Origin of the sequence: Paenibacillus cineris, assembly GCF_018333335.1 — a bacterium.
In the GTDB taxonomy this organism is placed as follows: domain Bacteria; phylum Bacillota; class Bacilli; order Paenibacillales; family Paenibacillaceae; genus Paenibacillus_AQ; species Paenibacillus_AQ favisporus.
In genome coordinates, this window is the sequence record NZ_BORU01000005.1 from 57,672 (window position 1) to 115,342 (window position 57,671).

45 protein-coding genes and 2 pseudogenes (2 of these 47 cut by a window edge) are annotated in these 57,671 nt (G+C 55.4%); 35 read left to right on the forward strand and 12 right to left on the reverse strand.

Annotation, left to right across the window (positions count from 1 at the left end; all coding sequences use genetic code 11):
• The 5 genes from KI379_RS29600 to KI379_RS29620 form a co-directional block, all read left to right on the forward strand.
• On the forward strand, window positions 1-1,033 hold the end of the coding sequence (locus tag KI379_RS29600) for an alpha-mannosidase (RefSeq protein WP_212985813.1). It extends 1,724 nt beyond the left edge of the window; only the last 1,033 of its 2,757 coding nucleotides appear in the window; its start codon lies off the left edge, out of view; it ends in the stop codon at window positions 1,031-1,033.
• A gap of 35 nt (window positions 1,034-1,068) precedes the next feature.
• Complete coding sequence (locus tag KI379_RS29605) at window positions 1,069-2,100, forward strand: carbohydrate-binding family 9-like protein (protein WP_212985814.1); 1,032 nt, start codon at window positions 1,069-1,071, stop codon at window positions 2,098-2,100.
• Entirely contained in the window at window positions 2,097-4,721 is a 2,625-nt protein-coding gene (locus KI379_RS29610; RefSeq protein ID WP_212985815.1) for a transglutaminase domain-containing protein, read from the forward strand. The genes KI379_RS29605 and KI379_RS29610 overlap by 4 nt, the downstream gene beginning before the upstream one ends.
• A 99-nt stretch (window positions 4,722-4,820) precedes the next feature.
• Entirely contained in the window at window positions 4,821-5,858 is a 1,038-nt protein-coding gene (locus KI379_RS29615) for a glycoside hydrolase family 18 protein (RefSeq protein ID WP_212985816.1), read from the forward strand.
• Window positions 5,859-6,165: 307 nt separating this feature from the next.
• Complete coding sequence (locus KI379_RS29620) at window positions 6,166-6,975, forward strand: aminoglycoside N(3)-acetyltransferase (protein ID WP_212985817.1); 810 nt, start codon at window positions 6,166-6,168, stop codon at window positions 6,973-6,975.
• A 308-nt stretch (window positions 6,976-7,283) separates the two neighbouring features.
• Here the strand turns inward: KI379_RS29620 and KI379_RS29625 are convergent, their stop codons facing one another.
• Window positions 7,284-7,913 (reverse strand): FMN-dependent NADH-azoreductase, encoded by a 630-nt coding sequence (locus KI379_RS29625; RefSeq protein ID WP_212985818.1) that lies wholly within the window; start codon window positions 7,911-7,913, stop codon window positions 7,284-7,286.
• A gap of 134 nt (window positions 7,914-8,047) precedes the next feature.
• Between KI379_RS29625 and KI379_RS29630 the strand changes: the two genes are divergently transcribed.
• Window positions 8,048-8,407 (forward strand): winged helix-turn-helix transcriptional regulator, encoded by a 360-nt coding sequence (locus KI379_RS29630; protein WP_076173545.1) that lies wholly within the window; start codon window positions 8,048-8,050, stop codon window positions 8,405-8,407.
• Window positions 8,408-8,576: 169 nt separating this feature from the next.
• On the opposite strand, the pseudogene KI379_RS29635 reads toward KI379_RS29630, so the two are convergent.
• Together KI379_RS29635 and KI379_RS29640 are read right to left on the reverse strand one after the other, a co-directional pair.
• Window positions 8,577-9,389 (reverse strand): annotated as a pseudogene (locus KI379_RS29635) (formylglycine-generating enzyme family protein); the annotation flags it as partial.
• A 678-nt stretch (window positions 9,390-10,067) separates the two neighbouring features.
• Window positions 10,068-11,282, reverse strand: coding sequence for an ROK family protein (locus tag KI379_RS29640; RefSeq protein WP_212985820.1), 1,215 nt, complete (start codon window positions 11,280-11,282; stop codon window positions 10,068-10,070).
• 406 nt (window positions 11,283-11,688) lie between these two features.
• On the opposite strand from KI379_RS29640, the gene KI379_RS29645 reads away from it, so the two are divergent.
• Window positions 11,689-13,182, forward strand: coding sequence for an arylsulfatase (locus KI379_RS29645; protein ID WP_212985821.1), 1,494 nt, complete (start codon window positions 11,689-11,691; stop codon window positions 13,180-13,182).
• A gap of 141 nt (window positions 13,183-13,323) precedes the next feature.
• Window positions 13,324-16,347, forward strand: a complete 3,024-nt coding sequence (locus KI379_RS29650) for a glycoside hydrolase family 2 TIM barrel-domain containing protein (RefSeq protein WP_212985822.1) — start codon at window positions 13,324-13,326, stop codon at window positions 16,345-16,347.
• Between the two features lie 62 nt (window positions 16,348-16,409).
• On the opposite strand, the gene KI379_RS29655 is transcribed toward KI379_RS29650, so the two are convergent.
• Window positions 16,410-16,748, reverse strand: a complete 339-nt coding sequence (locus KI379_RS29655; protein ID WP_076173548.1) for a TFIIB-type zinc ribbon-containing protein — start codon at window positions 16,746-16,748, stop codon at window positions 16,410-16,412.
• Between the two features lie 180 nt (window positions 16,749-16,928).
• Between KI379_RS29655 and KI379_RS29660 the strand changes: the two genes are divergently transcribed.
• Entirely contained in the window at window positions 16,929-17,792 is an 864-nt protein-coding gene (locus KI379_RS29660; RefSeq protein WP_212985823.1) for a VOC family protein, read from the forward strand.
• A gap of 33 nt (window positions 17,793-17,825) precedes the next feature.
• Here the strand turns inward: KI379_RS29660 and KI379_RS29665 are convergent, their stop codons facing one another.
• Window positions 17,826-18,410, reverse strand: coding sequence for a TetR/AcrR family transcriptional regulator (locus tag KI379_RS29665; protein ID WP_212985824.1), 585 nt, complete (start codon window positions 18,408-18,410; stop codon window positions 17,826-17,828).
• Between the two features lie 121 nt (window positions 18,411-18,531).
• Window positions 18,532-19,431, reverse strand: a complete 900-nt coding sequence (locus tag KI379_RS29670; protein ID WP_076173551.1) for a 3-hydroxyacyl-CoA dehydrogenase — start codon at window positions 19,429-19,431, stop codon at window positions 18,532-18,534.
• Between the two features lie 391 nt (window positions 19,432-19,822).
• On the opposite strand from KI379_RS29670, the gene araA reads away from it, so the two are divergent.
• From araA to KI379_RS29690, 4 genes are all read left to right on the forward strand, one after another.
• A complete protein-coding gene (araA, locus tag KI379_RS29675) occupies window positions 19,823-21,313 on the forward strand; it encodes an L-arabinose isomerase (protein WP_105444970.1) in 1,491 nt (496 codons plus the stop codon).
• Between the two features lie 125 nt (window positions 21,314-21,438).
• Window positions 21,439-22,539, forward strand: a complete 1,101-nt coding sequence (locus tag KI379_RS29680; protein WP_076173733.1) for a GntR family transcriptional regulator — start codon at window positions 21,439-21,441, stop codon at window positions 22,537-22,539.
• Window positions 22,540-22,621: 82 nt separating this feature from the next.
• Window positions 22,622-23,317 carry an L-ribulose-5-phosphate 4-epimerase gene (gene araD, locus KI379_RS29685; protein WP_076173553.1) on the forward strand — a complete coding sequence of 232 codons (696 nt, stop codon included), beginning with the start codon at window positions 22,622-22,624 and terminating at the stop codon, window positions 23,315-23,317.
• Window positions 23,318-23,360: 43 nt separating this feature from the next.
• Window positions 23,361-25,052, forward strand: a complete 1,692-nt coding sequence (locus KI379_RS29690; RefSeq protein ID WP_076173554.1) for a ribulokinase — start codon at window positions 23,361-23,363, stop codon at window positions 25,050-25,052.
• A gap of 448 nt (window positions 25,053-25,500) precedes the next feature.
• Here KI379_RS29690 and greA read toward each other — a convergent pair whose 3' ends face one another.
• Both greA and KI379_RS29700 read right to left on the reverse strand, forming a co-directional pair.
• Window positions 25,501-25,974: a transcription elongation factor GreA gene (gene greA / locus KI379_RS29695; protein WP_076173555.1), complete on the reverse strand. Its 474-nt coding sequence runs from the start codon at window positions 25,972-25,974 to the stop codon at window positions 25,501-25,503.
• A 103-nt stretch (window positions 25,975-26,077) separates the two neighbouring features.
• Window positions 26,078-26,995, reverse strand: coding sequence for an ArsR/SmtB family transcription factor (locus KI379_RS29700; RefSeq protein WP_076173556.1), 918 nt, complete (start codon window positions 26,993-26,995; stop codon window positions 26,078-26,080).
• 302 nt (window positions 26,996-27,297) lie between these two features.
• On the opposite strand from KI379_RS29700, the gene arfA reads away from it, so the two are divergent.
• From arfA to KI379_RS29770, 14 genes are all read left to right on the forward strand, one after another.
• The gene (gene arfA / locus KI379_RS29705) at window positions 27,298-28,893 is read left to right on the forward strand and encodes an arabinosylfuranosidase ArfA (protein ID WP_105444973.1); all 1,596 of its coding nucleotides are present in this window, start codon (window positions 27,298-27,300) and stop codon (window positions 28,891-28,893) included.
• 392 nt (window positions 28,894-29,285) lie between these two features.
• Entirely contained in the window at window positions 29,286-30,500 is a 1,215-nt protein-coding gene (locus KI379_RS29710; RefSeq protein WP_212986041.1) for an extracellular solute-binding protein, read from the forward strand.
• 180 nt (window positions 30,501-30,680) lie between these two features.
• Entirely contained in the window at window positions 30,681-31,556 is an 876-nt protein-coding gene (locus KI379_RS29715) for a carbohydrate ABC transporter permease (protein WP_076173558.1), read from the forward strand.
• A gap of 51 nt (window positions 31,557-31,607) precedes the next feature.
• Entirely contained in the window at window positions 31,608-32,453 is an 846-nt protein-coding gene (locus KI379_RS29720; RefSeq protein ID WP_212985825.1) for a carbohydrate ABC transporter permease, read from the forward strand.
• 53 nt (window positions 32,454-32,506) lie between these two features.
• Window positions 32,507-33,991: an alpha-N-arabinofuranosidase gene (locus tag KI379_RS29725; RefSeq protein ID WP_212985826.1), complete on the forward strand. Its 1,485-nt coding sequence runs from the start codon at window positions 32,507-32,509 to the stop codon at window positions 33,989-33,991.
• 60 nt (window positions 33,992-34,051) lie between these two features.
• The gene (locus tag KI379_RS29730; protein ID WP_076173561.1) at window positions 34,052-34,312 is read left to right on the forward strand and encodes a DUF6171 family protein; all 261 of its coding nucleotides are present in this window, start codon (window positions 34,052-34,054) and stop codon (window positions 34,310-34,312) included.
• A 38-nt stretch (window positions 34,313-34,350) separates the two neighbouring features.
• Complete coding sequence (locus KI379_RS29735) at window positions 34,351-35,313, forward strand: glycoside hydrolase family 43 protein (RefSeq protein ID WP_212985827.1); 963 nt, start codon at window positions 34,351-34,353, stop codon at window positions 35,311-35,313.
• 397 nt (window positions 35,314-35,710) lie between these two features.
• Complete coding sequence (locus KI379_RS29740; protein ID WP_240913402.1) at window positions 35,711-36,139, forward strand: MarR family winged helix-turn-helix transcriptional regulator; 429 nt, start codon at window positions 35,711-35,713, stop codon at window positions 36,137-36,139.
• A 158-nt stretch (window positions 36,140-36,297) separates the two neighbouring features.
• The gene (locus tag KI379_RS29745; RefSeq protein WP_212985828.1) at window positions 36,298-37,935 is read left to right on the forward strand and encodes an MFS transporter; all 1,638 of its coding nucleotides are present in this window, start codon (window positions 36,298-36,300) and stop codon (window positions 37,933-37,935) included.
• Window positions 37,936-37,976: 41 nt separating this feature from the next.
• Window positions 37,977-38,609, forward strand: coding sequence for an HlyD family secretion protein (locus tag KI379_RS29750; RefSeq protein ID WP_212985829.1), 633 nt, complete (start codon window positions 37,977-37,979; stop codon window positions 38,607-38,609).
• A gap of 340 nt (window positions 38,610-38,949) precedes the next feature.
• A complete protein-coding gene (locus tag KI379_RS29755) occupies window positions 38,950-39,531 on the forward strand; it encodes an SLOG family protein (protein WP_076173566.1) in 582 nt (193 codons plus the stop codon).
• 65 nt (window positions 39,532-39,596) lie between these two features.
• On the forward strand, window positions 39,597-40,583 hold the full coding sequence (locus KI379_RS29760; RefSeq protein ID WP_089548558.1) for a Gfo/Idh/MocA family protein: 987 nt from the start codon (window positions 39,597-39,599) through the stop codon (window positions 40,581-40,583).
• On the forward strand, window positions 40,577-41,107 hold the full coding sequence (locus KI379_RS29765; protein ID WP_244879493.1) for a hypothetical protein: 531 nt from the start codon (window positions 40,577-40,579) through the stop codon (window positions 41,105-41,107). The genes KI379_RS29760 and KI379_RS29765 overlap by 7 nt, the downstream gene beginning before the upstream one ends.
• 289 nt (window positions 41,108-41,396) lie before the next feature.
• Window positions 41,397-43,322 (forward strand): PAS domain S-box protein, encoded by a 1,926-nt coding sequence (locus tag KI379_RS29770; RefSeq protein ID WP_212985830.1) that lies wholly within the window; start codon window positions 41,397-41,399, stop codon window positions 43,320-43,322.
• A 106-nt stretch (window positions 43,323-43,428) separates the two neighbouring features.
• On the opposite strand, the gene KI379_RS29775 is transcribed toward KI379_RS29770, so the two are convergent.
• Window positions 43,429-44,874 carry an esterase-like activity of phytase family protein gene (locus KI379_RS29775; RefSeq protein WP_212985831.1) on the reverse strand — a complete coding sequence of 482 codons (1,446 nt, stop codon included), beginning with the start codon at window positions 44,872-44,874 and terminating at the stop codon, window positions 43,429-43,431.
• A 236-nt stretch (window positions 44,875-45,110) separates the two neighbouring features.
• Between KI379_RS29775 and KI379_RS29780 the strand changes: the two genes are divergently transcribed.
• Window positions 45,111-45,704, forward strand: a complete 594-nt coding sequence (locus KI379_RS29780) for a nitroreductase family protein (protein ID WP_152398799.1) — start codon at window positions 45,111-45,113, stop codon at window positions 45,702-45,704.
• A 138-nt stretch (window positions 45,705-45,842) separates the two neighbouring features.
• On the opposite strand, the gene KI379_RS29785 is transcribed toward KI379_RS29780, so the two are convergent.
• Window positions 45,843-46,037 carry a hypothetical protein gene (locus tag KI379_RS29785; RefSeq protein WP_212985832.1) on the reverse strand — a complete coding sequence of 65 codons (195 nt, stop codon included), beginning with the start codon at window positions 46,035-46,037 and terminating at the stop codon, window positions 45,843-45,845.
• A 169-nt stretch (window positions 46,038-46,206) separates the two neighbouring features.
• On the opposite strand from KI379_RS29785, the gene KI379_RS29790 reads away from it, so the two are divergent.
• The 3 genes from KI379_RS29790 to KI379_RS29800 all read left to right on the forward strand — a co-directional run bounded on the left by KI379_RS29790 (window position 46,207) and on the right by KI379_RS29800 (window position 50,555).
• Complete coding sequence (locus KI379_RS29790) at window positions 46,207-49,071, forward strand: family 78 glycoside hydrolase catalytic domain (RefSeq protein ID WP_244879494.1); 2,865 nt, start codon at window positions 46,207-46,209, stop codon at window positions 49,069-49,071.
• A gap of 300 nt (window positions 49,072-49,371) precedes the next feature.
• Window positions 49,372-50,388: a TIR domain-containing protein gene (locus KI379_RS29795; RefSeq protein ID WP_076173574.1), complete on the forward strand. Its 1,017-nt coding sequence runs from the start codon at window positions 49,372-49,374 to the stop codon at window positions 50,386-50,388.
• Window positions 50,385-50,555 carry a hypothetical protein gene (locus KI379_RS29800; RefSeq protein ID WP_167372905.1) on the forward strand — a complete coding sequence of 57 codons (171 nt, stop codon included), beginning with the start codon at window positions 50,385-50,387 and terminating at the stop codon, window positions 50,553-50,555. Before KI379_RS29795 ends, KI379_RS29800 begins: the two co-directional genes overlap by 4 nt.
• Window positions 50,556-50,690: 135 nt before the next feature.
• Here the strand turns inward: KI379_RS29800 and KI379_RS29805 are convergent, their stop codons facing one another.
• On the reverse strand, window positions 50,691-51,599 hold the full coding sequence (locus tag KI379_RS29805; protein ID WP_212985833.1) for an RCC1 domain-containing protein: 909 nt from the start codon (window positions 51,597-51,599) through the stop codon (window positions 50,691-50,693).
• 24 nt (window positions 51,600-51,623) lie between these two features.
• Window positions 51,624-52,307: a DUF6273 domain-containing protein gene (locus KI379_RS29810; protein WP_212985834.1), complete on the reverse strand. Its 684-nt coding sequence runs from the start codon at window positions 52,305-52,307 to the stop codon at window positions 51,624-51,626.
• 182 nt (window positions 52,308-52,489) lie between these two features.
• Between KI379_RS29810 and KI379_RS29815 the strand changes: the two are divergent.
• The 4 genes and pseudogenes from KI379_RS29815 to KI379_RS29830 form a co-directional block, all read left to right on the forward strand.
• Window positions 52,490-53,281: pseudogene (locus KI379_RS29815) on the forward strand (TatD family hydrolase).
• A gap of 299 nt (window positions 53,282-53,580) precedes the next feature.
• Window positions 53,581-55,179, forward strand: coding sequence for a sensor domain-containing diguanylate cyclase (locus tag KI379_RS29820; protein WP_179232045.1), 1,599 nt, complete (start codon window positions 53,581-53,583; stop codon window positions 55,177-55,179).
• Between the two features lie 508 nt (window positions 55,180-55,687).
• Window positions 55,688-56,959, forward strand: coding sequence for a GTPase HflX (gene hflX, locus KI379_RS29825; protein WP_076173579.1), 1,272 nt, complete (start codon window positions 55,688-55,690; stop codon window positions 56,957-56,959).
• A 325-nt stretch (window positions 56,960-57,284) separates the two neighbouring features.
• A protein-coding gene (locus KI379_RS29830) for a YmaF family protein (RefSeq protein ID WP_076173580.1) crosses the window boundary here: on the forward strand, window positions 57,285-57,671 show its 5' portion. It continues 3 nt past the right edge of the window; only the first 387 of its 390 coding nucleotides appear in the window; its start codon is at window positions 57,285-57,287; the stop codon falls past the right edge of the window.

Genomic DNA, 57,671 nt, shown 5'->3' on the forward strand with positions numbered 1-57,671 from the left:
ATACATGTACCGCCAGCCGGACGGGGAAACCCCGCTGACGACCCGGAATACAGCAGCCGAGATTACGATTCTGGCCGACAAGCCTTACGAGGCGTCCTTCCGGGTCGTTCACGCCTGGGACATCCCGAAGGGAGCAGAAGACAAGCTTGCGCAGGAGCAGCAGGAGCTGGTATGGTTCACCGGCCGATCGTCCGGCCGCTCCAAGGAGACCGTCCGGATCGTCATCGAGACGACCTTGACGCTGGAGAAAGGATCACGCGGTTTGAAGGTATCCTCTCGCTTCCATAACCAAGCCAAGGATCACCGGCTGCGGATGCTGTTCCCGACCGGCCTTGCCAGCAACGTTCACCAGGCGGATTCCATGTTCGAGGTCGTGACCCGCGGCAACGAGCCGTCCGCCGAATGGACCAACCCGAGCTACTGTCACCACCAGCAGGCTTTTGCCAGCATCCAGGACGAGCGGACGGGACTCACGGTCGCGAACCTGGGCTTGAACGAATACGAAGTGCTGCAGGACGGACAGAACACGATTGCGGTGACGCTGCTGCGTTCCGTCGGCGAGCTGGGCGACTGGGGCGTATTCCCGACACCGGAAGCGCAGTGCCTGGGCGAAGCCTATGCCGAGCTGATGATCATCCCGCACGGTCTTGCGAATCCTGAGGCTGCGTATAACGAAGCCTATCAGTTCCAGGTGCCGTGGACGGGCGTACAGGTCGGCCTGCATGCGGGCAGCCTCCCGCCGGTTTATCAATGGTTCGGCTGGCAGGGAGAAGGAATAGCACAGTCCGCGGTGAAAAGAAGTGAGGAGACAGGAGACCTCATCTTCCGCTGGTACAATTTGACCTCGAGCGGCAGCGAGCTTGCCGTAACGCCGACATTTGCGTATCGCCAGGCATATCGAAGCAATATTCTGGAAGAGCGGCAGGATGCGGTGGAAGCTGTGCAGCCCGGAGAGGCGCTCCGCGTAGCGGCCGGGCCGGCCGAGATCGTGACGCTGGCCTTGGAGATTGCGGATACCGGCAATATAGGTTAACGATCGATGCAGAACGAATAACGGAGGGAATCGCGATGAATCTAAGCGGAGTGCCGGAGCCTAGGATTGAATATGCTCCCAAACATTATATTTGCCGGCGGGCGCAGGGGCCGCTCGTCCTGGACGGACGCCTGGACAAGCCGTTCTGGTCCGAAGCGCAGTGGACGGAGGATTTCGTCGATATCGAGGGCGATCTGCGCCCCAAGCCGGCCAAGCAGACCCGGGTCAAAATGCTGTGGGACGACGAATATTTTTACTTCGGCGCGGAGCTGATCGAGGATCAGATCTGGGCCACGCTGACCGAGCGGGATTCGGTCATTTTCTACGACAACGATTTTGAAATCTTTATCGATCCCGACGGGGATACGCACCAATATTACGAGTTTGAAATCAATGCGCTGAATACGGTCTGGGACCTGCTGCTGGTACAGCCTTACCGCGACGGCGGACCTCCGGTCAACGGCTGGGATATCGCCGGCCTGCAGACCGCGGTGCATATTGACGGCGAGCTGAACCGCCCGGATGCGGACAACCGCAAGTGGAGCGTGGAAGTGGCGATCCCGTGGGCGAGCCTGAAGGAATGTGCGCCTGAGGGGCGCCGCCCGGCTACCGGTGAGTTCTGGCGCGTCAACTTCTCGCGGGTAGAGTGGCAGACGGAGGTTCAGGACGGCGAATACCGCAAGGTGCTGAACCCCGAGACCGGCAAGCCGTACCCTGAGGACAACTGGGTATGGTCGCCGATGGGCATCATCAACATGCATTATCCGGAGCTCTGGGGGTACGTCGTATTCTCGGACGGAGAAGTGCCCCAGGATTTTGAGCTGCCGGAGGACGAGCGGATCAAGTGGGAGCTTCGCAAGCTCTATTACCGCGAGCGCAACCACTATGAGGCCCATGGACGGTTTACGGCGGAATGGGAGCAGCTGAAGGGTGAAGATACCTGGACGATTCAACCGGAGATCGAAGTAACCCGCAGCCTGTTTCAGCTGACGACGTCGTCCGCGGACGGACGAGCGGTGTACTGCATCCGCGAAGACGGAAAGCTGTGGAAGGAGGAAGCGAAATGACGACGCATACGACCGCATTCTCGCTGGATCAGGAGATGCTGCTGCGGATCGAGGAGAAATTTCAGGATAAGATGGCACTGGCCGAATCCCGGAAACAGGAGCTGTTCGGCGTGTTCGAGGAGGCATTGACCGCCGAGGAAACATGGGCTTTGAAATATTTGTACGCGTACATGCCGGTCAACGATCTGGCGGATTACGACGGTGCGCTGTTTCTGAGCCACGTGCGCCGCACGCTGGCGATCCGCAAACAGGTGCCTTGGGGAGAGCGGGTGCCGGATCACCTCTTCCTGCACTTCGTCCTCCCATACCGGGTGAATACTGAAAATATCGAGGATTCGCGCGGCATATTGTATAACGAACTGGCGGAGCGGACCGCCGGACTGTCCATGGCGGACGCGATTCTGGAAACGAACTACTGGTGCCACGAAAAGGCGACCTACGTCGGCAGTGATCTGCGGACGATTTCGCCCCTGACGATGATCCGCACGGCCCGTGGCCGCTGCGGGGAAGAGTCGACGCTCGCCGTGGCTGCGCTGCGCAGCATCGGCATTCCTGCGCGCCAGGTCTATACCCCGCGCTGGGCGCACTGCGACGACAACCACGCCTGGGTGGAAGCGTGGGCCGATGGGCAGTGGTACTACATCGGCGCCTGCGAGCCGGAAGCCCGCCTGAACCAGGGCTGGTTCACTCCGCCGGCACGCCGTGCGATGCTGATCAACACGAGAATCTACGCCGATTATCCGGGGCCTGAAGATATTACGCTGGCCGACGAATGGTTTACGGAGATCAACCTGCTGGAAAATTACGCGCCGACGCAGACCATCCGCGTGACGGTAAAAGATGAGGCCGGCGTTCCGGTAGAGGGGGCCGAGGTGCGCTTCGAGCTGTACAACATGGCGGAGCTGTACCCGATCGCCACGCTTCCGACGGACGAGCGGGGCGAAGCCTCCTTCAAGACGGGCTTCGGCGACCTGGTCATCCGCGCCGTCAAGGACGGCCGCTGGGGCGAGACCAAAATTTCGGTCCGGGACAGCGAGCGCTTTGAGCTGACTCTGGACTGCTCCGTTCAGCCGGAAGGAACGGCCGACTTTGACATGGTGCCGCCGCCCGAACGGGAAGGGGAAGCTGCGGATGCCGTCACGGAAGAGAAGCAGCAGCGCCACAACGCCCGGATCGAGGAAGGTACGCGCACCCGGACCGCATTCGAGGAAAGTTTCCTCGGCGGGGACGAAGCCGCCCGATTGGCGAAGGAGGCGGGGCTTCCGGCCGAGCGTGTCGAGGCGGTGCTGGGCAAGGCCCGGGGCAACGGACGTGAAATCGCTGCTTTCCTGGAAGAGCGTTCCGGCGAATTCGGAGAGTGGCCGCTTCGGCTCCTGGAATCGCTGAACGACAAGGACCTGGCCGATACGTTCCGGCCGGCGCTGGACGACCATCTGACCGGAGCGCTGACTCGCCGCGGCGATTGGGATGAGGAGCTCTTCGTCCGGTACATTCTGTGCCCGCGCGTGCTGTTCGAAATGATCGTGCCGTACCGGAAGTTCTTCCAGGAAGCCTTTACGCCGGAGGAGACGGCCGCGTATCAGGCCGATCCGGCGCAGCTGGCCCGCCGCCTGGAGCAGGGCTTCGGTCTATGGCAGGACCTGCCGAACCTGCTTGGCAAAGGCAATCCGGTCGGTACCTACCGGCTGGGCAAGGGCGACCCGGTGTCGCTCGGCATCTTGTTCGTGGCCGCCAGCCGCAGCCTTGGCATCCCGGCCCGCCTGCACCCGAGCGAGCAGAAGCCGCAGTATTGGCAGGACGGCGGATGGAAAGACGCGCCGTTCACCCTGTATGCCTCCGCCGAGGAGACCGGAAGCGCAGGCTGGGGCATGCTGCGCCTGCTGCGGGATGAGGCGGCCGGTTCGGATGCGCCTGCCGCATCCTACAGCGAGAACTTTACGTTCGCCCGGCTTGAAAACGGCGTATACAAAACGCTGGTATACCCGTTTGGCCAAACCGACGTGTACGACGTGCCGTTTGAAGTGGAGCCGGGTGCCTATCGCCTGACAACGGGCATCCGTCTGAAGGACGGGACCGTACGGGTGCGCCTCAGCTACTTTACGGTGAGCGAAGGGGACACGACGGAGGTTCCGCTGACGTTCCGCGAAGCTGCCGAGGAGGTGCCAGTGCTGGGCACGCTGGATGGCGGCGGGGAAGTTACGCGCTTCGACGGGACAGCCGCCGCGCTGGGTAGCTTGATTGGTTCCAAGGGTGCCATCACGGCCTGGATCGAGCCTGAGCGCGAGCCGACCAAGCATCTGCTGCGTGAGCTCGGGGAGCTGGCGGAGTCGTTTGACAAGCTGGCGCTGCCGATCGTCCTGATCATTGGAGATCGGGAGTGGACGGCGTCGTTCGATCCAGCCGCTTATCCGAATCTGCCGGCGCAGACGGCGTTTGTACGGGATTCCAGTTATGCTTCCCTGCCTGACCTGATTTCGTCTTCGGCTGCAAACGAAGCGGGCTACCCGCATCTGTTCGTGCTGGACGGCCAGAATCAGATCCGGTACACAGCATCCGGCTATAAGATCGGCACGGGGAAAGAGGCGCTGCAGATTTTATCGGCGGTAACAAAGCAGGGGTAAGCCGGCAGAACAAGCCGATCCAACAGAACAACCTAACTTAACAACTCAACCGGGATCGAGATTCTGGTACAACCCAATAAGAAACGGAGTGTCTTAAGTATGTCGAAAAAATATATTGTGGCGGGTTACGCCGTGGACGCCGTGCTGCCGGAGATGACGCCGGAGGACCTGTCCAGGCTGACCCATCTGAACGTGGCGTTCGGCCATGTCCGGGATGACGAGATTACGACGGAGCATTTGAAGAACGGCGAGGCCATCCGGTCCATCAAGCGGGAGCATCCCGAGCTGACGCTGCTGCTGTCGGTCGGCGGCTGGAGCGCGGGCGGCTTCTCCGAAGCGGCCGCAACCGAAGAAGGAAGAGCCCGCATGGCGGCATCTGCCGTGCGGGTGCTGAATGAGTACCCGTTTGACGGGATCGACCTGGACTGGGAGTATCCGTGCTACGGCGAGGCGGGTATCGCCGCCAGTCCGGATGACAAGCACAACTTTACGCTGCTGCTGTCGGCGATTCGGGAAGCGCTCGATGCCAAAGGCGCCGCGGACGGCCGCCATTACCTGCTGACGATCGCGGCGGGGGCGGACCAATATTACGTGGACGGCACGGAGATGGATCAGGTGCAGAAGTACCTCGATTTCGTGCAGCTGATGACTTATGACATGCGGGGCGGCTTCCAGGTGCTGACAGGCCATCATACGAACCTGTACACCGGAACGGGCGATTTGTTCCGCATCAGCACGGACGCTTCCGTGAACATCTTTGTCCGGGCAGGCGTGCCGCGGGAAAAAATCGTGATCGGAGCGGCGTTCTACTCCCGCATCTGGAACGAGGTCCCGGACCGCAACCGCGGACTGTACCAAATGGCGGGCACGACGGGCGGATACGGCCCATCCTTTACAGAGCTGGCTGCCGATTATATCGATAAAAACGGCTATACGCGCTACTGGGATGAGGAAGCCCGCGCGCCGTTCCTGTTTAACGGGTCGAGCCTGATCTCCTATGATGACGAGGAATCCATCCGGCATAAATGCGAGTACGTGAAGGAGCAGGGACTGGCCGGCATCATGTTCTGGGAATACGGCTGCGACCGGACGCACCGCCTGCTAGGCGCGATGCACGAAGGGCTGGGCGCCAAGTAAAGGGAAGGTCCTAGCCGAAATTAGCCGAAACAAGCCGAACGAAAGTACCACGATTTGAACGAACGATGCTTCAAAATCACCGGTTTGTCTAACGCATCGGATTTCATGCATCCTTTCCTTGATCCAGGGGAAGGATGCATTTTTCTTTATCCAATGCCGGGTTCGTACAGGCAGCTTTCCATAGGGCTCGTTTCATACCCGTTTACTTCATGACACGGCCGTTTGCATGGCTTGGTCCCGATGTTCATCCCATACTTGATCGGAGCCGCCCCAATTTGCCACAATGGAACAATGGAGGTGGATTGACATGGGAGAAAGAAAAGTCATTGACGCTTCGGCGAAGCTGAACACGGTGGAGTCGATCCGGGCGGATCTCGGCCGTCTCGGCGTCCGGGAGGGTGACACCCTGCTGGTGCATTCCTCGCTATCCAAAATCGGCTGGGTGTGCGGCGATGCGGAAGCCGTCATTCTGGCGCTGCAGCAGGCGCTCGGCAGTGCCGGGACGCTGGTGATGCCGGCCCACAGCGGCCAGAATTCAGATCCGGCGGAATGGGCCAATCCGCCCGTACCATCCGCATGGCTGGAGGAAATTTACGCGCATATGCCGGCGTTTGACCCGGATTACACGGCGACCCGGGCGATGGGGAGAATCGCGGAGCAGTTCCGCTCGCTGCCGGGAACCCTACGCTCGTACCATCCGCAGGTGTCGTTTGCAGCCAGGGGGCCGCATGCGGCAGAAATTACAGGTGTACACGCGCTGACGCCGCAGTTCGGCCAGGATTCGCCGCTGGGGGCCCTGTACCGGCTGGATGCCAAGGTGCTGCTGCTTGGGGTCGGATACGACTCATGCACGACCTTTCATATGGCGGAGACGCAGATCGAGGATATGCCGCGGAAAAGAATGGGGGCCGCCATTCGGGAGGACGGCGTGAGAACGTGGAAATGGTTCGAAGACTATGCCTACGATTCCGACGACTTTGACCGGCTCGGGCAGGATTTTGAAGAGCAGGGACATGCTGCTGTCGGTAAGGTGGGCATGGCGGAATGCCGGCTGCTGCCCGTCAGGGCGGCCGTGGATTATGCGGCTGCATGGTTAAAAAAGCACCGCTTCGCATAAGAAGCGGTGCCTTCTGCCTGTTGAGAAACTTCAACGGGCTTTTTTTTTTAGAGATAAGAAAGTATAAGTTTCGGAGCTTCTGCTTCCTGATCTCGCAAGAAAAACTTCCTCTAGACGCGATCTGTCTTCTTTGAAAGTACGTCGATAGACGTTTTTCTTATCATTCAGGAAATGATGCGGCTTGATTTCCTAAGGAGATGGGAGGTTCCCCTTATCCAAAAGTGAAGATGGGTTTCACAAGATGAGTTTCACTTCCGGTGGATTCATTCTTGCGGCTGTCAGTTCGGCGAGAACGATGGCGTCCTCAATTAGAAACGTTTGGCAGCTTCCTTAGCTTGTGCAATCGCTTTTTCTTTTATAAAAGGAGCCTGCTCTGATACCGCCGTTCCTTCAACAAAAATAGCTTCAGTTTCGATTCCATAGAACTGTAAAATGGTTTTCATATAGCTGAATCCCATTTCTATTGAAGCTAAAGGGCCTTCCGAATAAACGGAACCGCTGGCTTGAATGTGCAAGGCTTTCTTGCCGGGCAGCAGACCTACAGGACCCTTTTCGGTATACTTGAACGTCTTGCCCGGAATGGAGGTCGCATCCGTGTATGCTTTCAAAACCGGCGGAACCGTAAAATTCCACATCGGGGACACAAAAACGTACTTATCGGCTGCCATAAATTGATTAAGAATTTCCTCAAGACGAGCCACTTTTGATTTTTCAGCCTCGGACAGCTGATCCAAAGACGAACCCGCCCGAAGCTTTCCCCACCCCCTTAAAACATCAGCATCGATTTGCGGAATGTTTTCTTTATACAGATCCAAATGAACAACTTCGTCGGTTGGATTTGCTTCGCGGTACGCTCCAATAAATTGTTTGCCCACCGTAAGGCTATAGGATTCCTCCGGATTAAGGGGATGAGCGGTGATGTACAGTACAGTTGCCATGCTTCAAACTTCCCTTCTGTAATATGATTAAGAACACTTACAATGCTGATCATATAATACTAACTTACTTATGGTAAGTAGGCACATTAATGTGGTATAGTAACAAAAAAGGTACCGTAAACGGAGGTGGGCCTATGCAAAAGAACCCTGCCCAATGTCAATTCGTAGTTGCGCTGGATTCGATCGTCGGCAAATGGAAGCCGATTATCCTTTATCATTTGCTTCAAGGCAAGCCTTTGCGGTTCAATGAACTCAGAAGATTGCTGCCTGATATCACGCAAAGAATGCTTACGCTCCATCTGCGCGAATTGGAGGAAGAGGAGATCGTTAAACGAGTCGTTTATCCGCAGGTCCCGCCGAAAGTGGAATACTCCATCACGGAATACGGCAAGAGCCTGTCGCCGATTTTGGAATCTCTGCATCAATGGGGAGTAGCCCATGTTAAGCGAAAACAGCTCAAAATGAATAATCAAGAACAAACAGAAACGGACTAGCATCATAATCGCTAGTCCGTTTCATTCTGTTTCGAAACACATAATACCGAGCGGTGATTGCGAAGCGTGTCCGGGATCACGGCCTGGCGTCAGCTCGAAGGAAGGCAAATAAGCTAACGCCAAAAAGGCACCGCTTCGCATGAGGAGCGGTGCCTTTTTGGGCTTGCCGTTACAGATCCGCTACCACGCGGAAACCGATGTTGCCTGTAGAGCTGTCCGGCGTATTGCCGCTGCGCGCAGCGACGCGGTACCGGTTGCAATAGGATTGATGGCATAAGTACGATCCGCCCTTCATGAGGCGGGCGTTTCCCTGGGCAGGCCCTTCCGGCCGGTCCGAAGATCCGCGCTGTGCCGGGTCGGACGTAAACCAGTCGCCGCACCATTCCCATACGTTGCCCGACATGTTGTACAGCCCGTATCCGTTCGGAAGATAGACGTCCACGGGAGCGGTGCCGAGGTAGCCGTCGCTGGCATGGTTTTTGGTAGGGAATACGCCCTGCCAAATGTTGCAGCGGTGTTCGCCGCCGGGGCGCAGCACGTCGCCCCAAGGGTAACGCTTGCGCTCCAGGCCGCCGCGGGCTGCTGCTTCCCACTCCACTTCGGTGGGCAGCCGGACGCCGGCCCAGGCGCAGTAAGCGGCAGCGTCATTCCAGGAGACGTGGACCACGGGATGGTCCATCCGGTCACCGATGCCGCTGCCGGGGCCTTCCGGCTCCCGCCAGGTGGCGCCTTCGACACCGAGCCACCATGGCGTACGCTCCGGAGAGCCGACGATCTTCACCTGCTGGGGATCCGGGATCAGCAGCTGGAAAACGTACGACCAGCCGAATTTCTCGGCTTCGGTGACGTAACCGGTCGCCTGGACGAAAGCGGCGAATTCGGCGTTCGTGACGGCATAAGGCGACATGCGGAATGCCGGGATGTGCACTGGCCGCGCAGGCCCTTCCGCGTCCGAGGCGAAGCCTTCCCCGTCATCGGTGCCGAGGATATAGGTACCCTCGGGGATGATCGGCCATTGGGAAGGATCGGGCTGAGCGGAATGTTCCGCCAGGCTCGGCTCCTGCTGGGCGGCTGAGCTGTGGAAACGCTCGGCTGCAGAGCCGGTATAAGCCGGCGAAGCTTCCTTGGGATCAGCTGATGCTGCCGCCGGTGTGCCCGATTCCTGGCCGGTTTCTGCCCTGCCGGATCCTTGAAGCTGCGGAAAGCTGCTTGCGGCCCCTGTTTCCCCTTCGTGAAAATCCTTTGCTTCACGCGCGTTTAAGTTCCCGGCAGCAGGCGTTCCGCAGGCGGGAGCCTGCAAAGCGGCTTCACGCCCGGCAGAACAGCAGCAGGAGGAGGTTTCGGCCTTCCCGGCATTTCCCGACGTTGGAACGGTGGAGGAGGTCTCTTGGGTCATTTTGGTCCTTGCTCCTTTCCTGGTAGGAGGATGTTCTTTCTTTCATGTTTTATGTCCGTTCGGATTTAACCCGTGTCCGTCCGCTTGCTGGCAACAGTTCAAGCCCGGCTGGCTTCATAGCTGGACAGGCATCCGTGTGCCCTCTGAGAGGGCGGCGGCCGCAGCGGGCTCTGAAGGTATCAACAGGCTTTGAGGGCAAAGCGGCCCCCAAAAAATGAGCTATGGGGATGCGGCGGGCCCTGAAGGCTCACGGCCGCAGCCGGCTCAGCAGGTCAACTGCTCCAGCATCAGGAGCGCCGCTCCGACGGCGATCGCTTCTTCGCCATAACTGCCTTTGCTGAAAATGACCTGATATTTCGGGTAATGATACGTTTTGCGGATGGCGGTCTGGGTCGCCGTATAGAAGAACAGGTTCGAATCCGTCATCAGCGGCCCGCCGAGAACGACCTTCTCGGGATACAAAATGTTCAGCAGGTTGGCCAGACCGATGCCGAAGTACGTTGCCGCCTGGGTCACGACTTCCGTGACCATCGGATCCATCTGCTTCAGCGCCTGCATAATGTGGCTGAAGCGGGCCGGCTCGCCCTGCTGCAGCCGGCTGCTCCGGCCGATCCGCAGCCGGGAATTCACCTCGCGTTCGATCGCATGGACCGACGCGTAGGAATCGAGGCAGCCGTGGTTGCCTTTGGCGGTTCGGTAAGGGATGCCATCCGCTTGGATGATCATCTGCCCGAACGAGCCCTCCATATCGGCTGCCCCATAGATCAGCTTGCTGTCCGACATCATGGACAGCCGCAGGCCCGTGCCGCCATGCACATACAGCATGTGGCGGAAATCCTTGCCGCGGTTCGCCCATGCTTCGGCGACGATGGCGGCATTGGCGCCGTTGTCGAGCAGCACCGGAACGTGCAGCGCCTCCTCGATCAGGCGCACGATCTCGACATGCTGCCAGCCCGGCGCGGCAAACCACTCCGGCTCCTCGATGATGCCCGCCTCGCGGTCGAGCGGGCCGACGGCGCCGATACCCATGCCGATGATTTGATCCAGCGGGATGCCGTGCGCGGCAATCCATTCCCGGGCCCGGCCGACAACCTCGCCGATGAGCCGCTCCGGCGTCATGTCGACTGTCATGTCCCATTCGGCTGCTTCCAGCGTTTGCCCGGCTAAATCGAGCAAAATGAGGCGGGAGACGACGCGGGAGACATCCAGGCCAAACGCATAGCCGTACTCGCCCCGGACCTGGTACAGAATCGGACGCCGTCCCCCGGTTGAAGCGCCGAGGCCGCTCTCACTAATGACGCCGATGGAGACAAGCTCGTCGAGGACGCGGGTCAGCGTACTGATCGTCAGTCCGCTTGACGCCAGCAGGTCGCTCTTGGAAATCTCCTGCTTGCGCCGGATATCATAGAACAGTTCCTTGGCTTTCGGTGAGGGAATGCGTTCTTTTACATTCCATCTCTCTTCCTTAAAATCTTGCATATCGTCGTTATCCTCGCTATTCTGAACCGTTAAGGCCAGCGGCTTTTGCCCCGCAATATGATCCGGCGGCAAACGCCGAAGGGCTCTGCTGGCAATGGTTTTTCTACAATTATACGTACAGGCTGCTTCATGATTATCATACACACGGCCCCAGCAAGTGGCAACCGGACGGCATCCTCATCTGTGAGGTTTTATCCCCCCATTATACCGATCTTAATTTCTTTTTGAAATAAAGTAATCAGAGTAATCCGTTTTCATCGTTTTCCCATCGGGGTAATCTGCACGAAAAAACGAATAATTTCATTTACTTTTCATCACGTGAAGGGTTTAATAAGGGGGAACAGGCATTTTCAAGGATTCTCTCAGGGTTATCGATCATATCCGCTGGATTCAAGGAGGAGAGCCGATGAATAGGAACGAAGAGCGAGGCAGGCCCAACGTGCTGCTGATTACCGTGGACCAGATGCGATTCGACTGCCTCAGCATCGCCGGCCACCCCGTCGTGGAAACGCCGAATCTGGACGAGCTTGCCCGGACCGGCGTGAGGTTCAGCCGCGCCTATTCGGCCACCCCGACCTGCGTGCCGGCGCGGGCGGCCATCTTTACGGGCCAGTCTCAGCGGACGCACGGACGCGTTGGGTATCAGGACCGGGTACCGTGGAATTACCCGGTCACGCTGCCCGGGGAGCTGGCCAAAGCGGGATACCATACGCAGTGCATCGGTAAAATGCATGTGTATCCCGCCCGAAACCTGATGGGCTTTCACAACGTGGTGCTGCATGACGGCTACCTGCATCACAACCGCAATTTTCACGGCATCCCGATGCAGGAGCATTACGATCAGGTGGACGATTACCTGCAGTGGCTCCGGGATAGGGTGCCCGGCGCCGATCTGATCGACACGGGCCTGGACTGCAACGCATCGACCGTCGCACGTCCGTGGCATCTGGACGAAATGAAGCATCCGACGAACTGGGTCGTGACCCAGTCGATCGACTTTCTGCGCCGCAGAGACCCGGGCAAGCCGTTCTTTCTATGGATGTCCTTCGTCCGTCCGCATCCGCCGTTCGATCCGCCGCAGGCGTATCTGGACCTGTACGAAGATGCGGATATTCCGGATCCGCCGGTCGGAGACTGGGCGCAGGGGGATGACCCCGCCCTGGAAGGTTTGGCGCCGACAACGGGCAAGGGGCTCGTCCCCAAACGAAGGCTGCGCCGGGCGATGGCCGCTTATTATGCGCTGATTACCCATCTGGACCACCAAATCGGCCGGTTCCTGCAGGCGCTGAACGAGTACGGAGAGCTCCATAACACGGTGATCATGTTTACCTCGGATCATGGAGAGCTGCTTGGCGATCATCATTTGTTCCGGAAGGCGCTGCCCTATGAAGGAAGTGCCCACGTGCCGTTGATCGTGAACGACCCTGGCGGCAGGCTCCATCTCAAGCAGGGCACCGTGGCCGATGAGGTCGTGGAGCTGCGTGACATCATGCCGTCGCTGCTTGATGCAGCCGGGGTTCAGATCCCGGAAAGCGTGGAAGGGGACAGCATTTGGAGGCTGGCAGCGGCCAGGAACGAAGCGGATACAGCATCGCCGGTATGGCGGAGCCATCTGCATGGGGAGCATGCCTACGGTCATCAATCTACCCAATGGGTCACGGACGGGACCGAGAAGTTCATCTGGTATCCGCAAACCGGCGAAGAGCAGTTTTTTAACCTGGCGGAAGACCCCATGGAGCTGCACAATGCCATTTCCGACGAAGCCTGCCGGGACCGGATCGAACATTGGCGTTCCATTCTCATCCGTGAGCTGGAAGGGCGGGAGGAAGGCTTTACGGACGGGGAGCGGCTTATCGCCGGCCGGAAGCAGGCGGCCGTACTGTCCCATATCCGGGTTTGATGCGCAGCAGCGGATTCATTGAACTAACGTTATTGCATTATCGAAATATAACCTTAGGACGGCTGCCTGCTGCAGGCAGCGAATATACAGCTTGAACTGTTTTTGGCGATACGTTAACCGTAAATTAAGGAGATGATCCGAATGATAAAGCTTGACCGGGTTTGGGAAGACACAAGCGTCCTTCATATTCACCGCGAAGAGCCGAGATCCTATTACATTCCTTATGGCGACGCCGCTTCAGCGCGTTCCGGCAAGCGCTCGAGATCCCCTTTGTTCCAAACCTTGAATGGGGCCTGGAAATTCAGGTACCACGAAAGTGTCCAGGACGTGACGGATCCGTTTTATGAAGACGCTTTCGATGCCTCATCATGGGATGAGATTGTCGTCCCGTCATGCTGGCAGACCGAAGGCTACGACCAGCTCCATTATACGAATGTCAATTATCCGATCCCGGTAGATCCGCCATATGTCCCGGATGCGAATCCGGCAGGGCTCTACGTCAGAGAGTTTACGGTGCGCGAAGACTGGACGGGCAAGCAGGTCTATACCATGTTCGAAGGGGTCAATTCCTGCTTCTACCTGTGGATCAACGGGCAGTTCGCCGGATACAGCCAAGGCAGCCGGATTCCGGCCGAGTTTAACGTTTCCGGACTGATCCGGCCTGGTACGAACCGCATCGCCGTCATGGTATTGAAATGGTGCGACGGCACTTATTTGGAAGACCAGGACCTCTGGCGCTTCTCCGGGATTTTCCGGGATGTATACCTTCTAGCCCGGGATGAGGCCCATGTCCGCGACGTATTTATCAAACAGGACATTTTGCCGGATCATTCCTCAGCGAAGCTGCTGTGTGAGCTGGAGACGACAGGCTCCCTGGATGCGCTGGTGCTGCTGCAGGACGCGGAAGGGACGACCGTCGCCAAAGGGGCGGTGCGGGCAGACGGGCGGAGTGTCATCACGCTGGACATCGAAAATCCGGTGCTGTGGAACGCGGAACAGCCATATCTGTATGAGCTGTTTGTGCAGGACGGAAGGGAAGTGCTCCGTTTTCCGGTCGGATTCCGCCGGATTGACATCATTGACAGCGTATTCCGGATCAACGGCCAAGCTGTCAAGCTGAAGGGTGTGAACCGTCACGACTCCCACCCAGATTTGGGACAGACGGTGCCGCTGAACCACATGATCCGGGACTTGAAGCTGATGAAGCGGCATAACGTCAATACGGTCCGGACCTCCCACTATCCGAACGATCCGCGGTTTTTGGAACTGTGCGACCAGATTGGCTTCTACGTGGTCGACGAGGCCGATCTGGAGTGCCACGGACTGGCCGTATCCGGCGATTTCCATCAGCTGACCCGCGATCCTGATTGGGAAAAGGCGTTTGTTGACCGGGCCATCCGGTTGGTGGAGCGCGACAAAAACCATCCTTGCGTCATCATCTGGTCCATGGGCAACGAATCGGGGTACGGCCGCAATCATATCGCCATGGCCGAATGGACCCGTAAGCGCGACGACAGCAGGCTGGTCCATTATGAAGGCGCCTCCCGGCGTTACCATGGCGACGCCGATACCGAGGCGCTCGACATCGAAAGTGAAATGTATCCGACGCTGGAATACGTCGAGAGCTACGGACAAAATCCGGATCACGCGAAGCCGCTGTTCCTGTGCGAATACAGCCATGCCATGGGCAACGGGCCCGGCGATCTGAAGGAGTACTGGGATTTGTTCTACGCGTACCCGAATTTGATGGGCGGCTGCGTGTGGGAATGGAACGATCACGGTATCCGCACCCAAGCGCCGGACGGGCGCGAATATTTCGGATACGGCGGGGACTTCGGAGACCATCCGAACGACGGCAACTTCTGTATCGACGGCCTCGTGTCGCCGGACCGGGTTCCGCATGCCGGACTGCTGGAGCTCAAGCAGGTCATTGCGCCCGTGCGAATGGAAGCCGAGGATTTGTCGCGCGGCACGCTGATCATTACGAATCTTTACGATTTTTCGGACCTGTCCCATCTGACCTTCGACTGGACGCTGGAGCGCTGCGGAGAAATCGTGGAGCAGGGAAGCCTCGGGACGATCCAGGCGGGTCCACAGGAGAGCGTGACGGTCATCATTCCGTTCCAAAAGGCTTTCCCCGACGGCCGCTGCTTCCTGACGCTGACCGCCTCGCTCTGCGAATCCACGGAATGGGCCGATCGTGGGGAGGAAATCGCGTTCGCCCAGTTTGAGATGGCGGCGGAGGATTCTGCAGTCCAGCCGGAGCAAGGGTGGCTGACGGCTCTGCGCGCACGTCCCGTGCACGTCACGGAGGACGGGGCGCAGCTGATCGTGACGGGGATGGATTTCCGCCACGTGTTCGACCGGAACCTGGGAACCTTCGTCCGCATCTCGAAGCAGGGGGTGGATATGCTCGCAGCGCCGCTATCCTTTAGTATCTGGCGGGCACCGACGGATAATGACCGCAACGTCCATCGTCAATGGAAAGGTGCGGGATTTCACCGGGCAGGCACGAAAGTATACCAGGTCCGGATCAGCGAGCCGCAAGACGATGCGATCGAGATGACCGTGGATTTTTCGCTCGGCGGCTACATGAAGCATCCTGTCCTTCATGGACAGGCCGTATGGCGGGTGGACGGTTCCGGAGAAATCGCGCTGGCCACGAGTGTCAAGCTTCGGGAGGGGCTGCCGTTTCTGCCCCGCTTCGGGCTGAAGGCCGTCATGCCGGCCGGCACCGAGGAGGTTGAGTATTTCGGTCTGGGTCCGCATGCGAGCTATGTCGACAAGCGCCAAAGCGTACGGGTCGGCAAATACCTTCTTCGCGTCGACGACATGTTCGAGCCGTACATTATGCCGCAGGAGAACGGCTCCCGGTACGGGACGGAGTGGGCGACGGTGACAAGCGAACGGGGCATGGGGCTTGCTTTCCACGGAAATACGCCGTTTTCGTTTAACGCCTCCCATTACTCACCGGAAGACCTGGAGGAAGCCGCCCACCTGCACCAGCTGGTCAAGCGGAAGGAGACGATCGTTCATCTTGACTACAAAATGAGCGGCGTCGGTTCCAACTCCTGCGGTCCAGAGCTGCTGGAGAAGTACCGGCTCGATGAGCGGGAATTCGAGTTTTTCATCCGGCTGCGTCCGGTTTTCAAAGAGGACGAATAAGAGGCAGAACATAACGAAACCCCCGGCTCCGCACGGAGCCAGGGGTTTTTGCATGGCGGGCGTTAATCGAACAAGTCCCCGAACACGTCAAGCACGCTTTTTTTCTTTTTCTTATGATGCGGGTAAGAGGAATGGCCATGCTTGTCATATTTGTCATAGGACTGCTGCTGCGGCGGATAGGGCTGGCCTGAAGGGTAGCTGTCCCTCGGCCTCTGGTTTCGGTCAGCATCTCCGTAATACCATTCATTATAGTCTCCGCGGACTTCACGCACGTCGGACATCAGCTTGTCCAGCTCTCCGCGGTCCAACCACACACCTTTGCATGTCGGGCAAATGTCGATCAGGATCCCGTCCTTTTCCACTTCCTTCATGCGGGAGTCTTCGCATATCGGACACTTCATCTCGATTCCTCCTTGTCATGCCATATTTCTAATGTATACGGATAGGGAGCCGGATGGTTTCTTCTAAATGTTCAACCGCTCTTCCGATCCTCGCTGCAAAGCTTCTGCTTGACAAGAACTCATTATAAAAATATACTTACTTACAAAAAGTAATTAAATAAAAGTTAGGGGAGTGCCGACATGCATCCTGAAATGAAGCTTGGACCGGTTAAAATCAAGATCAGCCGGATGGACCGTTCCATCACCTTTTATACAGAAATTATCGGACTGGAAGTGTTGAAAAGAGAGGGGAGTACGGCGGAGCTGGGACCCAGGGGATCCGCGAGCCCGATTCTGATCCTCGAGGAGCTGGAGGACGCTGTCATCGTGCCGGAGCGTTCGCATGCGGGACTGTACCATTTTGCGATCCTGCTGCCGAGCCGGGAACATCTCGGAACAGTCGTCCGCCATTTCATCCAGACCGACACGCCGTTTGGCCAAGGGGACCACGCGGTCAGCGAAGCGATCTATTTGAGCGATCCGGATCAGAACGGGATCGAGGTCTATGCAGACCGTCCAAGAGATACGTGGCGCAAGGAGCCGGACGGGAATTACGTTATGGTCACCGAAGCGGTGGACATTCGCGGCCTGCTGGAGCAGTCGGCCGGGCTGGAATGGCAGGGGCTGCCTGCGGGAACGGTGATCGGGCATGTTCACTTCCATGTCGGAAGCCTGCCCGAAGCGAAGCGTTTCTACTGCGATATACTGGGGTTTGACGTGGTCGGCGATTATGCGCGAATGCGCGCACTGTTCATCTCGGCCGGAGGTTACCATCACCATGTCGGCCTGAATATTTGGGCCGGCGCTGGAGCGCCGCCGGTACCGGCCAATGGCACCGGCATCGATTATATGACGATCGTGCTGCCGGGGGCGCGTGTGGTAGAGGAGCTCGTCCAGCGGGTCCGTGAAGCGGGAATGGCTGCGGAAAAGCAGGAAGAAGGCGCCTTTCTCGTCAGGGATCCGTGGAATATAGGGGTGCGGCTGACTTCGGCCGGTCGCGGCTGAGCATATTTTAAATAACCGCTTTTTAATAAAAAGTCATGGCCTGCCGATCAAACCGTATTTCATAAACCGGGTCATTTCGCCCCGGAACTCGGAAAGGTTCTGCAGCAGTGCGCCCTGATTCATTTGGTCATGCTGGAGAATGGAGCAAATGCCGACCGTCAGACCCAGCTCCAGGGTGAAAATTTCTTGGATCCCGTTCATGCTCCCTTCCTCGATCCGCCGCTTGATCTCCTTGATTTCGGCACTTTGCCGGTACAAGGATTGGTCAAAGTATTGGGAAAGCTCCGGGTAACGCGAAGACTCGGCAAAAAGAATGCTGTACTGCTCATGGTTGCGCTCGATCATCGTGATCCGTTTATTCACGTAACGGTCGATCAGCTCTTCGTTTGTGCTCTGGCTCAAATCTGTGTGCGCCGTAATTTCTTCATCGGGCTCGGCTGTAACAACGCACGCTTTGAGCAGCTCCATTTTACTGCTGAAATATTTATACATGGCCGCTTCGGAAATGCCGCAGGCTTTGGCGATTTCGCTCGTCTTCGTGGCGTCATAGCCCGTCGTAGAGAAAAGTGTCCTTGCCTGCTGGATGATCCGCTGCTTGGTCTGTTCGCCTTTGTTCATATCGATCTCCTTCAGTTTCGTGAAAAGGGTGTCCGTGTATTTAAAATTATAATAGAAGTGACAAAGAAGACCAGCATGTAAGCTGGTCTTTTTGTATGCCTTTTTAGATGATTATATCAGGTTAACTTTTTAAAAATCCAGGCTCTGCAAAGCTCGGATTCGGATATTTGTAGAAGCCCTCGCCGGCAGCGCGGCCAATCTTGCCTTTATCGAGGTATTCGGATTTCAGGAGATTCGCGATCTTTTCGAATTCCGGGTCGCCGGTCGCCTTGGCTTTGGCCAGGCCGATATTGTAGGCGGTGTTGATGCCCACCACGTCCAGAATGGCGAACGGCCCCATCGGAGCGCCGGTTGCCACCATCCATGTTTTGTCGATCGTTTCCGGGTCGGCCACTTCTTTGACCAGCAGCAGCTGGGCGGCTTCCAGCAGCGGGACCAGCAGGGAGTTCAGGATGTAGCCGGGCTGCTCCTTGTGCAGCGGCAGGGCCACCATGCCGATGGCCTTGGCAAATTCGATGACGTCGTTGAACACGGTTGTGTCCGTGCCGGGGTGCTTCATGATTTCGCCGGTGTTGTTTTTCCAGATTTCATTGGCAAAATGTAGCGCCAAAAACTTCTCCGGCCGCCCGGTTGCTTCGGCGAACTGGCTAGGCAGCAGGGTGGAAGAATTCGTGGCAAATACGGTCCGTTCCGGGGCAACCTTGCCCAGTTCCTGGTAAAAATCGGTTTTGATCTGCACCACTTCGGGAATCGCTTCGATCACCAGATCGGCCTGTGCAACCGCTTGGGCCAGGTCGCTGTTGAAGGAGAGCCGGCTAAAAGCCGCGGCAAGTTCTTCCTCCGAGGCGCCAAGATCGTGCCGATAATGGGGCATCAGATCGTGGATCCGGCTTTTGGCCCGGTCCAGTGCCTCATCGTTAATGTCGTATACGGTGACTTCAAAACCCTTGAAGGCGGTCTGAAAAGCAATTTGGCTGCCCAGCACGCCGCTGCCGGCAACCGTAATATGTTTGAAATTCATGATGCATTGCTCCTTTTTCTTAGATGTGGTTATTGTCGTCTTCGAGTTATCCATTCATGCGTAAAGCATATTGGAGAAGGCCCGCGTGGATTGCTGCCAGGACATCCTGCCGGCCGGCAAGAGCATATCCCAGCAGCAAATGGAATTTAAAAGTAAGTACTCACTAACTTATTTTCAAACCGATTATGCTCCTTTTTTCCTACCAAGTCAACAGCACAGATCAGGCAAAATTGTTCTTGCCTTTTTCACATGGCGGGGATACAATGTACCCATACAACTTGTACGTACATGTTCTGATAAATTGTGTATTACTATATATAAGTATGTACAAGTAAAAATATCAGTTTACGCACAGCAAGTGGACGAAACCGAAACCTGGGAGGCTATAATCATGAAATTGAAACCGCATTCATTTTGGTTTGTAACCGGCAGCCAGCACTTATACGGACCCGAAACGCTGGAACAGGTAGCCGATCATTCCCGGATCATCGCGGAGCAGCTCGGACAGGATACCGCTGCGATTCCGTATCCGGTCGTTTTTAAACCGATCGTGAAGACGTCCGACGAGATTTACCAGCTGATCGTTGAGGCGAACAGCGACGAATCCTGTGCCGGCATTATTACGTGGATGCATACGTTCTCTCCGGCGAAAATGTGGATCCGCGGCCTGACGCAGCTCCAGAAGCCGCTGCTTCACCTGCATACACAGTTTAACCGCGACATCCCATGGGAAACGATCGACATGGATTTTATGAACCTTAACCAGGCTGCCCATGGCGACCGCGAGTACGGCCATATCGGAGCCAGACTGGGCATCGCCCGCAAAGTGGTCGTCGGCCACTGGGAAGACGGAGACGTGCGCCGCAGTATTGGCGGGTGGATGCGTACGGCGGCAGCCTTCGCGGAGAGCCGCAGCCTGAAGGTAGCGCGCTTTGGCGACAACATGCGCGAAGTAGCCGTTACGGAAGGCGATAAGGTTGAAGCGCAAATTCAATTCGGCTGGTCGGTCAACGGCTACGGCGTCGGTGATTTGGTCCAGGTTCTGAACGAAGTGCAGGACAGCGAAGTAGAGACGCTCCTGAAAGAGTATGCAGAACAATACAGCATTACGCAGGCAGGCTTGTCCGCCGGTCCGGTGCGCGATGCGATCGCCTACCAGGCGCGGATCGAAATCGCCATGCGCCGCTTCCTGGAGGAAGGCGGATTCGGGGCCTTCACGACGACGTTCGAAGACCTTCACGGACTCCGGCAGCTTCCGGGTCTTGCCGTGCAGCGGCTGATGGAATCCGGATACGGCTTCGGCGGCGAAGGCGACTGGAAGACGGCTGCACTGACCCGCGTCCTAAAGGTTCTTGCAAATAACAAGAGCACGTCGTTCATGGAGGATTACACGTACCATTTCGAGCCGGGCAACCATATGATTCTCGGAGCGCACATGCTTGAGGTATGTCCGACGATCGCGGCCACGAAGCCGACGATTGAAGTGCATCCGCTCGGCATCGGCGGCAAAGAGGATCCGGCCCGCATCGTGTTTGACGGCCAGGACGGCCCGGCGGTCAACGCTTCCCTCGTCGACCTTGGACACCGCTTCCGCCTTCTGGTGAACGTCGTGGACGGCGTGAAGGTCGACAAGCCGATGCCGAAGCTTCCGGTAGCCCGCGTGCTGTGGAAGCCGCAGCCGTCGCTCCGCGAATCGGCCGAAGCCTGGATCCTGGCCGGCGGCGCGCATCACACGGTGCTGTCTTATGCCATGACGGCCGAGAACCTGACGGACTTCGCCGAAATGGCCGGCATCGAAGCCGTGGTCATCGATAAAGATACGTCCGTGCAGCGCCTGAAGAACGAGCTCCGCTGGAGCGAGGCAGCTTACCGCTTGAGATAACCGGACCGATGTCTGTGTTCACCCGGCCTTGTGTTACAATACTCAAAGAGAACGAAGCCTTCCGGGATGAATCGGAAGATCCAGCCCGCAAGGCCGAAATACAGAGCATGCCGCTGAGGTGAATGATGAATAACAGACGGATTCCCAAATATATTCTACTGAAGAACGAGCTGCTGTCCTGGTTTGAATCGGGCAAGCTGAAGCCCGGGCAGCAGGTTCCTTCTGAAAATGAAATTGCCGAACAGTTCGGCCTGAGCCGCCAGACGGTGCGCCAGACATACAGCGAGCTGGAGAAGGAAGGCTGGCTTGAACGGATCCAGGGCAAAGGCACCTTTGCCCGGTTTCCGGGACGCCGCGAGAGCGAGCTGGTCAAGACGATCGGCATTATGACGACTTATATATCGGATTACATCTTCCCGCATATCGTACGGGGTGCGGAAGCCGAGCTGCGGAGCAGAGGCTACCGGCTGCTGCTGTCCAGCACCGACAATAACAAGGACAAGGAAATGGAGAGCCTGAAGCTGATGACCAGCCAGCCGCTCAGCGGACTGATCATCGAACCGACGAAGAGCGCGGAGGGCAACCCGAACCTTGGCTATTATTTGGAGCTGCAGGAGAAGGGCATTCCTTACCTGATGATCAACGAGAAGTACCGGGAGCTCGAGTGCCCGCTGCTTCGGGTCGACGATGAGTTGGGCGGCTACAAGGCAGCCGACCATCTGCTGGCGAACGGGCATACCCGGATCGCCGGATTCTTCAAGCGGGACGACCTGCAGGGCGTCAACCGGTTGAAGGGCTTTCTGGCCGCCCACAAAGCGCGCGGCGTCGCCGTAGCTCCGAAGCGGGTCGTCACGTATACGACCGAGCAGAAGAACGACCTGCCGTTCCGGCAGGCGCTGCAGCTTCTGAGCGGAGCGGCGGAGGAACGCCCGACCGCATTCGTCTGTTACAACGATGAGCTGGCGGTCAGCCTGATGGGGGCCGCGCTGCAGCTCGGACTCCGAGTGCCGGAGGACGTGTCGTTCGTCGGCTTCGACGACTCGATGCTGGCCTCGGCTTCCGGAACGAAGCTGACGACGCTGACCCATCCCAAGACGGCCATGGGCCGGGATGCGGCCAGCCAGCTGATCGCGATGATTGAAGAGGGATTGGCTCCCGGAGATACCCTGTACGAACCCGAACTGGTGGAGCGGGACTCGGTTGTAAACCTGAACGTTAACGTGTAAAAAGGCAGATGAAAGTCCGGTTATGCGGACTTTCATCATACAACTTGTACGTACAACTATAGTGGGAGAGGAAGTGTCTGCAATGCTGGAAGCACTGAAACAGCAGGTGCTGGAAGCGAATTTGGACCTGCCCAAACACGGGCTCGTCACGTTTACCTGGGGAAATGTCAGCGGCATCGACCGCGAGAGCGGGCTGTTCGTCATCAAGCCGAGCGGGGTGCCTTACGAAGAATTGAAGGCGGAGGACATGGTCGTCGTTGACCTGGAAGGCCGGGTGGTTGAAGGGGATTTGCGCCCGTCGTCCGATACGCCGACGCATATGGTGCTGTACCGCTCCTTCCCGGAAATCGGCGGCGTGGTGCATACCCACTCCCCGTGGGGCACGAGCTGGGCCCAGGCCGGGCGGGCGCTGCCTGCTTGCGGGACGACGCATGCCGACTATTTCTACGGTGAGATTCCGGTCACCCGACCGATGACGAAGGTGGAGATTGAAGGCGCTTACGAGCTGGAGACCGGCAACGTCATCGTGGAACGTTTCCACGAGCTGGGATTGGATCCGCTTGAGGTGCCGGGGATTCTCGTGCATGCGCATGCCCCGTTCGTCTGGGGCAAGGATGCGCATAATGCGGTGCACAATGCGGTGGTGCTCGAGGAAGTGGCCAAGATAACGGCCCGGATGCTTCAGCTGAACCCGGAGACGCCGCCGATGGACCAAAGCCTGCTGGACCGCCACTTTTTGCGGAAGCATGGAGTTAACGCCTACTACGGGCAGAAGTGATATCGCACAGCACTTATAAATTTGAAATGCGGAGGAATCCAAAATGGGGAAAAAGTATACCATCGGAGTGGATTATGGGACCCAGTCCGGACGTGCTGTACTGGTGGATTTATCGAACGGCCATGAAATCGCCGACCATGTAACGCCGTATCCGCACCATGTCATTGACGAGCGTCTCCCTGGATCGGGCATCAAGCTGGAATATGATTGGGCGCTGCAGCATCCGGACGATTACCTGGAGGTGCTGAGAACTTCCGTGCCGGCCGTCGTTCGTGAATCGGGCGTCAATCCTGAGGATATCATCGGCATCGGCATCGATTTTACCGCCTGTACGATGCTGCCTGTCGACGAGGCCGGCGAGCCTCTGTGCTTCCAGGCCGAGCTGGCGGACCAGCCGCACAGCTGGGTGAAGCTGTGGAAGCACCACGCAGCGCAGCCGGAAGCCGACAAGATCAACCGGATCGCCGAGGAGCGCGGCGAAGCGTTTCTGGCCCGGTACGGCGGCAAAATTTCGTCCGAGTGGATGATCGCCAAAATTTGGCAAATCCTGGACGAGGCGCCGGACATCTATGAGAAGACGAACATGTTTCTGGAAGCGACGGACTGGGTCATCTCGCAGATGACGGGCAACATCGTCCGCAACAGCTGTACGGCGGGCTATAAGGCCATTTGGCATAAGCGTGACGGCTATCCGTCCAAGGAATACTTCAAAGCGCTCGATCCGCGCCTGGAGCATCTGACCGATACGAAGCTGCGCGGCGAGGTCATTCCGCTCGGAAGCAATGCCGGAGGACTGCAGCCGTCCATGGCGGAGATGATGGGCCTTAAGCCGGGCATTGCGGTGGCGGCAGGCAACGTGGACGCTCATGCGGCCGTGCCGGCGGTCGGCGTCGTGACGCCGGGCAAGCTCGTCATGGCCATGGGCACGTCGATCTGCCATATGGTGCTCGGCACGGAAGAAAAAGAAGTCGAAGGCATGTGCGGCGTCGTGGAGGACGGCATCATTCCGGGGCTTTTCGGATACGAAGCCGGGCAGTCAGCGGTCGGGGATATTTTTGAGTGGTACGTGGAAGAGTCCTTGCCTGCCTATGTGAAGGAAGCTGCGTCGAAGGAAGGGCTGAGTGTTCACCAATGGCTGGAAAGGGAAGCCTCCGCCTACAAACCGGGCCAATCGGGCCTGCTCGCCCTCGACTGGTGGAACGGCAACCGCTCCGTTCTGGTCGATACCGACCTGACGGGGATGATCCTTGGCATGACGCTGCTGACGAAGCCGCAGGAAGTATACCGTGCCCTGCTTGAAGCGACCGCCTTCGGCACCCGGAAAATCGTCGACGCGTTCCAGGAGAGCGGTGTCGATGTGGATGCGCTCTACGCCTGCGGCGGCCTGCCGCAGAAAAATCGCCTGCTGATGCAGATTTACGCCGACGTGACCAAACGCGAAATTTTCGTGGCGGATTCCAAGCAGACGCCGGCGCTCGGGGCTGCGATTTTCGCCGCGGTGGCTGCAGGCAAGGAAGCCGGCGGCTACGACGATGTCGTGACTGCGGCGCAGCAAATGGCGCGCGTTAAGGAGGAGACGTTCAAGCCGATTCCGGAGAACGTTGAAGTATACGAGAAGCTGTATCAGGAATACAACCTGCTGCACGATTACTTTGGCCGCGGCGAGAATGATGTGATGAAGCGGCTGAAGAAGATCAAGCTGTCCACGGAAGCGGAGCTGAAGCCCGTCCGGTAATAGGCTCCGAAACATAAACTTATACTTTCTTTCTGATCTCATAACAAAAACGCCTATCGACGTATCTTCACGGAAGGTAGACCGCATTTAGCGGAAGTTTTTCTTGCGAGATCCGGAAGCGGAGGCTCCGAAACCTATACTTTCTGATCTCTTAACAAAAACGCCTATCGACGTATCTTCACAGAAGGCAGACCGCATTTAGCGGAAGTTTTTCTTGCGAGATCCGGAAGCGGAGGCTCCGAAACCTATACTTTCTGATCTCTTAACAAAAACTCCTATCGACGTATCTTCACAGAAGGCAGACCGCATTTAGCGGAAGTTTTTCTTGCGAGATCCGGAAGCGGAGGCTCTGAAACCTATACTTTCTGATCTCATAACAAAGGACCGTCCTGTATTTAGGAACGGTCCTTGTTTAGACGTATGGCCTATTAGGTAACTGCAGCCGTCTTTAGGAAGAACGGATTTCCAGCACCTCGTATTTGATCAGCCCCATCGGCGCGTCGACGGTCACGACGTCCCCGACCGTTTTACCGATCAGCTCTTTGCCCAGCGGGCTTTCATACGAGATTTTGTTCTGGTAGACGTCGGCTTCCGCCGGACCAACCACGCGGTACTCGAGATCTTCTTTGAACTCGATATCGTGCAGCTTCACGAATGAGCCGACACTGACAGCGGATGAGTCTGCCTTATCGGCAATGCGGGCTTTGGTCAGCATTTTCTCCAGCTGCAAAATGCGGGTCTCCATAAAAGCTTGGTCATCTTTGGCGGAGTGATATTCGCTGTTCTCCTTCAAGTCGCCGTAGCTGATCGCCAGCTTGATGCGTGCGGCCAGCTCTTTGCGCTTGACGGTCTTCAATTCCTCAAGCTCAGCCTCCAGTTGGGCAAGGCCTTCGGGGGTCAAAATAATTTCGTCATTGGACATAGTTCACAACTCCTCTTCATTACATTTTACACGATATCCATATTTCATGCGAAACATTCGGCGTTAGCGCGTAAATTGAAGAGACGGCAAGATCAGTCGAGTATTAGTCTTCCTTAACATCATACAGGACGCGGGCGAGCAGATCCTGGCTGTAGTTGCCGAAATTTTTGCCATAGATGGTCAGGCCGCGCTTGTTGACCGACTGCTCGGTGACCGAGAGGCGGAAGGTAAGCTCGCTCTTGTAATCCAGCTGAATTTGGTCCAGCGTCACGTCGGAAATCCGGCAGCCGTCGATGAAACTGCCATCGTTGTTGATGCGGATCAGCTTCAGCATGCCGTATTGGTTCAGATGCGGCGGCCACCAATCCGGGTTAAACGTGCCGCGGGCATCCCCGAAATCCCCCGGGCTGGTCCAGGAACCGATTTCGATCCCGTTTAAGTGAAAATAAATGTCCGACGGGTAGTTATCGTTATATCCCGGTGCTTCCGAGCTGAGCTCCATGGAAAACTGGATTTCGCGGAACGTCTGGTTCGGCTTCAAATAATTCGGAATCCGGTATTCCAGAAACCCTTCCGCCAGCCAAATGATCTCGGCGTCGATCCGCTGCGGATCCGCAAAATAGCGCGGGTCGTCAAAGTCGCCGACGATGCTGTCCTTGGTGGCCAAACCGCAGGTAGGAACCGCCTGATAGTTGCTATAGTGGCCGACTTGAATTTCAACTTCATACAAGTTTTCGACGTCCCTGCTGCGCAGGTCGACCATCAGTTTGTCCTTATTCAAGTAACAGATCTTCTGAATGCCGTGTTTGCCGACGCTGGTATTGATCTCAATCAGACCGCTTTCCTCCAGCTTTTTGATGTGCATGGTAATCGCACCGTTGCTGAGGTTCAGCCGGGTGGCCAGGTCGTTCAGGTTCAGCGCCTGGTTTTTCGCGAGCAGTTCGAGAATTTGGATCCGGATTTCCGAGCTGAGGGCCTTGAAAATGTCGATCCCGCTCATCAGATTTTTAATATAGATCATGGAATTGAATACCTTCTTCCGATTGTAGAGGTGGTGTTCTTTTATTTTAAATAATTATAAACTAACTAAATCGTTAATGAAAGCATGCATTCCTTTTTTGTAGATATATACGAAATAGTCATAGCATATTCTACAAATCACAGAGGGGACTTTAGGTATTTTTAAAGTAAAACAAACTAGCATTCCCCTTGATTTTATAAGGTTTTTTAGAGTTTATACATAGCGCCGGACACAGAAATTTAATTTTGGTTTAAAAAAATATAAATAGATTTACATTTATTTATTTACAGCATACTTCATGTATGTTATTTTATACTTGTAAACGGATTCATTCAATTTATCTCAAATTATTTTATTATTTTCTAAAATGGAAGGTGATATCAGTGGCATCAGCAGCAAATAAGGCCAGGGTGGTCGTGGACAAGGCGTTTCGGATCGCCGAAGTGGATAAGCGCATCTACGGCTCGTTTATTGAGCATTTAGGCCGCGCCGTATACGGCGGCATATATGACCCGTCCCATCCCGAGACGGACAGCCTCGGTTTCCGGGAGGACGTAAAGCAGCTGGTTCAGGAACTGGGCGTGCCCATTATCCGTTATCCCGGGGGTAATTTTGTGTCCGGCTACAATTGGGAAGATGGCGTCGGTCCGCGCGAGTCGCGTCCAAGAAGACTGGAGCTGGCTTGGCGGACAATCGAGCCGAACGAAGTCGGGACGAACGAGTTCATGGCATGGGCCAAGGAGATCGGCTCCGAGGTCATGATGGCGGTCAACCTGGGAACACGGGGCGTGGATGCGGCAAGGAACCTGCTCGAGTACTGTAACCATCCTAGCGGAAGCTACTGGAGCGATCTGCGGCGCAGCCACGGCTATGATCAGCCCCATAAGGTCAAGACCTGGTGCCTCGGCAACGAAATGGACGGACCTTGGCAGATTGGCCAGAAGACGCCGCAGGAGTACGGACGCCTGGCTTATGAGACCGGCAAGGCCATGAAGCTGGTGGACCCCGATATCGAGCTGGTATCATGCGGCAGCTCCAGCACGGGAATGCCGACATTCCCGGAATGGGAAGCCATTACACTGGATCATACATATGACGTAGCCGACTTCGTATCCCTGCACCAGTACTACGGCAACCGGGACGGCGATTCGGCAAACTTCCTGGCGCGGACGATGGACATGGACCATTTTATCCGCACCGTCATTTCCACCTGCGACTACGTGAAGGCGAAGAAGCGGAGCAAGAAGACGATGTACCTGAGCTTCGACGAGTGGAACGTCTGGTACCATTCAAACGATGCCGATACGAAGATCGATCCCTGGACCGTCGGTCCGCCGCAGCTGGAGGATGTTTACAACTTTGAAGATGCGCTGCTGGTCGGCGGGATGCTCATCACCTTCCTGAAGCATGCCGACCGGGTGAAGATGGCCTGCCTTGCGCAGCTGGTCAACGTGATCGCGCCGATCATGACCGAGACCGGAGGGCGCTCCTGGAAGCAGACGATTTTCTATCCATACCTGCACGCTTCACGTTACGGACGCGGGGTATCCCTGCAACCGATCGTGGATTCGCCGAAATATGACGCCCAGGATTACACCGATGTGCCTTATTTGGAGACGGCGGTCGTATATAACGAAGAGGAAGAAGAGCTGACCATCTTTGCGCTGAATCGCCATTTGGAGGAGGCGCTTGACGTGGAATGCGACGTCAGAGGCTTTGAAGGCTACCAGATTGCTGAGCATATCGTTCTGGAGAACGACGATTTGAAAGCGGTCAATACCGCGGCCGAAGAGAACGTTAAACCGCATTCGCGAGGCAGTGCGGCATTGAAGGACGGGTTTGTGAGCACCCGCCTGTCCAAGGCATCCTGGAACGTGATCCGGCTGAAAAAGGCTTAATTAGGGCAGGTCCTTGCTGCCTGACTGGCAGGCGAGTTCCGGCATACCAGCTTCATAATCCATTGGCATGGACGTAACCCATAACATCATAGACTCGCATGACTGCATCTGCCGATTCCTCTTTGACGTTTGGCAAAGGAAAGATCGTGCCAAGAGGAACGGCAGATGTTTTTGTGGGACGAAACGCCCCGCAGGAGCGATGACGGCATCTATCCAACATGGCCTTGATGTACATCAACATGTACGTACAAGTGAAAAGGACTCGTGTGAAATTGCAAGCTTTCAAGTTTTTCAAATCAAAAGAAGTACGCTGAACAATAAAAAAATACGAGATATAGTATTCCATTTAGGGGGCGGAAGTTTTGAAGAAGAGCTTTGTTATTTCATTATTGATGATATTTGCGGCAAGCATGCTGTTGTCGGCATGCGGAAGTAGCAGCGAGAAGACGATTACGTTCTGGACGCCGCTGACGGGCGACGACGGAGCATATATGGATGAGATCGTTAAAGAATACAACGCGACGAATCCCGACATCAAAGTGAAGCACGTCATCACTTCCGATATGTACACCAAGCTTTCGACCGTGCTGAACTCGGGCAAAGGCGTTCCGGACCTGGCCATTATCCATGCCGACCGCGTTCCCGGCTTCGCGAAGCAGGGCGTGCTGGAACCGATCGAAAGCGCGATCAAGGGGCAGCCGGAAATCAAGGAAGCGAATTACCTGCCGCAAGCCTGGTCCACAGGCAGCATCGACGGCACCCAATATACGGTTCCGCTCGACATTCACAGCAACGTCATGTACTACAACAAAGATTTGCTGAAGAAGTATAACGCGGAATCCATTCTCGACGACAATGTCGTCACCATCGACGAAATGCTGTCCCTGAAAGGCAAACTGGCTTCGGACGAATATGTCGTCAACGATGCGCTGTTGGGCTGGGTCATTCTGGCACAGGTTCAGGACCTGGGCGGAGACATCCAGGACAACGGCAAGCCGGCCGTCAATACGCCGGTGATGAAGCAGGCTTTTGAAAATGTGAAAAAGATCGCCGACGCCGGCCTTATGACACCGTTCGGCGAAGACGGATACTTGATGTTCCAGTCCGGCAAAGTGCTGTTCTCGACAGACGGAACTTGGAGCTCGACGGCCCACGCCAAGGTTGACGGTCTGAATTTCGGCGTAACCAACGTGTACTCGCCGACGGCGGACAAGTTCACGAACCGCGCTTCCTCCCACTTGTTCACGATGTTTAAGAACGACAAGCGCTCGGACGAGAAAGAAGCGGGCATCGGCGCCTTCCTGGAATTCGTGCGCGAGCATTCCCTGGAATGGGCGAAAGCCGGACAAATCGTCGCAAGTAAGCAGGTGAACGAAAGTCCGGAGTACAAGCAGTTCATGCAGTCCTTCTTCACCTCGAATGAGCAGGAGACCAAATCGCTGTACATCTACACTTACGAATACTATCCGTACGTAGCCGAAGCCGTGGATACGTACTGTGCCGATATCGTCCGGGGCAATGTGGACTTAGACGAAACGCTGCAGACGATGCAGAAGTTCGTCGAGGATAAGATCGCAGAGAGCAGCAGTAAACAGGCGACCAAGTAGGCCTTTTGCTAAGCAGATAGAATGAGCTAAAGAAATGAATGTTATAGGCCGTATGAGGGCCGTTTTAACAGGAGGTTCCATGCACTAACTTTAGTTCAATCTATATAGAACGAAGGAAATAGTGTGCCGGACCGAAAGTGTCTGGCGCATTATTTCTCCAAAAGGAGAAATTACAAGGCTATGAATAAGAAATTATTTGCACCGTTTTTCTTTGTCGGCCCTCATCTGATTCTGTTTCTGATCTTTATTCTGATCCCGACGATTTACGGAATCTATGCTTCGTTTACGCAGTGGAACCTGATGAACGATCCGGTATGGATCGGCCTGGCCAACTATAAAACGATTTTGTTCGACAGCAGCTCGACCTTCCACACCCAATTTTTCAACGGCCTGAAAAATACACTGCTGTTCGTCGTGATCAGCGTTCCGCTGCTCATCGTCATTCCTTTGCTGGTCGCCGTCGCGCTCGAGCACAAGCAGGTCAAGCTGAAAGGTGTCATTCAGTCGATCATCTATATTCCCGGCTTGATTTCCATTTCCGCGGCTGCTCTGATCTGGCTGCTTATTTTCAATAAACAGCTGGGCATTACCGGCAACGTATTCCACTCGCAGGTGGCCTGGGCGGCGACGCAGCCTTATGCGTGGATCATTATTTTCGTCATCACGGTATGGGGCGGTGTTGGCGGCAACATGATCATTTACCGCGCGTCCATTGCCGGCGTCTCCAAGGAATTGTACGAGGCGGCGGAAATCGACGGAGCCGGATCCGTGCGCAGATTTTTCAGCATTACCCTGCCATCCATCAATTTCCCGCTGATCTATACGTTCGTCATGACGACGGCAGGCGCGTTCAACGTGTTCGGCCAGCCGTTAATGATGACCGATGGGGGACCGAGACAGAGCACACACGTCCTGATGATGTACATCCGCCAGCTGGCCTTCGGCCAAGGGGAATCGATTGCCGGCATGGCGTCGGCGATGGCCGTACTGCTCGGTTTGGTCATTCTGGTCATTTCGGCGCTGCAGTACTATGTCATGAATCGAAATACGAGGTAGGCCGCTTAGGCAGAGGCTGGATTTAGGATACGAGAGGTAGGGTTAATCACAATGTCCAAAAAAGTAAGTATCTCCAAATATATCGCTTACCTGTTCTTGATCGTGCTTTGCGTCATTTGGGTGATTCCGGTCGTGTTCGGAATTACGACTTCCTTCCGTTCGCAGACCGAGGTCGTGTCCTCGGGCTTTCGGCTGTTTCCGAAGGAATGGATATTTGAGAATTACGTCGCCATTCTGGAGAATACGTCCACGGCACCGATTTTGCGCTGGCTGTTCAATTCCGTCTTTATCGCGGTATCGCACACCCTGCTCGTCATCGTCATTATTTCGCTTACGGGTTACGGGTATTCCCGCATGAACTTCAAAGGAAGAGACACGCTGTTTTTCACGCTGCTGGGCATTTCGTTTTTTCCGGGCGTCGTCAACATCATCCCTTCCTATAAAATCATCGACGCCTTCGGCTGGGTGAACACCTCTTGGGCCATGATCATCCCCGGTCTCGCAGGTATGGGCAACATTTTTCTGGTCCGGCAGTTTATGAAAGGTATTCCGGGCGAGCTGGACGAATCGGCGCGTGTGGACGGCGCAGGGGATTTCCGTATTTATTTTTCGATGATCCTGCCGCTCATCAAGCCGGTGCTGATCGTGTGCGGCCTGTTTTCCTTCGTCGGATCGTGGAACGACTTCCTGTGGCCGGTTATCGTATATACGGACGTGGATAAAATGCCGATTACAGCGGGCTTGCTGCTGCTTCAGGATATTTACGGCAACTACCGCATGATCGGGCAGCTGATGGGCTCGGCGATGCTGGCGATCATTCCGACGCTGCTTCTGTTCGCGTTCGCCCAGAAATATTTTATTCAGTCGATCAATTTGAACTCTGGCATTAAAGGATAATAGCTAGTTTTTATCAAAATAAAAGACTTAGCATCTCGTGGGAGGATTCAGTTATGCATAACGTGATCGTCAATACGGATATTTCCAAAGGAAAAATCAATAAAAATATATACGGCCATTTTGCGGAGCATCTGGGCCGCTGCATTTACGAAGGGATTTGGGTCGGCGAGGATTCGCCGATTCCGAATACGAAGGGAATCCGCAACGACGTGCTGGCGGCCCTCAAGAACATCAAGGTGCCGGTTCTGCGCTGGCCGGGCGGCTGCTTTGCCGACGAGTACCACTGGAAGGACGGCGTCGGCCCAAGGGAAGGCCGTAAACGGATGGTCAACACGCACTGGGGCGGAGTCGTCGAAAACAACCATTTCGGCACCCATGAATTTTTGCTGCTCTGCGAGCTGCTGGAATGCGAGCCGTACATTTGCGGCAACGTCGGCAGCGGCACAGTTCAGGAGATGTCCGAGTGGGTGGAGTACATGACGTTTGACGGCGAATCGCCGATGGCCAACTGGCGCAAGGAGAACGGCAGAGAGCAGCCGTGGAAGCTGAAGTATTTTGGCGTCGGCAACGAAAACTGGGGCTGCGGAGGCAACATGCGTCCCGAATACTACGCTGATCTGTACCGCCGCTTCCAGACGTACGTGCGTAATTACGGCGACAATAAGATTTACAAAATCGCCGGCGGCGCCAATGTGGACGATTATAACTGGACGGAGGTGCTGATGAAAAACGCCGGCTGGCTGATGGACGGTCTGAGCCTGCACTACTATACGATTCCGGGTGACTTCTGGCTGGGCAAAGGCTCGGCGCTCGATTTTGAAGAAGGCGAATGGTTTATCACCATGAAGAAGGCGCTGCATATGGACGAACTGATCACGAAGCACAGCACGATCATGGACAAATACGATCCGGAGAAGCGCGTCGGCATGATCATCGACGAGTGGGGCACCTGGTTTGACGTGGAGCCGGGCACAAATCCGGGATTTTTGTACCAGCAGAACTCGATCCGCGACGCGCTGGTGGCCGGTGTGCACTTTAACATTTTCCACAACCATGCGGACCGTGTCCAGATGACGAACATCGCCCAGACGGTGAACGTCCTCCAGGCAATGATTTTGACCGAAGGCGAGAAGATGATCCTGACGCCGACGTATCATGTGTTCGATATGTTCAAGGTCCATCAGGATGCCGAGGTGCTGGCCGTCGAGTCTGCGGTCGGAAGCTATGAAATGGGTGGAGAGGCACTGCCGCAGGTGACTGTGTCAGCTTCCAGGGATGCCGAAGGCAAGGTGCATGTCAGCCTGGTTAATATCGACCATGCCGGCGAAGCCGAAATCAGCCTGGACCTTCGCGGCTTTGCTGCCGAAAGCGTGCAGGCTTCCGGCACGATTCTGACGGCCGACCGGATGAACGCGCACAATACGTTCGAGCAGCCGGACGCCGTGGCACCAAAATCGTTTGACGGCGCCAATGTTGAGGGCGGTCGTTTGAGCGTGAAGCTGCCGCCGATGTCCGTCGTTACGCTGGCCATTCATTAATCGAAGGTTGGCTGCGTGCAGTGCCATTACATTTACAGCAAATAGGGAGGGTGAATTGTCATGGATCGTCAGGAAGGCTGCAAAGGGTGCAGCGAGAGCGTCCAGGTATCGCCGGAAAAACTGCAGCGGCTCGTAGAGATCGCGACCCGCGGCAGGGAGACGGCATCCGAAGAGGTATACCGCCGGCGGATCGGGCAGTGCGAACAGTGTCCGGGGCTTCAATACGGAACGACCTGCCAATACTGCGGCTGTCTCGTTGAGGTGAAGACCCGGCTGTTGGAATCCGCCTGTCCTTATCCTTTTGCCCCGAAATGGAACTGATTTTGGCATGAAGACCTAGACATAAAGGAGAGCCTGATATGGAGAGAAACGAAACTTACAACAACCCGGTCGTGGAGCAGCGGGCCGATCCATGGGTTTACAAGCATACGGATGGTTATTATTATTTCACGGCTTCTGTGCCGGAGTACGACCGGATCGAAATCCGCCGTTCCAAGACCTTGCAGGGTTTGGGTGAAGCCGAACCCGTTGTGGCATGGCGCAAATACGAGACCGGACCGCTGAGCGCGAACATCTGGGCGCCGGAGATTCATTTTATTCAGGGAAAATGGTACATCTACTTTGCGGCGGCGCGGACGACCGAGACCAATGACGGATTGTTCGACCACCGGATGTATGTCCTGGAGAACGACTCGGCCAATCCGCTGGAAGGAACCTGGACGGAGAAGGGAAAGATCCGCACCCAGTGGGAGTCCTTTGCGCTGGACGCGACCACCTTTGAGCATAACGGAGTGCTGTACTATGTTTGGGCCCAGAAAGACCCGGACATCGAGGGCAATTCAAATCTGTACATTTCGGAAATGAGCAATCCTTGGACGCTGCAGGGCAAACAGGTTATGATCTCGACCCCGGAGTTTCCGTGGGAAGTAATCGGCTTTAAAGTCAACGAAGGGGCGGCCGTACTGAAGCGGAACGGACGCATCTTCATCAGCTATTCGGCCAGCGCCACCGACCACAATTACTGCATGGGCCTGCTCTATGCCGACGAATCGGCGGATCTGCTCGATCCGGCCTCCTGGGTGAAGTCGCCGGAACCGGTATTCGCCACCAACGAGGAGAACGGGCAGTATGGGCCGGGACATAACAGCTTCACGGTATCCGAGGACGGGGAGGACGTCATCGTTTATCATGCCCGGAATTATAAAGAAATTATCGGCGATCCGCTGTACGATCCGAACCGGCATACGCGGATGCAAGTGTTCGGCTGGAATGAGGACGGGACGCCGAATTTCGGGGTGCCGGTGAAGGACGGAGAACGGTAATTTGTAATTGTACGTCAAATAAGATCTTGAGGAGTCTGCAGCTTGGCTGCAGGCTCTTTTTTAAATTGAAATGAATGCTAAAGGACGAATGGGGCGGGAAACGTCTGTTTTATAGTTTGAACTAAAGAAAACGATGCAAGCAAGGGAGAAAAATGATTCCGAAGAAGCGAAGCGTTCACATTTGGCTTTCGGATTTCTACCTTATGTGGGTTCCTATAAAATCAAGAAATCCGAAAACAAGAGTGATCGTAGGGACATTTTACGTACTTGCCCCATCATCCATTTCAATTTTATAAACTATGTTTGTCTGTCCTCGGCCCTCCGGATGCAAAGTCCCTTCGCGCAGTGGTATGATATATTTATGAGAGCGGTTTAGCGAGAGAAGAGGGGGAGGAAGTTGAACAAAGATCGACTGGATATGATCGAGTACCAGATCGCCCTGCTGGTCCGGCTGACGACGGCGCTCAGCCCCAGATTCGGGAACCTGGACCGGTCGGAGTATCTTCTGCTCAGCGAGCTGGAGCACGCGGGCCCGCTGGCGATCAACGTGCTGGCAGAGCATCTGCTGCTGAACCTGTCCACGGCCAGCAGGCAAATCGCCGTGCTGGAATCCAAAGATTACGTCAAGCGGTATCCGGACACGAACAATGGCCGAATCAGCCTCATTGAGATTACGCCCGGCGGGCTGGATATTCTCCACAAAGTCCAGAAAGCCAGACATGATGCGTACGCGGACATCCTCAAGGAATGGAACGGTGATGGGCTGCAGCACTTGGAGGACAGCCTGACCCGGCTTAACCGGGATTTGAAACAACGGCATAAGTAGATCAGGAAAAAGCTGTGGATTTATCCAATAGCTTTTTCTCGCTGCCTGCGAAAATCCCGTTGCCAGCTGATCCGCATATGTTGTATAATACAACTTGCTATTTACAAGTTGTTCTGCATACGGACGTAATCATATACAAGACGAAAGGAGGAATCCGGATGAGTCAACTCATTAGCACTCCGATGTCGGAGAAAGAAAGGGTGGCCGTTCCGCAGTATTTGATCATATCGCTGCTGACGATTTTTGCGATCGGGCCCCAATACTTCAGCAATCTGGCTTATACCATCAACCAGGTGATTATTCAGAACGGGCTGGATATGAGCTCGAATGATCTGCAGCTGCCGTCCACGCTGTCGAACCTGGCTTTCGCGCTCGGAGTACCGTTTGGACCGGTGCTGGCCCGCAGATTCGGCCTCAAGGCGCACTATCTAACGATGGTGTTTATTTTTTTGTGCGGCTCGTTGATCAACGCCGTGTCCACTGATGTGGCCGCCTTGACGATCGGGAAGGTGATTCAGGGCCTCAGCGCCGGTACGCTGTTTCTGGCGATTTTGCCGGTGAGCCTCCGTTCATTTCCGAACAAGATCCGCAATACATTTCTGTTTATGGTCATTACGGGCCTGTTTGGGGCCAGTGCCGTCGGAGCCTATTTCGGAGCCGTCTCCCTCAGCCTGGACGCCTGGCGCTGGCTGTACGTGCTGAACGTCGTCTCCGCCGTCCTCTGTCTGGCCGTCGGCTATTACGGCCTCCCGAAGTCGGAGGAGCATCACGGCGAGCACGAGCCATTGGATAAAACGGGAGTGTTTTTGTTTGTATTGACCATGATTTCGCTGGTGATTCCGCTGTGCAATTTAATGCAAAAGGGGTTCACTTCGTATGAGGTGTGGCCGTTTTTGGCCGTTGCCGCCATATTGGCGGTTCTGTTCGTCATCGTCGACCTCAGGGCCAAGACGCCGCTCGTTCCTTTCCGTACGCTGAAGGCGCCCAAGCCGATTTCGGGCACGATCATGGCGATCGCGTCCCATGCGGTGCTCATCTTTGCGATTGCGGGAATTACCGGCTTTTTGAAAAATAACGTCAGCTTGTCGCCAAGTTATTTGTCCCATTTTTTCCTGTGGTTCTTCGTCGGCATTCTGATCACGGCTATTTTGAAAACCCTGCTGTACGACCGGCTCGGCGCCGGCGTCCTGGGTTTTATCGGATCGCTGGCCATTATTTATGTCTGCCTCAGCTGGCGGAACCTGGTGCCTACGGTAACGCTGCCTAAGCTTTACTTCCAGGCCGCCTGCCTTGGCGGCGGCGTCAGCATGGCTCTGGTCAGCGGAGCGCTCGGCACGGCCCTCGCGGGGGATATTCACAAAGCCTCCATGCGCTCCACGACGCTGCATACGATGCGAAATATCGTCGGCGCGGTGCTGTCTCCGCTGCTGGGCTGGTATTTGAGCCGTCAGAACACCATGAATTACGAGCAGATCCGTTCCCATCTGGGCGAGTTCGATGCCGAAACGAAGCTGGAGCTGGCACAGATGACCCGGAAGCTGATGGGATCCGGAATGACGGCGGCCCAGGCGCAGAGCACGGCTTCCTATGAGCTGATTGCTAATACGAAGCGGGCGGCCATCCTAGGAGCGTACCATCACTTGTTTACGATGATGCTGGTTCTTGCAGTCATTATATTGCTGGCGTCGATCGGAAAAATCGTGACAGGCAAAGGCCTTTCGCTGGTGCAAAAGCCGAAAAAGCCGCTTGCCCTGCCGGGTCCCAAGGAAAGAGTAACAGCGGATTTCCATTCTTAAGATAAATTCAGAATAGAACGATATGGAGGAGAACAGGCAAGATGAACATTCGTTTAATCATCGGAAATGTTGTGGGCGTGCTGGTCGTGTTTGTACTGATCGCAGCCGGCGCCTATGTTTATTACCAAAATGAAAACTACATCAAAACAAGCGACGCGGTCGTGTCCGCGGACATGATGCCCGTCGTATCCACTTACAGCGGTGTGCTGACCGACTGGCATGTCAAGACCGGATCGAACGTGACGAACAAGGACGTTGTCGGCACCGTATCCGACGGAACGAAGGCCGTACCGGTCAGCACCCGGATGAACGGTAAAATCATCAAGAGCGATGCGCGGAAGAACGAGCTGGTTCAGGCGGGACAGGTGCTCGCACAGGAAGCCGACTTGGATCATATGTACATCATCGCCAATATTAAGGAGAAGGACCTGAAGGACCTGAAGGTCGGCCAAAGCGTCGATATTAACGTGGACGGAGATTCGGGCAAAACGTTCAGCGGAACGGTCGACGAAATCGGCTATGCAACGACCTCGGTATTCTCGGTGCTTCCGCAGCAAAGCTCAACCGGCAGCTACACCAAGGTCACCCAGAAGGTGCCTGTCAAAATTTCGATCAACCAGCCTTCGGATAAAGTGCTTCCCGGCATGAACGCCGAAGTGAAAATTTCTTTGTAATCTATATAAGTTGAAACATTGAAATGGATGATGGGGCAAGTACGTAAAATGTCCCTGCGATCGCTCTTGTTTTCGGATTTCTTGATTTTATTGAACCTACGGTTTAACTTATATATATTTCTGTAAAGGGGTACCTCCCCGCCACGATGGATTGGCGGCGGGTGCCTTTTTTGGCTGTCCCCTGCCGCTATCACTTCAACAAGGGAAGGAGCGGCACCGAGCACAATCTGAATTTGCGGTGGAAGCCGCAAGGCAAAACAAGGTATGATAGAAGGAATGAATTACTCGCGGATCATCTGTTGAGGAAGAGGCATTCCAACTAAGTTAAGGTGTTGATGGTATGAAAAATTGTCTGGTCACCGGATACCGGGCGCATGAGCTGAACATCTTTGGGCAGAAGCATCCGGGCATTCCGTATATTAAGCAGGCGATTACGGCCAAGCTGATTCCGCTCCTTGAAGAGGGACTGGAGTGGGTCATCACCCCGGGGCAGTACGGCGTGGACCTGTGGGGCATCGAGGCGGCTATTGCGCTGAAAGAGCAGTATCCAGAGCTCAAATGCTCGATCATTTCGGCCTTTGCCAGCCCGGAAGAGAAGTGGAAGGAAGACAAGCAGGAGTATTACCGGCAAATTCTCAGAGAGATCGACTATTACGGCGTCGTCAGCAACCAGCCCTACAGCGGCCCGTGGCAGTTTGCAGCCAGGGATGATCTGCTGTTCCGGAAGACGGACGGCATCGTGCTCGTATATGACGAAGATGCAGGCGAGGGCACCGGCAAATTTTATAAGGAGAGAGCCTTGAAGAAGCAGCAGGAAGAGGGCTATGAGTATATTAACATCAGCTCTGAAGATATTCAGTCGATGGTGGGCGAGGCCGCTCATGACATGGATTCCGAAGTAGACAGCTTCTTTGGGGAATGAGACAATATAGTCATCGTGAGTATTCACAAAGACAGAACTGACAAGTTAGGAGAGGAAGCGAGAAGATGATACGATTCGGGGTAATCGGAACCAACTGGATTACGGAGCGGTTTCTGCAGGCTGCCGCGGAGAATGACCAGTTTCAGCTTGCCGCAGTATATTCCCGGACCCTGGAAAAGGGAGAGGCTTTTGCCGCGGAGCACGGATCTCCGCGGGTGTTCACGGATCTCGAGGCAATGCTGTCGGACGGGGTTGTAGACGCGGTCTACATCGCCAGCCCGAACTCTTTTCACGCGGACCAGGCGATCCTGTGCATGAACCACGGCAAGCATGTGCTGTGCGAGAAGCCGATGGCTTCGAACAGCTTGGAACTGAAGCGGATGATCGAGGCGGCCCGCAGCAATGACGTGCTGCTCATGGAAGCGATGAAGTCCACGCTGATGCCGAATTTTAGAATCATGAAGGACAACCTGTACAAAATCGGCCAGATCCGGCGGTATTTTGCCAGCTACTGTCAATATTCCTCGCGCTATGACGCCTTTAAGGAGGGGACGGTGCTCAACGCCTTCAATCCCGAGTTTTCCAACGGTTCACTCATGGACTTGGGCATATACTGCATCTATCCGATGGTTTCGCTCTTTGGCCGGCCTGAATACGTGAAGGCGACAGGTATCATGTTGTCATCAGGCGTGGATGGAGAAGGCAGCATGGTGCTGCGCTATCCGGAGATGGACGCGGTCATCATGTATTCGAAAATATCCGACTCCTTCCTGCCCGCCGAAATTCAGGGTGAGAACGGAACGATGGTCATCGACCGGATCAACCAGCCTTATGAAGTGAAAATCCAGTACAGGGACGGCACGGTCGAGGACCTCACGCAGCTGCAGACCCATGAATCGATGTACTATGAGCTGGACGAGTTTATCCGGCTGATCGAACGCGGTAAACGCGACAGCAAGATCAATTCTTTGGAGAGCTCCCTCATCGTCGCGGAAATTATGGAGGATGCGAGACGCCAGATCGGTCTCAAATATGCGGCAGACGTATGGTGATGTTCGATCCGAGCATTTTCGACAACCTGAAGGTGGCGGTGGAGAACCTGGTCTACGACCTGGACAACCTGGACGGTGCGGTTCGCGTCACCGGCCGCGACGACCGGATGGAAATGTCGGTCATGTCGAAGGAATTTGCCATTCGGTTCGTGCGCAGCGGGAACGAAGCGGTGACTGCAGAGATCGGCCTTGCCGCCTCGCTGGCCGATTTGGCCGCGGAGCTGCTGGAGCAAAAGGAGGCACAGCCAGGGTGCACGATCCGAATCCGCTTTGATATGGAAGTCGGTCCGCAGGGCGAGGAATGTGCTGTCATCCAGAGCCTGCTGGAACAGCGGTGGCCGGAGCAGTCGGTATCCCAGACGCTCAGCTGGCGCTATGGCGATGAGACAAAACGCTTGTCGAATACGGCGGAAATCCGGTTTGACCGGAAAATCGGCGAGGAACAGATGGAGGATCTGCCGGGGCTGCTGGAGCATGTCGTCCGGACCCTTGACGAACTGACCGCGCTGCTGAAATCCGAATAAACGCAAGGAAGCCTGCAGATCTGCAGGTTTTTTCTTTCTGCCGATTTATCATTACGTTCGCTATAGCATTGCCTTCCGGCAAAGGTTGGAACTATAAATTTCGCCACATTTCTGTCATAATGATCGTCAAAGAGGTTTCAAAATCGTCAATTTTGTTTATATCTCTTTATAAGCATGCTTATGCTTATTTTGGTTTGTCAGGGGTCGGACTACAGTTCCTTTAAGATATAAACGCGATGGAGAGAAAAATACAAAAACCAGGCTGTACTACCATGGCAGGAGGCGCAAAATGAACAGAGTACAGAATGAAGAGGAGTATTCTTATTTACAGCATGTGTACCAAAATGCTCCTTTTGGTGTTGCCGTGATTACCGTCCGGGGAGAATGGGTTCAAGCAAACCCGGCGCTCACCCGCATTCTGGGATATTCCTGGGAGGAACTTCAGCAACAGCGTTTTGAAAGATTGATTTACCGCGAAGATCTGGAAACCAATTTGAGCCAGGTGAAGACGCTTATTCAAAATTATCCCGAGCAGACTTCCGTCGAAATCGAAGGCCGCTACATCCGGAAAGATGAGAGAACCGTGTGGGCGGCCGTGCATATTTCCATTATGCCGGACGCGGAGGGAAATCCCGAACATTACATAGTCGTTTTGAACGATATTTCCCATACGAAGGCTGCCGAGCAGAAGCTGCAGGAAACCGTCGAGCGGTATACCTCCCTAAAAAGATATAACCACGACGCGATCATTTCACTCGATTTAAATGGAAATATTTTGAATGCCAATACCCGAGCCGAGCAGATGACCGGCTGCAAGGTCAGCGAGATGGCGGGCAGGAGCATTGCGCGCTTTATCGGGGAGCGGAACCTGCAGCGGGTGTTGAAGGAAGCGCTGAACAACCCGACCGTAGAGCAGGATATCAAGACGCTCCGGCATAAGGACGGCCACATGGTGGAGGTCATCACGACGCTGGCACCCATCATCATCAACAACAAAAATGTGGGCTTCTATATCATTGCCAAGGATTTCACCGAGCAGCGGCAGCTCATTATGGCCAAGGAGCTGGCGGAAAGTACGAATAAAGCGAAAAGCGAATTTCTGGCGATGATGAGCCATGAGATCCGGACGCCGATGAATGGTGTCATCGGAATGACGGATTTGCTGGAGACGACGACGGACCTCGACGATGAGCAGAAGGAATATATTGAAATTATCCGCAAGAGCGGTGAAACGCTGCTGGCCATCATCAACGATATTCTGGATTTTTCCAAGGTGGAAGCCGGTATGACGGAACTGCAGGAGGATATGTTCGATCTGAAGCAGTGCATCCAGGAAACGTTCGATATGGTGTCCGCCAAGGCGAGCGCCAAACAGCTGGAGATGTCCTTTACCGTTGAGGACGACATTCCGGAGATGCTCTTCGGGGATCCCAAGCGGATCAAGCAGGTTCTGATGAACCTCGTGGGCAACGCGGTGAAGTTTACGCTTCATGGAGGGATTACGGTCAGCGTCCGGAAGGTGTTCGAGGAGGACGAGCTGATTGATCTGGAATTCAAGGTATCGGATACGGGCATTGGCATTCCGGATAACAAGCTGGAAGCGATCTTCGAACCGTTCTCCCAGGTGGACAATTTCATGACACGCAATTATGAAGGAACCGGGCTGGGGCTGGCCATCAGCAAGAAGCTCGTGAACGTCATGGGCGGCCATATATGGGTAGAGAAAAAGGAAGGACCCGGAACGACCTTTGTGTTTACGGTCCTTCTCAAGAATCGGCAGGAGCCTGAGCATGCCAATAGCTGCGAACAAAAGGAAACATCCGACACCGATCCGCTCAACATCCTGATTGCGGAGGACAATGAGATCAACCAGATCGTGCTGCGCAAAATGCTGGAGAAGCAGGGCCATGCGGTGACCGTCGTCACCAACGGCCACGATGTGCTGCGGGCGGCCGAAAACACGACGTATGACATCATCTTCATGGACGTCCAGATGCCTGGCATGAACGGACTGGAGACGACCCGCAAGCTTCGGGCGACCCTGCCGAAGGACAGTTGCCCGATGATCGTGGCGGTCACGGCCAACGCGCTGAAGGAGGACCGGGATATTTGCCTCGGGGCAGGGATGGACGAATACATCAGCAAGCCCGTCAAAAGCCAGCCTGTTCTTGCTGTATTGGAGCAGGTCAAGCGAAAGGTTGGCAGCCGGCGGTAACGGCAGGGCGAAGATTGACCGCCAATTCCTAGACGGGTTTTCGCGGAACCCAAAAAGACCGGCCACGGAGGAAGCCTCCATGGCCGGTCTTTTATGGATTTGCGCCTTATTTTAAATCGTAGGGAAGCTCGAAGGTCCACAGGTCCGTACCGTTTTCCTTGGCATCGGGATTGGTGACGCCAAAGTCATTGTCGTTCACGATGACCAGCGTATGTCCGTTCACGAGCGAGATGCCTTCGATTTTCTCGTTCGGATAGTTGAATTCCACCGCATCGAGCACAGTCCGCTTGAGCGGCGTCATAATGCCGGCTTGGCGAAGCTCGGCCGGGCTCATCTGCTCCAGCGTTTTGCCGCTGGGTCCCGCCTCGTCATACTTGCCGAGAATGTTGGTTGCATCGGTCAGGTTGATGGCATAAATCCGTTTGAGCTGGGCGGCATCGCCGGCATTTTTGTCGCGTTCGTCGATCAGCAGGGTGTTCTCATCGATGACGTTAAGATCAGAAATGACGATATCGGATTGCTTCAAGCCCTTGAACTGGCCAGCGTCTTCAGTAAGATAGGCGTATTCGGCCACCGGCTTGAGAGTGGCCAGGTCGAACTTCAAAATGCGGAGTGCCCGGGAATTATCGACGCTCTTGTCGGGATTCCGCAGCGGGCTCTGCATAGCCATAAACATCCACTTCCCGTCCGGCGTAATTCCGACCGCTTCTGCACCGCGGTTCTGGCGGCGGTCCAAATAAACCGCAGGCAGCGTATCCTTCAGCGGCAGCGCTGCCGTGTTCAGCTCGTAGCTGATCCCTTGGGGCGCCAGGCGCTGCACCAGCGTACCGTCGCGTTTTACCTGTACAAGGTAAGGGCCGTACTCGTCGGAGATCCAGAATGTATCGTCCTGCGGGTTATAAGCAAGCCCTTCGACATCAAGTCCATAAGGATCGTAAGAGATGACTTTCTGGGCGGTTGTCTCATAAGGGACCTCGTCCCGGGATTTTAGGTTCGGCAGTCCTGTAATCTTGCTGCTGCCCGTCACGGGATCTGTTCCGTTGATTTTGAGCGGAATGGTCTCAAGGACGGCGATTTTCCCTTGATCCAGCTGGATTTTATAGATGGACGGCGTATAGTTCGGCAGCGGGAACGTCCGGCGGGTCTCGCCGTTTACGTCGATTTCCCCGTTCGGGCCGCGGTCAGCCGTCGTATAGAAGACGTTATCCGGGTCGCCCGGGATATGTGCCAGCGAGGAGCCGATGCCAAATTTGATGCCCTCCGCCAGATCCGCATGATCCAACGTGTATTTACCGGTCAGCTTGGGCTTGTCCGTAAAAGAAGCCGTTTGGCGAACTTCGTCCCAGTCGACATACTTGCCGAGCAGGTTGCCGAGGTCGCGGATCGGAAAATACAGGTGATCCTGCTGCTCAACGGCAGGGATGGACGGTGTAAACGACTGTCCATTAACAGAATACTTCACATCGGCCGGTGCTGCCGATGCGCTCTGAAGCAGGGCTGTGCCCCCCACGGACAAGGCCGCGAGGGCGGAAACGAACCATTTTTTTGTCATAGTGATGAACCCCTTCCCGAAGGATATGTATAAACAGCTTGTCTGCTTCAGTGTACGCTTGCAGTGTTAACGCATCATTATCGGAACGTCACCGCAGGGTAAAAGGGGGTAAACCTCCGTCTTCACGCAGCTTGGAGAAGCCCGGGAATCGCCGGGTTAGAAATCGCGGTCCGTTTTTTGCTACAATAGTACACAGGACTTGAATAAGCATTCTTAAAGAGAGTGGGGAATGAGATATGAACGTATCGGAAGCGATCCGCTCCAGACGGAGCATCGGGAAAGTGACGCAGGAGGAAGTGCCTGCCGCCTCCATTGAACAAATCCTGGAGGCGGGCACCTGGGCGCCGAACCACCGGATGACCGAGCCATGGCGCTTCTTCGTCCTTCGCGGGGAAGGACGGGAATTGCTCGGCAACGCATTGGCGGAAGTCGCTGTAGAGCAGGCGGGCGGACCGGGATCCCCGGAAGCCGAAGCAGCGGCGGAATCGGCCCGGCAGAAGCCGATGCGCGCTCCGGTTGTCATCGCGGTGGCGGTCACGCCGAAGGATCACCCCAAGGTGATTGAACTGGAGGAGTACGGAGCGGTGTTCGCGGCGATCCAGAATATGCTGCTGGAAGCCCATGCTCTGGGCCTCGGAGCGATCTGGAGAACTGGCGAGCCGACATACCACGCCAAGATGAACGAGCATTTCGGTCTTGGCCCGAACGACAAGGTACTCGGCTTTATTTATCTGGGCGTTCCGGCTGAAGGACAGGCGCCTCAAGGCAAACGCACGCCTTACCAGGATTTGACCGTCTGGGTGGACCGGGCGGATGCATTAAAGAAATAGAGGGTGGCTGAATAATCCGTCTGCTCTTATGCGGAAGAAGAGCCTGCGCGGCAAGCGCGGGCTTTTTTTCGTGAAACGGGAAGATGACCCGTCAGGGGGAGCCTATTTCATAAAATGCGGTTGGATAGACGCCAAACATCATTCGTTCGTCCACCTTTCTAAATCAATATAGCATTGCTCGATGGAGCAGCTTTTCAGTATATGTTCAGGGGTTAATTGATGGGGATCCCACATCGCCTTGCCTTCGATTTGTAACCATAACGAAGCTTCTCTAAGAATGGAAAAGAATTCGTCCAATTTGCCATCCGTTATATTCCTGATTTCCAGCCTCAAATCTTCCTCCTCCTTACCATCAATAACATAACCGCAAATTCAAGGCGTACAGCTACAATGCTGTGTTTTCCATTCTACACCGAGTGACTGAATTCCTTGAGTTGAATTTCACCGCTTTACTTGACAACAGGGCAGTGATTGTACAAAGCTAAGGGCAGAGAGGAGGCTTATGATGGATAAGCATTGGAAGGCAATGTGGATTTGGGGAGAGGGAGAGCCGAGCCCCCGGAATGAATGGAGGTGCTTCCGCAAGACCTTTGCCTATGAGGGGGACACGGGACGGCCCGTATCGCTCAGCATCACCGCAGACTCGCGCTACGTCCTTTTTGTAAACGGTTACCTGGCCGGCAGGGGAACGACGCGCTCTTGGCCGAAGGAGCAGATGTATGATACATACAGCATCGGGCACCTGCTGCGTCCGGGGGCGGACAATACGATTGCGGTGCTTGTCCTTCATTTTGGACTGGCCAATTTTTATTATCTCGCCGGGCGCGGCGGACTGATCGCCCAGGTGGAGTACGGGGACGAGGTGATCGCCGCCACGGACCGGACCTGGAGAACGGCCAAGCTGGCGGCCCAGGACAGCACTTCTCCGCGGATGTCTTGTCAGCAGGGATTTGCCGAAGTGTATGACGCCAGGCTGTGGGATGAGGCATGGAACCAGCCGGGATACGATGACGCCTCCTGGAGTGCCGCGTTGGAAATTGGCCCGGCAGGCACGCAGCCGTGGACGCGGCTCATTCCAAGGGACATCCCGTTCCTGACGGAAGAGAAGAAGTACCCGTCCAAGGTGATGTCTTTGGCCCGCGTCAAGGCACCAAGGTTCACGGCCGCCATCGACCTGCGGAACCAGATGGTGAAAGACAGCATCACGCACGCCAATCCGGTGGGCTTTACCGGCCTCTTGGCTGCGGTACTGGTCATGGAAGAGGATGGCGAAGTAGCCATCGGCTTTCCGACCGGCACGCGGGCCGACGATCTGTACGTCGACGGCATCCGCTGCAACCCGGCACATGTGGATCAGCCGGAAACATACTACACGCTGACCTTGGGCAGCGGGAGTCATCTGCTGCTGATGGACATTACGTCCGGCGACCATGGCTCGGTGTTCCACATCGGAGTGGACAGTGAGGCGGCGTTTACGCTGAGGGCTCCACTTCACGCGGCACGAAATGAGGAGGGCAATCCGTTTACGGCCGTCGGCCCTTTCGATGCGGTTGAGTATATCGATTACAAGGACGGCCGGGAGCTCCGCAGGGACGATCCGGACTATTTACGGCTGAAGACGATCCGGACCGAGCAGGAGCTTCAGGGCTATGAACGCTGGATGCAGCCCGTGTCGAGACAGCTGTATTCGGCCGTGGATGTATTCGGGGCCAATGTGTGGCGGACGCTGAGCGAAAAACACCGGGTGCCGCAGGAGCTGCAATTTGCGGTACTGCCGACGCAGAACTTCGCACAGCTCGAGGCGTTCCCCGATGGTGACTGCGAGATCGTGATTGATCTGGGCAAGGAGCGTTCCGGTTTTATCGGCTTCGAACTGGACGCGCCGGAAGGCACGGTCATTGATGCGTACGGGGTCGAATACATCAAGGACGATTACCGGCAGCATACGTACGGCCTCGAAAATACGTTCCGTTATATATGCCGGTCCGGCCGCCAGTCCTACCTGTCGCCTGTCCGCCGCGGCTTCCGGTACTTGATTCTGACCATCCGCGAACAGCGTGGTCCGGTGAAGCTTCACGAAGTATACATCCGTCAGAGCACGTATCCCGCCGCCGAGATCGGCGCGTTCCGCTGCTCGGACGCCCGGCTGAACGATATTTGGGACATCAGCCGTCACACGACCCGGCTGTGCATGGAAGACACGTTCATCGACTGTCCTTCCTATGAGCAGGTGTTCTGGGTCGGGGACAGCCGCAATGAGGCGCTCGTCAATTATTATGTGTTCGGCGTGACCGACATCGTCAAACGCTGCCTGCGGCTGGTTCCGGGATCGGCAGACATGACGCCGCTGTATGTGAACCAGGTGCCGAGCGCCTGGAACAGCGTGATCCCGAACTGGACCTTCTTCTGGGCCATCGCCTGCCGCGAATTTATTTCCCATACGAACGACACGGCGTTTGCGGCGGAAATCTGGCCGGCGGTTCAGCTGACCATGGAGGCCTACCTGGAACATCTGAACGGGGACGGACTGCTGGAGATGAAGGGCTGGAACTTCCTGGACTGGGCTCCGATCGATCAGCCGCGCGAAGGCATCGTGACCCATCAGAACCTGTTCTTGGCCAAGGCGCTGCGCGATGCGGCAGCCATTGCGGCGGCGGCCGGGCAGAAAGGGACGGCCGCCGCATATGAGGAAGCATCCGGTCGGCTGACGGAAGCCATTAACCGGCATCTGTGGTCCGATGAACGCCACGCCTATCTGGACTGCATCCATGCGGACGGCCGCCGTTCCGATACTTTCAGCATGCAGACCCAGGTGGTCGCCTACCTGTGCGGGGCCGCTTCCGGCGGCAGAAAAGCGCTGATGGAAGCCTATTTGAAGTTTCCTCCCGCGGATTTCGTGCAGATTGGCAGCCCGTTCATGTCCTTCTTCTATTACGAGGCGCTGGAGGAAGCCGGCCAGTTCGAGCTGCTGCTCGCCGACATTCGGGCCCATTACGGGCAGATGATCGATAACGACGCCACCACCTGCTGGGAGATGTACCCGAACTTCAGCGAAAACCGGGCCAATCCGAACCAGCTTACCCGGAGCCATTGCCATGCCTGGTCCGCCGCCCCGGGATATTTTCTGGGCGAATGCATTCTCGGCGTAAAACGGCTTGAGGACGGATGGAGCAAGGTGGCGGTCGCTCCCCAGCCGTGCGGACTAAGCTGGGCCAGTGGGACCGTTCCGCTGCCGGCCGGCGGCGAAATCCGCGTCCGCTGGAACGTTTCGGACAACCGGATGACGCTGCGCGTAGAGTCTCCGGCCGATGTGGAGGTCGAGGTGCGTTTTCCGGAAGGAATGCAGGGTGAAGTTGAGCTGGTATAGCGGAAAAGGATATCATTCAAGCGTTTATGGTGGAGACGTACCTTATACGGCAGATGCTGTCGGTGAGGCAGGTCGTCCGTTCCCGGTACTTGGCTTGTACACGAAGGCTGCGGTTCAGCAGGGCTGTCCGCAGTCCTTTACTTTTTGTAACCTTTTTATATAGACAAGTTCTGTCAGGCATACATAGCAAACTTTGAAATCATGGGCGGACTTTCGTAAGCGCGAAAAGTAACAGTCATTGAATCTACCATGCTATGATATACTGATAATAGGTAGATTATGGATGTTCTGGAGGGAGTTATGGACAAACCTTTCGTTTTCATCGGCTCATCCAGGGAAGCCATTCCGATCGTGAATGCGGTGCAGGAGGAACTGGAGCACTACGCGGTCGTGACTCCTTGGCATAGAGGAGTGTTTCACGCCAACCGTTATACGATGGAGGACTTGGAAGCCCAGATCCAGGGTAGCGATTTTGCGGTTTTTGTGTTCCACCCTGATGACGTGACGCTCGTGCGGGGTAAGTTATATTATACAGCCAGAGATAATACGGTGTTTGAGATGGGCTTGTTTTGGAGTAAACTGGGGAGAGAACGGGTATTTTTTCTCGTTCCGTCGCATATTCCTGAGCAGGAGGATGAGGAGGAGGAACGGATTGAAGGCTTTAAGACGCCTTCGGATCTGTTCGGCATGACCACGCTCACCTATCAGATGAACCCGCGCAACTGGAATGCGGCCGTGGGCGTCTCGTGCAGTAAAATCGGCAGCATGATCGAGCATTGGGGCAGCAAACAGAGCGATCCTTACGATCTGCTCCGTGAATCCGAAGAGGAGAGGGACAGGCTGCTGAAGATTATCGGCTTTTTTGAGGAATTGAATCATAAGCCTGCACTCGATACGGATATTTACAACCGGATCTGCCGGGCGCTGCGGCTGTCGTTTATTTCCACGCCGTATACGGTCAGCGGCACAGCACTTTTCAAAGCCGGGGACCGTACAATAAAGCAGGTCGGCAGCGACGGGGTTGGCGAAATCGGCTATGAATATTCCTTGGATGCCAATGTCAACCTGAGACCGGGAGAAGAACCGATCCATGTGGTGGACGTTCACGCCAGCGGAAATGTGACATTTAGTCAACGAAATCGCAAATCGGTTGTGAAGGAATATATCTTGTGTTATCCTTTAGCGAGAAGATACGTGTTCACGGTCCACCTGAGAGGTTCCGTCCAGGTCACGGAGCAGATTTTTGAGGAGATATGTTATCTCAATAAAGCGTTACTGGATTCAATTCATGATTTATTAGGAGGGGAATCGTCATGAGTCAACGACACAGACCCACATTTCGCAAATATGGTCTTAGGAGTCCGGCGATCCTGCCTCTGAGCGGGCTGAAGAAAGTGGTAGCCCCGTCCGTTGACGGCCCAGACGAAACGTATACCGTTCTCTTTGAGAAGAAGGCGGAATACGGCAAACCCGTATACAAATAATGACGCTAGACCGCACTCCGTCAGGATGCGGTCTTTTTATATGATCGGGCGGTGTCAACCCGCCTGATTCAATGTCGCATACCCCTTGCCTAATTCGAAGTCCGGCTCATGTTTTCGTGTGGAATGTCAAGTTATTCATATTGATAACGAAGTGCCGGGCAGCAGGATGCCGCTCCAGCCGCTGACATCGCACTGGCCATATTCGTTGTGACCCACAGCCGTCACCGTGCCATCCGATTTCAGGCCGACGGTATGCGTACATCCCGCCGCGACGGCCACCATATCGCGCCAGCCGCTGACATCGCACTGGCCATATTCGTTGTGACCCACAGCCGTCACCGTGCCGTCCGATTTGAGGCCGACGGTATGATAACTGCCCGCCGCAATCGCCACCATTCCGCTCCAGCCGCTTACATCGCATTGACCATGCTTATTCAGACCCACAGCCGCCACCGTACCATCCGAGTGAAGCCCGACGGTATGAAGGTAACCTGCGGCTGTTGCAACGATGCCGCTCCAGCTGCTAACATTGCATTGGCCATACCGATGATTACCTACAGCCGTTACCGTGCCGTCCCATTGAAGACCCACGGTATGCCAGTCACCCGCTGCGACCGCAGCGATATCACGCCAGCCGCCAACGTCGCATTGGCCTTCATGGTTTCGGCCCACGGCTACTACGGTGCCATCCGATCGCAGGCCGACGGTACGGCGCCAGCCTGCCGCAACCGCTGCAATATCGCGCCAACCGTCTACGCTGCATTGGCCATGCTTATTCCAACCCGCCGCGACCACCGTACCGTCCGACTTCAGACCGACGGTATGAGCATTGCCTGTGTTCGCCGCCATATGAACATTACCGGCCGCAACCGCCACCAGATCACGCCAGCCGCTTACATCACATTGGCCGTATTTATTATCGCCCGCAGCTGTTACCGTGCCGTCAGATTTTAGACCAACGGTATGACGAGGACCCGCCGCTATAGCTTGCCTAGGCCACTGTTTCACCTTTAACGCCGCTTCTTTCGATGTCATGCCATCCATGTCTGCCTCCCTTAAAAACAAGACTTAGGAAAGATTTATTTTTATAGCAGGACGTACGCCATATCCGCTTATGCTGTTATTCCCATAGCTGCGAATACTGCAGCCTGTCCCTACAAAATACGCGCGTGAAGGCTTGTTACCTTGGGTTCGCAGCCACCACCAGGAGCAGCCGGCTTCTTCGCCTTCCTTGAGGATATAGTTGTCTTTGTTCGATTTGTCATATACATATAAGCGGCATCCATCGGGCTTTTTTGTCTTGGCAAAATCGGTTCCAACCGCACGCCTCACATCCTTGCCGTGAACCCCGGATAAGTTCTCTAGCTCGGCAGCGCTAAGCAGAAAAACCTTGTCCTCTGTGTCCGGGCAGCCCTCTCCGTTGTCCGTGCAAGGTGTCGTCTTAATGAACTGCTTTTCGGCGTCACTAAATGCGGCGTTATAGAATTCATCGTTCAGCCACTCGCGCAAATCGCAGTCCTGCCAAGTCATTTCCATGCATTCGCGCCATTTCAGATCCGCGTTCTTGCCGTGATACCTCCTGCAGTCCAAAATATACTCGCTCAAAACAAACAGCTCGCTTCCTGAATGATGAAGAACACGCCATTGAATTGCCAGTTTTTGACCGTCTGCCGACTGCGGATACGTGCCGAACGTAATGATTTCGCCGGGCTTTAAGTTCCGGTGCGTAAAAGCTAAATGATCCTTTTCCATGAAGTTTTCCTCCTCCGTTTTTCAATTCAACTTCGATCATATAACATTCATGCAAGATTTCATTTGAAATGCCAGGAATCCTTGTGCAGAGGATTGTTGTCCCCTATAATATTGGTGCCGTACTTTATGGTTTGACTTTAAGGTAGATGCCTTAAGATAGATAACGAAAGGATTTGGCAGCCATGACTTTACCGATCATTGATATCGGCGTTAACCTGATGAATTCATCGTTCGACCGGGACCGGTAGGAGGTGTTGGCCCGGGCCGCTGAAGCGGGCGTAGAGCAGCTGATCATAACCGGAACGTCTGTGGAGAGCAGCGAGGAGGCGGCGCACTACGCAAAGTCGTATCCTGGCAGGCTGTTCTCGACGGCAGGCGTTCATCCGCATGACGCCAAGGACTGCGGACCGGATACGGCGGAGCGGCTGCGGCGGCTGGCCGTGCTGCCTGAGGTGGTGGCGATCGGCGAATGCGGGCTGGACTACAACCGGGATTTTTCCCCGCGCGACGTGCAGCGCCGCTGGTTTGAGGAGCAGCTGCGTCTGGCGGAAGAGCTGGACATGCCGCTGTTTCTGCATGAACGGGACGCGAATGCCGATTTTTCCGCGATGCTGAAAGACCACCCGGCATTGATTCGGCGCGCGGTTGTGCATTGTTTTACGGGCAGCGCAGAAGAGCTGTACACCTACCTAGAGATGGGGCTGCACATCGGCATCACCGGCTGGATTTGCGACGAGCGGCGGGGCGGGCATTTGCGTGAGCTCGTCCGGGACATTCCACTGGACCGCCTGATGATCGAGACCGATGCGCCTTATCTGACACCGCGTGATCTGCGGCCGAAGCCGAAGAGCGGACGGAACGAGCCCGCTTTCCTGGCGCACATTCTCGGGGTCATCGCCGACTGCAGGGGGGAAGAGCCTGCGGCGCTGGCTGCGGCTACGGTAAGGACGACCCGGCGCTTTTTCGGAATTTAAAAGGCGGCATAACGCCGCTCTAACGCTGGACATCCCAGGACAGCCGCAGCGGGCAGCCGACCAGGCTGCCCTTTTTTAAGAGATAAGAAAGTAAATTTTCGGAGCTTCTGCTTCCTGATCTCGCAAGAAAAACTTCCTCTAGACGCGGTCTGTCTTCTTTGAAAGTACGTCGATAGACGTTTTTCTTATTACGGCAGATGGCACAACACGCTATAGATGCACTTCCGGCGTTCATGTATAATGTAAAGCGTCACGATGCGACATCTTTTTCTATTTTTAGACTCAAGGTGGATATAACGTTGAAATATTTGATCCAAAAAGGTTTTACGCTCCGGTTTACGATCAGCCTGCTTGTCATTATTGCGATCCTGCTTACGATGCTGACCAGCATCACTTCAGCCGTTCAAGTCAACCGCGCCTCCTTAATTGGCAATTATCTTCAGAATAACGAGCAGTATGCCAAAAAGCTGGCTTCCAATACGAACGAGCTTCTCGTTACGATGCAGCAAAATATCAATGCGATTGCCAAAATATCCGGACGGAGCCAGGAGATGGACGCCCAGCTCTTTGACGATCTGTTTCAGGAGAATACGCAGTATTTCAACTCTATAGTCGTTGCGGACGCCGACCGCATCGTCCGGGCGCTCAGTCCGCATACGATCGGCATTGAAGTCGGGGATCAGCTGACCTCGGCCCAGAGCAAAATGGCGGTTTCCTTGAAAGCGCCTTTTATTTCGAACCCCTACCGGGCGACGACAGGGAGGTACATTATCCTCATTTCGGCACCAATCGTCGATGCATCCGGCGCTTATCAAGGGTTTGTCGGCGGAACGATTTATCTCGAAGATAAAAACGTGCTCAGCACGATGCTGAAGGAGCACTTTTTCGGCAACGGGTCTTACGTTTACGTAGTGGAGAAGAACGGGGCCATCATTTTTCATCCGGACAAGCAGCGAATCGGCAAATCGGTCATCAGCAATCCGGTCGTGAAGAACGTCCTGATGAAAAAAAGCGGGTCGCAGCGGGTGACGAATTCCGAAGGGGGCCAATTCTTTGCGGGTTACGCTTATGAACCGAGCAGCTCGTGGGGGATTATTTCCCAGACGCCGACGTCGGTCATTGACAAGCCGCTTCATGATTTGATCAAAAGGGTGCTTCTCGCCTCCCTTCCGTTCCTGCTGCTGATCCTCATTTTGGGATGGTGGGTGGCCAGCCGCATTGCCAAACCGCTCAATACGCTGGCTCAATTTTCCGACCAGGCCACGCTCGGCTCGGCACGCCCGCAGAACGTTCCCGACATTAAATCGGCTTATTATGAGGTCAGGCTGCTGTCGCAAAGCGTCAAAATCGCGTTCCAGCACTTGAATCAGGATTTGACCCAGCTTCGGAACGAGGCGGGCGTCGACGAGCTGACCGGGCTGGCCAACCGGAGGACGCTGGATACGGTGCTGCAGCAGTGGACTGAGTACCATGTGCCCTTTGCAGTCATCTTAATAGACATTGACCACTTCAAGGGAGTCAACGATACCTATGGGCATGTGCTCGGCGATCAGGTGCTGAAGCACTTGGCCCAGCTGATGCGAAACGTGTCCTTGGAAGGGGATTTGTGCTTCCGCTATGGGGGCGAGGAATTCGGGATTCTGGTGCAGCGCAGCGGGCCGAGGGAAGCCGGCGTGGTGGCCGAACGCTTAAGAAAAGAGATGGAGAGAACCGTGAACCCGATCGGAGTGCCGGTGACGATCTCGGCCGGCGTAGCGGCGTATCCCGAGCATGGCCGCTCACCGCGCGATTTGATTCTGAAAGCGGACGAGGCGCTGTACCGCTCCAAGACGGGCGGGCGCAACCGCGTCACGCTGTCTGGGGAAGCGGAGGTTAAGCAGGTACGATCAGGAAGGTAGCGGCAAATCTTTTCATCTTTTTGGTAATTGGGAATTGTATCCGCTGCGCTGTTGTGTTAACATGGGGATACTTATAATGATCGGAGGGTTCGAATAAGATATGTACTACATCAAATTCCGTTTTTTCACTTTGTGCCGCTAACTGAATAGTGCTCAAAGGCTCTGCCCCTGTGCGGAGCGAACGGGATTGGTCTGCATATCTTTTGGAACCCGATATATACGTGCCGAGTGTGCTCATTGTTTTGAGTATGCCGGGTGTATGAGAGGGAGGGCGATCCGCCCTCTTTTTGCTGTCTTCAGGCAGCCGTAGGGCGTTCCTCATGCAATAACATAAAACCAGCCTGATTGGAGAATGCTTAGGACACCTTAAGCTTGACGGGCAGCTGTCATCGAGCAAGGGGGTTCTTCTTTTCCAGCGCTGATATATCCGTTCGCTTTAAACCACAGGGTACAGCCTGCGGTTTTTTCGTTTCATCGAACAATTCAAGCTAATCCGGAGGTAAAATATATGGAACCCATTCAACAAAAAGCGATACTGGTCGGCGTGAATCTGAACAATCAGCCCGATTTCGAATACTCCATGGAGGAGCTCGGCAATTTGGCCGAAGCCTGCGAGGTGGAGGTCGTTGGGCAGCTGACGCAAAATATGGAGCGCGTCAACAAATCCCATTACATCGGTACCGGGAAAGTTGAGGAACTGGGCGGCTTATTCCGGGGACTCGAGGCGAATCTGATCATTTTCAACGACGAGCTCTCGCCGTCGCAGCTCCGCAACCTGGAAGCGGATCTGGAGTGCAAGGTCATCGACCGGACGATTCTGATTTTGGACATTTTCGAAAAAAGGGCCAAAACGCGGGAAGCCCAGCTTCAAGTGGAGGTTGCTCAGCTGCAGTATATGCTGCCGCGCCTCGTTGGCCTGCGCGAGTCTCTCGGACGGCAGGGCGGCGGCGTCGGCATGCACAACCGCGGCTCAGGCGAAACGCGGCTGGAGCTGGACCGCCGCCGGATCGAGGAGAAGATCAGCGCCTTGAATAAGGAGCTGGAATCGCTGGTGTTTCAGCGGCAGACGCAGCGGAAGCAGCGGAAGAAAAACGAGCTTCCGGTCGTGTCGCTGGTCGGCTATACCAATGCGGGCAAATCGACAATCATGAATGCTATGCTGGAGGCCTATTCTGCGGCCGGACCGACCGGCGAGAAGGCGGTATTCGAGAAGGATATGCTGTTCGCCACGCTGGAAACGTCCGTGCGGAGCATACAGCTGGAGGATCATAAATCCTTTCTGCTCACCGACACGGTCGGGTTCGTCAGCAAGCTGCCCCATCATCTCGTCAAGGCGTTCCGGTCAACGCTGGAGGAAGTGTCCGAGGCGGACCTGCTCATCCATGTCGTGGATTACTCGAACCCGAAGTATGAGCAGCTGATCCGAATTACGGAGGACACGCTGAAGGACATCGGCGTTACGGACATTCCGACCATCTTTGCTTATAACAAATGCGATCTGGCGGGCGTGGACATTCCAGAGGTCAAGGAGAAAAGCGTCTATCTGGCAGCCAAGCCGAGAATCGGGATGACCGAGCTGGTGGATCTGATCCGCAGCTCTGTGTTCAAGGATTACGTCACCTGCGAAATGCTGATCCCGTATGACCGGGGCCAGGTGGTTTCGTATTTGAACGAGCATGCCAGCATCCACGCGACCGAGTATGAAAATGAAGGTACACGGCTCTCGCTGGAATGCCGGCTTCAGGACTTTGAGAAATATCGCGAATACGTTATAGAATAATGCGGAATTAAACGTCTATCGACGTACGTTCGCCGGAGACCGAAAGCATTGGTTCAGCTCCGCTGAAAATTTATGAATTCTATCATCTACAAAAAACCTGCCGATTCACGACAATCTGGTGTCGTGACCGGCAGGTTTTTTGCTGCCCGTCCATCGGATGGATGACCGCCAGGGCTGAACGTTTCAACCGTTTGTAAGATTTTTAACCATAAACCATATTTCTGCATAATGGAACAGGCTAACGCCATATGATTTCTGCGTATGATGAAGCCGATGTTTTTTTGCTTGATCAAACCGATAACTTGAATCATAGGAGGTTAGTCAATTGGAAATCCCAATCACAGGTTTGCTGTTTCATTCTGAAGGTTCCGGTTCCGAGCATCATCACAGCCTGCTTATTACATCGTGGGACGGAAGGCCGGTCCGGGTCCATGTTCATCCGATTTCAGGTGATACTTCGTTTGACGTGGGGCACTATCATCACTACGCCGGAACAACAGAACCTGCCCCCAGCGGCGTTCCCCATGTCCACCGTTATCATGTGGAAACATCTTTTAACGATCAGCATGTTCATTATATTCAAGGGACGACGGGACCGGCCATTCCTTTGCCGGGAGGCGGGCATTATCACGATTTTGCGGGTTATACCACGGTAAACGGCAGAATCCCGCACTCGCATCGGTACGGAGGCAGAACAGGGAACGAGGAGGAT

Coding starts and splice junctions, on each gene's coding strand:
- KI379_RS29765 (WP_244879493.1), top strand. CDS start 40,577: ATGGTGATGTTCGATCCGAGCATTTTCGACAACCTGAAGGTGGCGGTG.
- KI379_RS29645 (WP_212985821.1), top strand. CDS start 11,689: ATGAATAGGAACGAAGAGCGAGGCAGGCCCAACGTGCTGCTGATTACC.
- KI379_RS29655 (WP_076173548.1), bottom strand. CDS start 16,748: ATGAAGTGTCCGATATGCGAAGACTCCCGCATGAAGGAAGTGGAAAAG.
- KI379_RS29780 (WP_152398799.1), top strand. CDS start 45,111: ATGAACGTATCGGAAGCGATCCGCTCCAGACGGAGCATCGGGAAAGTG.
- KI379_RS29605 (WP_212985814.1), top strand. CDS start 1,069: ATGAATCTAAGCGGAGTGCCGGAGCCTAGGATTGAATATGCTCCCAAA.
- KI379_RS29810 (WP_212985834.1), bottom strand. CDS start 52,307: ATGGAAAAGGATCATTTAGCTTTTACGCACCGGAACTTAAAGCCCGGC.
- arfA (WP_105444973.1), top strand. CDS start 27,298: ATGTTATTTTATACTTGTAAACGGATTCATTCAATTTATCTCAAATTA.
- KI379_RS29800 (WP_167372905.1), top strand. CDS start 50,385: ATGAGTCAACGACACAGACCCACATTTCGCAAATATGGTCTTAGGAGT.
- KI379_RS29790 (WP_244879494.1), top strand. CDS start 46,207: ATGATGGATAAGCATTGGAAGGCAATGTGGATTTGGGGAGAGGGAGAG.
- KI379_RS29630 (WP_076173545.1), top strand. CDS start 8,048: ATGCAAAAGAACCCTGCCCAATGTCAATTCGTAGTTGCGCTGGATTCG.
- KI379_RS29720 (WP_212985825.1), top strand. CDS start 31,608: ATGTCCAAAAAAGTAAGTATCTCCAAATATATCGCTTACCTGTTCTTG.
- KI379_RS29755 (WP_076173566.1), top strand. CDS start 38,950: ATGAAAAATTGTCTGGTCACCGGATACCGGGCGCATGAGCTGAACATC.
- KI379_RS29640 (WP_212985820.1), bottom strand. CDS start 11,282: ATGCAAGATTTTAAGGAAGAGAGATGGAATGTAAAAGAACGCATTCCC.
- KI379_RS29735 (WP_212985827.1), top strand. CDS start 34,351: ATGGAGAGAAACGAAACTTACAACAACCCGGTCGTGGAGCAGCGGGCC.
- KI379_RS29750 (WP_212985829.1), top strand. CDS start 37,977: ATGAACATTCGTTTAATCATCGGAAATGTTGTGGGCGTGCTGGTCGTG.
- araA (WP_105444970.1), top strand. CDS start 19,823: ATGAAATTGAAACCGCATTCATTTTGGTTTGTAACCGGCAGCCAGCAC.
- KI379_RS29610 (WP_212985815.1), top strand. CDS start 2,097: ATGACGACGCATACGACCGCATTCTCGCTGGATCAGGAGATGCTGCTG.
- hflX (WP_076173579.1), top strand. CDS start 55,688: ATGGAACCCATTCAACAAAAAGCGATACTGGTCGGCGTGAATCTGAAC.
- KI379_RS29620 (WP_212985817.1), top strand. CDS start 6,166: ATGGGAGAAAGAAAAGTCATTGACGCTTCGGCGAAGCTGAACACGGTG.
- KI379_RS29795 (WP_076173574.1), top strand. CDS start 49,372: ATGGACAAACCTTTCGTTTTCATCGGCTCATCCAGGGAAGCCATTCCG.
- KI379_RS29680 (WP_076173733.1), top strand. CDS start 21,439: ATGAATAACAGACGGATTCCCAAATATATTCTACTGAAGAACGAGCTG.
- araD (WP_076173553.1), top strand. CDS start 22,622: ATGCTGGAAGCACTGAAACAGCAGGTGCTGGAAGCGAATTTGGACCTG.
- KI379_RS29615 (WP_212985816.1), top strand. CDS start 4,821: ATGTCGAAAAAATATATTGTGGCGGGTTACGCCGTGGACGCCGTGCTG.
- KI379_RS29715 (WP_076173558.1), top strand. CDS start 30,681: ATGAATAAGAAATTATTTGCACCGTTTTTCTTTGTCGGCCCTCATCTG.
- KI379_RS29670 (WP_076173551.1), bottom strand. CDS start 19,431: ATGAATTTCAAACATATTACGGTTGCCGGCAGCGGCGTGCTGGGCAGC.
- KI379_RS29725 (WP_212985826.1), top strand. CDS start 32,507: ATGCATAACGTGATCGTCAATACGGATATTTCCAAAGGAAAAATCAAT.
- KI379_RS29660 (WP_212985823.1), top strand. CDS start 16,929: ATGCATCCTGAAATGAAGCTTGGACCGGTTAAAATCAAGATCAGCCGG.
- KI379_RS29710 (WP_212986041.1), top strand. CDS start 29,286: ATGATATTTGCGGCAAGCATGCTGTTGTCGGCATGCGGAAGTAGCAGC.
- KI379_RS29760 (WP_089548558.1), top strand. CDS start 39,597: ATGATACGATTCGGGGTAATCGGAACCAACTGGATTACGGAGCGGTTT.
- KI379_RS29770 (WP_212985830.1), top strand. CDS start 41,397: ATGAACAGAGTACAGAATGAAGAGGAGTATTCTTATTTACAGCATGTG.
- KI379_RS29730 (WP_076173561.1), top strand. CDS start 34,052: ATGGATCGTCAGGAAGGCTGCAAAGGGTGCAGCGAGAGCGTCCAGGTA.
- KI379_RS29805 (WP_212985833.1), bottom strand. CDS start 51,599: ATGGATGGCATGACATCGAAAGAAGCGGCGTTAAAGGTGAAACAGTGG.
- KI379_RS29700 (WP_076173556.1), bottom strand. CDS start 26,995: ATGATCTATATTAAAAATCTGATGAGCGGGATCGACATTTTCAAGGCC.
- KI379_RS29650 (WP_212985822.1), top strand. CDS start 13,324: ATGATAAAGCTTGACCGGGTTTGGGAAGACACAAGCGTCCTTCATATT.
- KI379_RS29625 (WP_212985818.1), bottom strand. CDS start 7,913: ATGGCAACTGTACTGTACATCACCGCTCATCCCCTTAATCCGGAGGAA.
- greA (WP_076173555.1), bottom strand. CDS start 25,974: ATGTCCAATGACGAAATTATTTTGACCCCCGAAGGCCTTGCCCAACTG.
- KI379_RS29745 (WP_212985828.1), top strand. CDS start 36,298: ATGAGTCAACTCATTAGCACTCCGATGTCGGAGAAAGAAAGGGTGGCC.
- KI379_RS29690 (WP_076173554.1), top strand. CDS start 23,361: ATGGGGAAAAAGTATACCATCGGAGTGGATTATGGGACCCAGTCCGGA.
- KI379_RS29665 (WP_212985824.1), bottom strand. CDS start 18,410: ATGAACAAAGGCGAACAGACCAAGCAGCGGATCATCCAGCAGGCAAGG.
- KI379_RS29775 (WP_212985831.1), bottom strand. CDS start 44,874: ATGACAAAAAAATGGTTCGTTTCCGCCCTCGCGGCCTTGTCCGTGGGG.